General features: G+C 61.4%; 55 protein-coding genes (1 of these 55 running past the window's edge). 16 read left to right on the top strand and 39 right to left on the bottom strand.

Translation table 11 applies throughout. The features are described from left to right. Positions 1 to 189: 189 nt before the first annotated feature. Positions 190 to 516 (bottom strand): divalent-cation tolerance protein CutA, encoded by a 327-nt coding sequence (gene cutA, locus EAY64_RS01850; protein WP_199734360.1) that lies wholly within the window; start codon positions 514 to 516, stop codon positions 190 to 192. An 18-nt stretch (positions 517 to 534) separates the two neighbouring features. On the opposite strand from cutA, the gene EAY64_RS01845 reads away from it, so the two are divergent. Beyond that, positions 535 to 963, top strand: coding sequence for an FxsA family protein (locus EAY64_RS01845; protein WP_103523071.1), 429 nt, complete (start codon positions 535 to 537; stop codon positions 961 to 963). On the opposite strand, the gene EAY64_RS01840 is transcribed toward EAY64_RS01845, so the two are convergent. Then, complete coding sequence (locus EAY64_RS01840) at positions 957 to 1,253, bottom strand: DUF167 domain-containing protein (protein WP_103523070.1); 297 nt, start codon at positions 1,251 to 1,253, stop codon at positions 957 to 959. The genes EAY64_RS01845 and EAY64_RS01840 overlap by 7 nt on opposite strands. Positions 1,254 to 1,359: 106 nt before the next feature. Here EAY64_RS01840 and EAY64_RS01835 point away from each other — a divergent pair, with 106 nt between their 5' ends. From EAY64_RS01835 to EAY64_RS01815, 5 genes are all read left to right on the top strand, one after another. Then, positions 1,360 to 1,824 (top strand): Dps family protein, encoded by a 465-nt coding sequence (locus EAY64_RS01835; RefSeq protein WP_103523069.1) that lies wholly within the window; start codon positions 1,360 to 1,362, stop codon positions 1,822 to 1,824. A 97-nt stretch (positions 1,825 to 1,921) separates the two neighbouring features. Then, a complete protein-coding gene (locus tag EAY64_RS01830; RefSeq protein WP_103523068.1) occupies positions 1,922 to 2,767 on the top strand; it encodes a cell envelope integrity TolA family protein in 846 nt (281 codons plus the stop codon). Between the two features lie 24 nt (positions 2,768 to 2,791). Beyond that, a complete protein-coding gene (locus EAY64_RS01825) occupies positions 2,792 to 3,166 on the top strand; it encodes a VacJ (protein ID WP_103523067.1) in 375 nt (124 codons plus the stop codon). A 29-nt stretch (positions 3,167 to 3,195) separates the two neighbouring features. Further along, positions 3,196 to 3,603: an acyl-CoA thioesterase gene (locus EAY64_RS01820; protein ID WP_103523066.1), complete on the top strand. Its 408-nt coding sequence runs from the start codon at positions 3,196 to 3,198 to the stop codon at positions 3,601 to 3,603. 57 nt (positions 3,604 to 3,660) lie between these two features. Continuing rightward, positions 3,661 to 4,152 carry a TlpA disulfide reductase family protein gene (locus EAY64_RS01815; protein WP_103523065.1) on the top strand — a complete coding sequence of 164 codons (492 nt, stop codon included), beginning with the start codon at positions 3,661 to 3,663 and terminating at the stop codon, positions 4,150 to 4,152. A 59-nt stretch (positions 4,153 to 4,211) separates the two neighbouring features. Here the strand turns inward: EAY64_RS01815 and EAY64_RS01810 are convergent, their stop codons facing one another. The 8 genes from EAY64_RS01810 to def form a co-directional block, all read right to left on the bottom strand. Further along, on the bottom strand, positions 4,212 to 4,967 hold the full coding sequence (locus EAY64_RS01810) for a HesA/MoeB/ThiF family protein (RefSeq protein ID WP_103523064.1): 756 nt from the start codon (positions 4,965 to 4,967) through the stop codon (positions 4,212 to 4,214). 122 nt (positions 4,968 to 5,089) lie between these two features. After that, positions 5,090 to 6,358, bottom strand: coding sequence for a sigma-54-dependent transcriptional regulator (locus EAY64_RS01805; RefSeq protein WP_059285445.1), 1,269 nt, complete (start codon positions 6,356 to 6,358; stop codon positions 5,090 to 5,092). Further along, a complete protein-coding gene (locus EAY64_RS01800) occupies positions 6,358 to 8,463 on the bottom strand; it encodes a sensor histidine kinase (RefSeq protein WP_103523063.1) in 2,106 nt (701 codons plus the stop codon). Before EAY64_RS01800 ends, EAY64_RS01805 begins: the two co-directional genes overlap by 1 nt. Then, a complete protein-coding gene (locus tag EAY64_RS01795) occupies positions 8,463 to 9,017 on the bottom strand; it encodes a DUF4390 domain-containing protein (RefSeq protein WP_226034226.1) in 555 nt (184 codons plus the stop codon). The genes EAY64_RS01800 and EAY64_RS01795 overlap by 1 nt, the downstream gene beginning before the upstream one ends. Positions 9,018 to 9,021: 4 nt before the next feature. Beyond that, the gene (rsmB, locus tag EAY64_RS01790; protein ID WP_103523061.1) at positions 9,022 to 10,275 is read right to left on the bottom strand and encodes a 16S rRNA (cytosine(967)-C(5))-methyltransferase RsmB; all 1,254 of its coding nucleotides are present in this window, start codon (positions 10,273 to 10,275) and stop codon (positions 9,022 to 9,024) included. Positions 10,276 to 10,438: 163 nt separating this feature from the next. Further along, positions 10,439 to 11,290 (bottom strand): zinc metalloprotease HtpX, encoded by an 852-nt coding sequence (htpX, locus tag EAY64_RS01785; RefSeq protein WP_103523060.1) that lies wholly within the window; start codon positions 11,288 to 11,290, stop codon positions 10,439 to 10,441. Positions 11,291 to 11,323: 33 nt separating this feature from the next. Next, complete coding sequence (gene fmt, locus EAY64_RS01780; protein ID WP_103523059.1) at positions 11,324 to 12,244, bottom strand: methionyl-tRNA formyltransferase; 921 nt, start codon at positions 12,242 to 12,244, stop codon at positions 11,324 to 11,326. An 88-nt stretch (positions 12,245 to 12,332) separates the two neighbouring features. Continuing rightward, the gene (gene def, locus EAY64_RS01775) at positions 12,333 to 12,836 is read right to left on the bottom strand and encodes a peptide deformylase (RefSeq protein ID WP_103523058.1); all 504 of its coding nucleotides are present in this window, start codon (positions 12,834 to 12,836) and stop codon (positions 12,333 to 12,335) included. 125 nt (positions 12,837 to 12,961) lie between these two features. Between def and EAY64_RS01770 the strand changes: the two genes are divergently transcribed. The 5 genes from EAY64_RS01770 to EAY64_RS01750 all read left to right on the top strand — a co-directional run bounded on the left by EAY64_RS01770 (position 12,962) and on the right by EAY64_RS01750 (position 18,726). Next, positions 12,962 to 13,999 (top strand): LysM peptidoglycan-binding domain-containing protein, encoded by a 1,038-nt coding sequence (locus tag EAY64_RS01770; protein WP_103523057.1) that lies wholly within the window; start codon positions 12,962 to 12,964, stop codon positions 13,997 to 13,999. Beyond that, the gene (gene dprA, locus EAY64_RS01765) at positions 13,996 to 15,078 is read left to right on the top strand and encodes a DNA-processing protein DprA (protein WP_103523056.1); all 1,083 of its coding nucleotides are present in this window, start codon (positions 13,996 to 13,998) and stop codon (positions 15,076 to 15,078) included. The genes EAY64_RS01770 and dprA overlap by 4 nt, the downstream gene beginning before the upstream one ends. A gap of 41 nt (positions 15,079 to 15,119) precedes the next feature. Beyond that, positions 15,120 to 15,578 (top strand): Smg family protein, encoded by a 459-nt coding sequence (locus EAY64_RS01760; protein ID WP_059287381.1) that lies wholly within the window; start codon positions 15,120 to 15,122, stop codon positions 15,576 to 15,578. Between the two features lie 170 nt (positions 15,579 to 15,748). Then, positions 15,749 to 18,043, top strand: coding sequence for a type I DNA topoisomerase (topA, locus tag EAY64_RS01755; protein ID WP_103523055.1), 2,295 nt, complete (start codon positions 15,749 to 15,751; stop codon positions 18,041 to 18,043). A gap of 299 nt (positions 18,044 to 18,342) precedes the next feature. Then, positions 18,343 to 18,726, top strand: a complete 384-nt coding sequence (locus EAY64_RS01750) for a hypothetical protein (RefSeq protein ID WP_103523054.1) — start codon at positions 18,343 to 18,345, stop codon at positions 18,724 to 18,726. A 38-nt stretch (positions 18,727 to 18,764) separates the two neighbouring features. Here EAY64_RS01750 and EAY64_RS01745 read toward each other — a convergent pair whose 3' ends face one another. Next, positions 18,765 to 19,136, bottom strand: coding sequence for a DUF1622 domain-containing protein (locus EAY64_RS01745; protein ID WP_199734359.1), 372 nt, complete (start codon positions 19,134 to 19,136; stop codon positions 18,765 to 18,767). 123 nt (positions 19,137 to 19,259) lie between these two features. On the opposite strand from EAY64_RS01745, the gene EAY64_RS01740 reads away from it, so the two are divergent. Beyond that, the gene (locus EAY64_RS01740; protein ID WP_147456163.1) at positions 19,260 to 19,988 is read left to right on the top strand and encodes a hypothetical protein; all 729 of its coding nucleotides are present in this window, start codon (positions 19,260 to 19,262) and stop codon (positions 19,986 to 19,988) included. Here EAY64_RS01740 and EAY64_RS01735 read toward each other — a convergent pair. The 4 genes from EAY64_RS01735 to gshA all read right to left on the bottom strand — a co-directional run bounded on the left by EAY64_RS01735 (position 19,974) and on the right by gshA (position 23,744). Next, positions 19,974 to 20,360, bottom strand: coding sequence for a diacylglycerol kinase (locus EAY64_RS01735; RefSeq protein WP_082693396.1), 387 nt, complete (start codon positions 20,358 to 20,360; stop codon positions 19,974 to 19,976). The genes EAY64_RS01740 and EAY64_RS01735 overlap by 15 nt on opposite strands. Positions 20,361 to 20,509: 149 nt before the next feature. Beyond that, the gene (gene gshB, locus EAY64_RS01730) at positions 20,510 to 21,466 is read right to left on the bottom strand and encodes a glutathione synthase (protein WP_103523052.1); all 957 of its coding nucleotides are present in this window, start codon (positions 21,464 to 21,466) and stop codon (positions 20,510 to 20,512) included. A gap of 57 nt (positions 21,467 to 21,523) precedes the next feature. Continuing rightward, the gene (locus tag EAY64_RS01725) at positions 21,524 to 22,456 is read right to left on the bottom strand and encodes an XAC2610-related protein (protein WP_103523051.1); all 933 of its coding nucleotides are present in this window, start codon (positions 22,454 to 22,456) and stop codon (positions 21,524 to 21,526) included. A gap of 4 nt (positions 22,457 to 22,460) precedes the next feature. Then, positions 22,461 to 23,744: a glutamate--cysteine ligase gene (gshA, locus tag EAY64_RS01720; RefSeq protein WP_103523050.1), complete on the bottom strand. Its 1,284-nt coding sequence runs from the start codon at positions 23,742 to 23,744 to the stop codon at positions 22,461 to 22,463. A gap of 333 nt (positions 23,745 to 24,077) precedes the next feature. Between gshA and EAY64_RS01715 the strand changes: the two genes are divergently transcribed. Beyond that, positions 24,078 to 24,566 (top strand): TlpA family protein disulfide reductase, encoded by a 489-nt coding sequence (locus tag EAY64_RS01715; RefSeq protein ID WP_103523049.1) that lies wholly within the window; start codon positions 24,078 to 24,080, stop codon positions 24,564 to 24,566. Positions 24,567 to 24,645: 79 nt separating this feature from the next. On the opposite strand, the gene EAY64_RS01710 is transcribed toward EAY64_RS01715, so the two are convergent. Next, positions 24,646 to 26,667 carry an NADPH-dependent 2,4-dienoyl-CoA reductase gene (locus EAY64_RS01710; RefSeq protein WP_103523048.1) on the bottom strand — a complete coding sequence of 674 codons (2,022 nt, stop codon included), beginning with the start codon at positions 26,665 to 26,667 and terminating at the stop codon, positions 24,646 to 24,648. Positions 26,668 to 26,898: 231 nt separating this feature from the next. On the opposite strand from EAY64_RS01710, the gene EAY64_RS01705 reads away from it, so the two are divergent. Next, positions 26,899 to 27,267, top strand: coding sequence for a DUF1294 domain-containing protein (locus EAY64_RS01705; protein WP_103523047.1), 369 nt, complete (start codon positions 26,899 to 26,901; stop codon positions 27,265 to 27,267). A 10-nt stretch (positions 27,268 to 27,277) separates the two neighbouring features. Here EAY64_RS01705 and EAY64_RS01700 read toward each other — a convergent pair whose 3' ends face one another. The 17 genes from EAY64_RS01700 to EAY64_RS01620 all read right to left on the bottom strand — a co-directional run bounded on the left by EAY64_RS01700 (position 27,278) and on the right by EAY64_RS01620 (position 44,369). Beyond that, positions 27,278 to 28,204, bottom strand: coding sequence for an alpha/beta hydrolase (locus EAY64_RS01700; RefSeq protein ID WP_103523046.1), 927 nt, complete (start codon positions 28,202 to 28,204; stop codon positions 27,278 to 27,280). 157 nt (positions 28,205 to 28,361) lie between these two features. After that, the gene (locus EAY64_RS01695) at positions 28,362 to 28,943 is read right to left on the bottom strand and encodes a GNAT family N-acetyltransferase (RefSeq protein WP_103523045.1); all 582 of its coding nucleotides are present in this window, start codon (positions 28,941 to 28,943) and stop codon (positions 28,362 to 28,364) included. Between the two features lie 129 nt (positions 28,944 to 29,072). Continuing rightward, positions 29,073 to 29,954 (bottom strand): phosphoribosylaminoimidazolesuccinocarboxamide synthase, encoded by an 882-nt coding sequence (locus EAY64_RS01690; protein WP_103523044.1) that lies wholly within the window; start codon positions 29,952 to 29,954, stop codon positions 29,073 to 29,075. A gap of 108 nt (positions 29,955 to 30,062) precedes the next feature. Continuing rightward, positions 30,063 to 31,193 (bottom strand): 5-(carboxyamino)imidazole ribonucleotide synthase, encoded by a 1,131-nt coding sequence (locus EAY64_RS01685; protein WP_103523043.1) that lies wholly within the window; start codon positions 31,191 to 31,193, stop codon positions 30,063 to 30,065. After that, positions 31,194 to 31,682: a 5-(carboxyamino)imidazole ribonucleotide mutase gene (gene purE, locus EAY64_RS01680; protein ID WP_103523042.1), complete on the bottom strand. Its 489-nt coding sequence runs from the start codon at positions 31,680 to 31,682 to the stop codon at positions 31,194 to 31,196. Between the two features lie 121 nt (positions 31,683 to 31,803). Then, positions 31,804 to 32,625 carry a CPBP family intramembrane glutamic endopeptidase gene (locus tag EAY64_RS01675; RefSeq protein WP_103523041.1) on the bottom strand — a complete coding sequence of 274 codons (822 nt, stop codon included), beginning with the start codon at positions 32,623 to 32,625 and terminating at the stop codon, positions 31,804 to 31,806. 52 nt (positions 32,626 to 32,677) lie between these two features. Then, positions 32,678 to 33,430 (bottom strand): tol-pal system protein YbgF, encoded by a 753-nt coding sequence (gene ybgF, locus EAY64_RS01670; RefSeq protein WP_103523040.1) that lies wholly within the window; start codon positions 33,428 to 33,430, stop codon positions 32,678 to 32,680. 134 nt (positions 33,431 to 33,564) lie between these two features. Further along, positions 33,565 to 34,098, bottom strand: coding sequence for a peptidoglycan-associated lipoprotein Pal (gene pal, locus EAY64_RS01665; RefSeq protein WP_103523039.1), 534 nt, complete (start codon positions 34,096 to 34,098; stop codon positions 33,565 to 33,567). Positions 34,099 to 34,129: 31 nt separating this feature from the next. Then, positions 34,130 to 35,395, bottom strand: coding sequence for a Tol-Pal system beta propeller repeat protein TolB (tolB, locus tag EAY64_RS01660; RefSeq protein WP_226034225.1), 1,266 nt, complete (start codon positions 35,393 to 35,395; stop codon positions 34,130 to 34,132). A gap of 104 nt (positions 35,396 to 35,499) precedes the next feature. After that, on the bottom strand, positions 35,500 to 36,456 hold the full coding sequence (locus tag EAY64_RS01655) for an energy transducer TonB (RefSeq protein ID WP_103523037.1): 957 nt from the start codon (positions 36,454 to 36,456) through the stop codon (positions 35,500 to 35,502). Positions 36,457 to 36,459: 3 nt separating this feature from the next. Then, positions 36,460 to 36,873, bottom strand: coding sequence for a biopolymer transporter ExbD (locus tag EAY64_RS01650; RefSeq protein ID WP_103523036.1), 414 nt, complete (start codon positions 36,871 to 36,873; stop codon positions 36,460 to 36,462). Positions 36,874 to 37,012: 139 nt separating this feature from the next. Next, on the bottom strand, positions 37,013 to 37,678 hold the full coding sequence (locus EAY64_RS01645) for a class I SAM-dependent methyltransferase (protein WP_103523035.1): 666 nt from the start codon (positions 37,676 to 37,678) through the stop codon (positions 37,013 to 37,015). Positions 37,679 to 37,800: 122 nt separating this feature from the next. Continuing rightward, positions 37,801 to 37,980 carry a DUF3460 family protein gene (locus tag EAY64_RS01640; protein WP_103523034.1) on the bottom strand — a complete coding sequence of 60 codons (180 nt, stop codon included), beginning with the start codon at positions 37,978 to 37,980 and terminating at the stop codon, positions 37,801 to 37,803. Positions 37,981 to 38,086: 106 nt separating this feature from the next. Then, complete coding sequence (locus EAY64_RS01635) at positions 38,087 to 39,589, bottom strand: sensor domain-containing diguanylate cyclase (protein ID WP_103523033.1); 1,503 nt, start codon at positions 39,587 to 39,589, stop codon at positions 38,087 to 38,089. A gap of 157 nt (positions 39,590 to 39,746) precedes the next feature. Further along, positions 39,747 to 40,481: a LytR/AlgR family response regulator transcription factor gene (locus EAY64_RS01630; RefSeq protein ID WP_103523032.1), complete on the bottom strand. Its 735-nt coding sequence runs from the start codon at positions 40,479 to 40,481 to the stop codon at positions 39,747 to 39,749. Then, positions 40,469 to 42,181 (bottom strand): tetratricopeptide repeat-containing response regulator, encoded by a 1,713-nt coding sequence (locus EAY64_RS01625; protein ID WP_103523085.1) that lies wholly within the window; start codon positions 42,179 to 42,181, stop codon positions 40,469 to 40,471. The genes EAY64_RS01630 and EAY64_RS01625 overlap by 13 nt, the downstream gene beginning before the upstream one ends. Before the next feature lie 34 nt (positions 42,182 to 42,215). Continuing rightward, a complete protein-coding gene (locus tag EAY64_RS01620; protein WP_103523031.1) occupies positions 42,216 to 44,369 on the bottom strand; it encodes a UvrD-helicase domain-containing protein in 2,154 nt (717 codons plus the stop codon). Positions 44,370 to 44,554: 185 nt separating this feature from the next. Here EAY64_RS01620 and EAY64_RS01615 point away from each other — a divergent pair, with 185 nt between their 5' ends. Then, positions 44,555 to 45,331, top strand: a complete 777-nt coding sequence (locus EAY64_RS01615; protein ID WP_103523030.1) for a substrate-binding periplasmic protein — start codon at positions 44,555 to 44,557, stop codon at positions 45,329 to 45,331. 41 nt (positions 45,332 to 45,372) lie between these two features. Here EAY64_RS01615 and EAY64_RS01610 read toward each other — a convergent pair whose 3' ends face one another. Further along, positions 45,373 to 45,600 carry a hypothetical protein gene (locus EAY64_RS01610; protein WP_103523029.1) on the bottom strand — a complete coding sequence of 76 codons (228 nt, stop codon included), beginning with the start codon at positions 45,598 to 45,600 and terminating at the stop codon, positions 45,373 to 45,375. Between the two features lie 201 nt (positions 45,601 to 45,801). Here EAY64_RS01610 and EAY64_RS01605 point away from each other — a divergent pair, with 201 nt between their 5' ends. Then, on the top strand, positions 45,802 to 46,482 hold the full coding sequence (locus tag EAY64_RS01605) for a flagellar basal body L-ring protein FlgH (protein WP_158604592.1): 681 nt from the start codon (positions 45,802 to 45,804) through the stop codon (positions 46,480 to 46,482). Here the strand turns inward: EAY64_RS01605 and EAY64_RS01600 are convergent. The 5 genes from EAY64_RS01600 to rng form a co-directional block, all read right to left on the bottom strand. Beyond that, on the bottom strand, positions 46,469 to 47,065 hold the full coding sequence (locus EAY64_RS01600) for a cell division protein FtsI (protein ID WP_147456162.1): 597 nt from the start codon (positions 47,063 to 47,065) through the stop codon (positions 46,469 to 46,471). The two genes, EAY64_RS01605 and EAY64_RS01600, sit on opposite strands and share 14 nt — an antisense overlap. Positions 47,066 to 47,202: 137 nt before the next feature. Continuing rightward, positions 47,203 to 48,045 carry an isopenicillin N synthase family dioxygenase gene (locus tag EAY64_RS01595; protein WP_103523026.1) on the bottom strand — a complete coding sequence of 281 codons (843 nt, stop codon included), beginning with the start codon at positions 48,043 to 48,045 and terminating at the stop codon, positions 47,203 to 47,205. Positions 48,046 to 48,149: 104 nt separating this feature from the next. After that, positions 48,150 to 48,935 carry a DUF3658 domain-containing protein gene (locus tag EAY64_RS01590; RefSeq protein ID WP_103523025.1) on the bottom strand — a complete coding sequence of 262 codons (786 nt, stop codon included), beginning with the start codon at positions 48,933 to 48,935 and terminating at the stop codon, positions 48,150 to 48,152. Next, positions 48,932 to 49,714, bottom strand: a complete 783-nt coding sequence (gene cysE / locus EAY64_RS01585; RefSeq protein ID WP_103523024.1) for a serine O-acetyltransferase — start codon at positions 49,712 to 49,714, stop codon at positions 48,932 to 48,934. Before cysE ends, EAY64_RS01590 begins: the two co-directional genes overlap by 4 nt. Positions 49,715 to 49,759: 45 nt before the next feature. Beyond that, a protein-coding gene (gene rng / locus EAY64_RS01580; RefSeq protein WP_103523023.1) for a ribonuclease G crosses the window boundary here: on the bottom strand, positions 49,760 to 51,213 show its 3' portion. 43 nt of this gene lie beyond the right edge of the window; 1,454 of the gene's 1,497 nt are visible here — the last part of the coding sequence; its start codon lies beyond the right edge, outside the window; it ends in the stop codon at positions 49,760 to 49,762.

Raw genomic sequence — 51,213 nt, 5'->3', positions numbered from 1 at the left:
TTAAAAGTCCGCTGCTCTACCGGCTGAGCTACCGACCCACGAAAGAGTTCGCAACTATAATAAAACCGTCTTTTTCAGTCAAGGCTTTTACCGAAATAATTTGGAAAAACCGGGGCATAGGCCTGCATTTCATGCTACACGACTGGAACCATGGCAAATGGCGAGCAGTCCAAATTTTTCACGCCGCCGCTAGTCATCACTTGAAAGCACGCACTGTGATACCCATGTCAGGTAGGCGGGCAAGCCCTGCGCCACTGGCAATGCGATGATTTCCGGCACATCATAAGGGTGCAGCTCGAGCAAACGCTGCTGCAGTCTGGCGTAGCAGGCCTGGGTGGTCTTGATCAGCAGGGGGAGTTCGCTACTTTCCTGCAGCGCGCCCTCCCAGCGATAAACCGACCGGCAGGCGGGCAGGATATTGACGCAGGCAGCCAGACGCTCCTGCACCAGAACATGCGCAATGTGCGTGGCGGTGGTTTCGTCCGGCACATTGCAGATCACCATCAGACAATTCATAACGGATACCTTGATTCGATGCGCGCCATCTTGCTGTTGTTACTGCTTTACCCCCTGCTGGAAATCGCCACGCTGGTCACACTGGCCCATCATCTGGGCGGCGGCGTGGTATTCCTGCTGGTTCTGGCCAGCAGTCTGCTGGGCATCTGGATGCTGCGCAACCAGAAACTGGGGGCGCTACTGACGCTGTCCAGCGTCCTGCGCCAAGGCCAGCAGGTGTCGCTGTACTCGCTGCTGTGGCCCTTGCGCTATGCCTTGTCCGGCCTGCTGTTTGCCATTCCTGGCATCCTCAGCGACCTGCTGGCTATACTGCTGCTGCTACCTTTCAAGGGCCCGGCACTGAACATGGGTGGTCCTACCGCTGCCAGCACGCCGGATGATGTCATCGAGGGCGAATTCAGCCGTGTCGACAAACCGGCAGCGGATCAGCAACAGCGCCTTCACTGAACATGCAGCAAGGCCAGCACTTCCGGCTCGGCCAGTGACGACTCGATCAGCACCACCTTGTGCCGGCTCTTGTCGCCGGCCTGCAAGGCAACAGCGCGCTTGCCGACCGCAAAACAATCGGCCAGCCAGGATAGCAGTGCAGTATTGGCCTTGCCGTCGACAGGGGGTGCAGCCAGACGGATTTTCAGGCAGTCGCCATGTTCGCCCGCCACCTCGGTTTTCCGTGCGCCAGGCTGGACATGCAGGGTAAGACGCACCGTATGGCCGCTACAGACCAGCCAGGGTTTCATGGTGATTTTTCCGCAAAAGGGCAATTCTAGACCAAATTCAGCCGCACTCAAGCAACGCCCCGCAGGCTGATCCGTTCGGACTTGCCCATCAACCAGGAGTTTGCATATGGATATCGGTATCAACGAACAAGACCGTCAAGACATCGCCCATGGTCTCTCCCGCCTGCTGGCAGACACCTACACGCTGTATCTGAAAACCCACAATTTTCACTGGAACGTCACCGGGCCGATGTTCAACACCCTGCACCTGATGTTCGAGACGCAATACAACGAGCTGTCGCTGGCCGTGGACCTGATCGCCGAACGCATCCGCGCACTGGGCCACTTTGCCCCCGGCAGCTATGCCGACTACGCCAAGCTGACCGCGATTGCCGAAGCCAGCGGTGTACCCAAGGCCGAAGAAATGCTGGCACAGCTGGTGGATGGCCATGAAATCCTCTGTCGCACTGCCCGCAGCATTTTCCCGCTGGCCGAGCGCGCCGCCGACGAACCAACGGCCGACCTCCTGACCCAGCGCCTGCAAGTGCATGAGAAAACCGCCTGGATGCTGCGCAGCATGCTGGACAAATAAGCTGACACACCCCACGCCGCGCCCAGCGCGGCGTTTTTCTTGGCACATCCCCAGCCATGGTAAACTGCAGCAGTCTTACGGAGGCCGCCAGTTGCCCATGACCGCCAATCTGCGCAAACCCACCAGCACCAACGCTAACGGACCGCTGATCATCATGATCGCAGTGTCCTTATTGGCCCATGCCTTGCTGCTGGCCAGCAGCGCCATCTCCTGGACACCCGGCATCACCCTGCCTGATAACAACCGCATCAACATCCAGCTGGTACAGGCACCGACACGGCAAGTACTACCCACCATCCGCCAGAGTGAAGACAGCAACCAGGGTCGTGGCAATACCAGCGTCCCCGACCAGTTGGCCAGCCACAGCCGGCCCACGGCCAAACCCGAACAGACCGAGCAGTCCGTCGCCGCGCCGCCGGCCAGCAACGACACCAATCTGCTGCATGAAAACCACCGCAAAAAACCGGCACTGGCCAATGTCACGCCTGCCCAGCACACCGCGAGCGCACCGGTCAGCGCTGCTAACTTGCTGGGACAGATTGCCAACCTCGGCAGCGTGCAACGCGGGGATAGCGACGTAAAAGACAGCACACTGGAAAGCGGAGCTGCCGATGGCGCCGGCGACAGCGCCAACCGCTATGCCTGGGCGCGTTACAAGGAAGACTGGCGGCTACGCATGGAACGCATTGGCCAGCAAAACTATCCGGAAGCCTTGCGCCAGCAGCATATCTACGGCTCGGTCACCCTCGCGGTCAGCATTCTGCCGGATGGCAGCTTGCAGGACATCAAGGTGGTGCGAAAATCCGGCAATAGTGTGGTGGACGATGCCGCCATCAGTCTGGTCACCCGGCACGCCCCATTCGGCCGCTTTCCACCCTCACTGGCCGGCAAGGGCGCCCTGACCATCGTCAAGGCCTTTACCTTTAGCCGGGATAACAATTAGTCGAACCTACGACAAGGAAGCATCATGTTTGAAGTCAACCGCAGCATTGCGCTGATCCGCCCCAAAGCCCCCTTTCTCGACTGGCTGCAACGACTGCCTGGCGATCTCGACGGGCAGCTGGATCTGGACATCCTGACCCGCGACTGCAATGCCCTCTTGATTCCGGCAGCCGACGATTACGCCTCGGCCGCCGACTTCGTACTACAGCACTATCGCCTGCTGTTTCAGGCAGAGCTGGCCGACTGGTGCGATGATGAACAACTGTGGCCGGAGCAACTTTCTCCCGCCCTGTTTCTGGAGTGGTTTGAAGTAGAAATCCACTCCGTACTCACCGATATGGTCGAGACGCCACTAGAGCGCGAACCATTCGTCCCGCTGGACCTCAACGCCGAGGATTGAGGAACAGCTTTCACTACAAGGGGAAACACATGTCGCATGAAACACGCATCAAGGTCCGGGGTTATCATCTGGACCTGTACGGCCACGTCAACAACGCCCGCTATCTGGAATTCCTGGAAGAAGCCCGCTGGAGCTTTTTCGAAGACCGTGGCGACCTGCCCTGGTTTCTGCAATCCGGGCTGGCGCTGATCGTGGTCAACATCAATATCGACTATCGCCATCCGGCCACCATGGGCGACGAGCTGGCCCTGGCCACTTCGGTCAAGAGCATAGGCAGCCGCAGCGCCGTCATGCATCAACGCGTCACCCTGGCCGGTAGCGACAAGGTCGTTGCCGAAGCCGATGTGACTTTTGTGGTGTTTGACGCCAAGCAGAACAAGGCCGTGACGCTGGACGGACAATTGAAGGAACTCCTGCAGTCCATGCTGGACCAATAAGCCCGACAGCCCCGCCAGACGGGGCTGCTGTTTATCCCCTTTCCGGATGTAGCAAGCATGAAGAAGGTTCTGATCGCACTACTGGCAGTCGCCGTCATCGGCCTGGTGGCCTATACCCTGCTGTTCGACCGTAATGCGGCACCGCAGGTCAGCTATACCTCGCTGAGCGGCCAGCAAGCGGACACCGCCTCACTCAAGGGCAAGGTGGTACTGGTCAATTTCTGGGCCACCAGCTGTTCCGGTTGCGTGGAAGAAATGCCGGAAATCAAGAAACTGCACCAGCAATACGGCGCCCGCGGCCTGCAGATCATGGCGGTGGCCATGAGCTATGACCCGCCTAATTACGTACAGGCTTTCGTGCAGCAGAACCAGCTGCCCTTCTTTGTCGCTCTGGATGGCCAGGGCAGCATTGCCAAGGCCTTCGGTGACATCCAGCTGGCCCCCACCACCTTCCTGATCGACAAGCAGGGCAATATTCTCAAGCGCTATGTCGGCGTGATGGACTTCAAGGAAGTACACCAGATACTGAACCAGCAGCTGGGTGCCTGAGCCCATCAGCACAAAGCCCCGCCAATGCGGGGCTTTGTCTTGGTCAGAACCGGGGAAGCTCAGGCCGCAGCACACACCGGGCAGGCCGGATCACGAGTAAACTTCATCTGGCGGAAGTCTCCACTCAGCGCATCGTACAGAGTCAGTCGCCCCAGCACCGCTTGTCGCCCGGCCAGCAGCTTCACCGCTTCCACCGCCTGCAGGCTGCCGATCACCCCCACCAGCGGCGACAACACGCCAAAGGTGGCACACGGGCCATCGGACACCTCGCCCTCCTCGGCAAACAGGCAGTGATAGCAGGGCGAACCGGCTACACGCGGGTCGAACACGGCCAGCTGGCCAGCCAAGCGTACTGCGGCACCAGACACCAGCGGCACCCCGGCAGCCACACTGGCGCGGTTGACCGCATGGCGGGTAGCGAAATTGTCAGAACAGTCCAGCAACAGATCGTGCTGTCGCGCTTCTGCCAGCAGACGGTCTGCGCTTAAGCGCTCGCCCAGTGCCCGCACGGCGATGTCCGGATTGAGCGCCAGCATGCGCGCCCGCGCCGATTCGGCCTTGTTCAACCCCAGAGATGCCATATCGTGCACCACCTGGCGCTGCAGATTGCTCAGCTCCACCACATCATCATCGGCCAGCGTGATATGACCGACACCGGCACTGGCCAGATACAGCGCTACCGGCGAGCCCAGTCCACCAGCGCCGATCACCAGCACCCGGGACGCAGCCAGCCGCTGCTGGCCTTCGATATCGATTTCCGGCAGCAGGATATGCCGGCTATAGCGCAGCAGGGCTGCATCATTCAGATCTGTCATGGGGTCAAAGCTTAGTCAAATCAGGCTGGGGACGCCATAGTTCCGGCGAGCTAGCCGCAAAAACAAAACGCCAGCACAAGGCCGGCGTTTTATTCTGACTACAGACAGGCAACAGGCAGGGCTTACTCTTCCACCACCTTGCGGGCAAACTTGATGCCCAGTTGCTTGAGCTTGCGGTACAAGTGGGTACGTTCCAGTCCCACCTTCTGCGCCACGCGGCTCATATTGCCGTTTTCCAGCGAGATGTGGTACTCGAAGTAACGCCGCTCCAGCTGCTCGCGCAATTCGCGCAGCGGCATATTGAAGTCGAAGCCCGACTCCTCCACCGGCTTTTCATGGCGGAACTGCGCCAGCACCTTGTTGACCTCGGGAGCGTCGACATCGTCGGACTCCGAGGTCAGCGCCAAGCTCTTGATGATACTGCGCAACTGTTCCAGATTACCCGGCCAGTCATACTGGCGCAGCGCATTCAATGCCGCCGTGGTCAGCTTCTTGTTGGGAACCTGGCGCGACTCAACCAGCTCGATCAGAATCTGCTCGGCAATGAAAATGATGTCCTCCGCATGCTCGCGCAGCGGTGGAATCGGCACAATCACGCTCGACAAAGCCGTGAGCAGACGGTTATCGCATTCCGGATCGACCAGCAGTTCCTGCAGCGGCCGGCTGCAGGAACACAGCAGGCGTACATTAAAGCGGTCCAGTTTGGACAGCAGGAACAGCAAACCCTGTTGCACACGACGGTTGTACTGGCCGATTTCCGGCAGGAACAACACCCCGTTATTGGCTTTCTGCAGCAATTCCAGCGGCGCATCCGCCAGTTGTTCCGGCTTGGCCGGCGTCACCCAGGGCGTATTGCCCTGATGGAAAAAGCGTGCCACCAGTTCGAAACCGGAGCCCGGCTCGCCGGTCAGCAGCACCGGCGACTTGACCTTGGCCACCCGTTCCAGCTGGCGCTTGAGTTCCTGAATCGGCTCACTGCGTCCCAGCTTGTCCAGATTCAAGGAGGTATTGGCCTGCATATCGCCATACTTCAGCGCACGCTGCACCGTGGTGAGCAGCTTTTGCAGGGCAATCGGTTTTTCCAGGAAATCGAAGGCACCGATGCGGGTTGCCTCCACTGCGGTATCGATGCTGGCATGGCCAGACATCATGACTACCGGCATGTTGAGCTGGCCGGACTTGGCCCATTCCTTGAGCAGGGTAACCCCGTCGCAGTCCGGCATCCAGATATCCAGCAGCACCAGCGCGGGACGCGTCTGGTTGCGCAGCTGTCTGGCTACCTCGGCGTTTTCCGCCAGGGCAACCGTGTATCCCTCATCCTGCAGGATCTCCGAGAGCAGTTCACGTATTCCGATCTCGTCATCAACAATCAATATATCGCTGCTACGCATTAGGCCTCCAGCAATGGCAGGGTGAGAAGAATTCGCGCGCCTTGCTGCTCGCCATTCCCCAATATGACCTGGCCATGGTGTTCCTCCGCTATTTTCTTCACCACCGCCAGTCCCAGCCCGGTTCCCTTGGGCTTGCTGGTCACATAGGGCTCGAACGCGCGTGGCAGGAGCTCGGCAGGAAAGCCCGAACCATTGTCCTGCACGCAGACGGTCGCGTTTCTTCCTTCTTGTCGGCTGCTAATGTGAATCATCGGGATGTCAACGTCAAGGACCGCATCCTGTGCGTTCTGCATCAGGTTGTGCAATACCTGCCGCAGCAATGCGGCATCCCCCATGATCATCAGCGGCCTGTCTTCCAGTTCAATCTTAACAGCCGGATTGGATTCGTACAGCGTGGCAACCTCCCGTACTACCTGATTGAGATCAAGTTCACTGAGTTTGATGCGTGGTGCGCGCGCATAATCGCGAAAAGCATCCACCATATTTTTCAGCGCCGCCACCTGCTTGATGATGGTGTCGGTTGAGCGCTTGAGCATGTCGGCATCTGCGGCTTCCAGCTTGGCGGTCAACTTCATCGCCAAACGCTCGGCCGACAGCTGGATGGGGGTGAGCGGATTGCGGATTTCATGCGCCAGCCGCTTGGCCACCTCGCCCCAGGCGGCATCGCGCTGCGCCCGCCCTAGCTCGGTTATATCATCGAACACCACAACATAACCGCTTCCGGAGCGTTCCGGCAAGCGGGCACCGCGCACCAGCAGGCTGCGTGCGCCCTGGCCGGTGACATAATCAAGCTGGGTTTGCCATTCTTCTTCCAGCTTGTTCTCGCCGTGCTGCAGCATGGTATCGACCAGCGGAATCAGCGCCGGCACCTGCGTCGACCATTGCTTGACCGGGTAGGCAACCAGTTCGGCAAAGTCCACCCCCAGGATGCGGCCAGCACTGGTATTGGCGGCACGCAGCTGCCAGCTTTCGTCCAGCGCGATAACGCCAGCGGACAAATTGGCCAATATGCTTTCCAGATAGAGCTTGCCGCTTTCCAGAGCACGCTGGTTCTGGTTGGCTGTTTGGCGCGCCTCTTCCAGTTGCTGGGTCATGCGGTTGAACAAGGTGGTGAGCATGCCCAGTTCGTCACGGCGATAAACCGGGTGCCGCTTGGAAAAGTCACCCTGAGCCACCGCACGGGTGCCGGCGGCCAGTTCGGACAACGGGGCAGACAGGCGCTCGGACAGGAACAGGGCAAAAGCCAGTGCCGAGGTGAGTGCCAGCAGGCAGGCCAGCGCCAGGGTCAGCATGTAGAAGGTTTTCAGGCCATCACGTGACAGCAACAGCTGATGGTATTCGGCGCGGGCGGTTTCAATCTGCTCGGCATCATGGGCAATGGACTGCGGCGCAGCCTGCACCACCTGCAGCACCCGCCAGTCGCCCTCCAGCGTGCGGTAGGGCAGCAGCACCTTGAGCGCCAGGCCACCGGCCTCATTTTCGATACTCTTGCTACCCTGGCGTAGCTTGAGGCCACGCAAGGTATCGCGGGCAGGCTGTTGTGGCAGCTGGCGGGCATTGGTGCTGGCAAAATTCAGCAACTTGCCGGATTTGTCGAAAATGGCCAGCTCACGCAGTCCCAGTTGCTCGCGCAGCCGTTCCAGCCGAGAAGGGAGCATGCTGCCGGGCAGGCCGTCGATGTCATCCAGCACGACGCGGCTTTTGCGGGCAACGTCTTCCAGCACATAGTTGAGTGCACCCTTGCCCAACTCCAGGCCACGATCCAGTGCCGACTCCACCCGTACGTCGAACCAGCTTTCAATACTGCGGGTGAGGAATTGGGCCGAGATGGTAAACACCAGCAAGCCCGGCACCAGGGCCACCACGGCAAACATCATCACCAGCCGCTGGGTCAGCTTGGCCCCGAAAACCCGGCCCTTGACCCGCTGGCGCAGGCGCAGCAGCTGGCGCCCCACCACACCGAGCAGGCCAAGCAGCAGCAGACTGTTGAGGCCGAATACCCACCAGTAATACTCGGCCAGCTTGGAGGCATTGCCGGTGGCCACCGCCAGCAGGTAGAGCATGATGGCACCGAAAGTCGCCAGGGCGATCGTCGCGTAACGCATCAGTTGCCATCTTTCATGCTGATGGCCGTCCAGTTGGAAGACAGGCTCCAGTCGCCCGAACCCAGGGCATTGATCTGGAATGGCTTGGGCAGCTCACTGATGTCCAGCACCAGCCGCACCCGGCCAGCGACGCTGCCGGGGCTGCGCGGATCGAGCGCGCCACTTTGCAAGACGCGCCAGTCCTGGATGGAGCCAAGCGCGCCCATGGCTTCGGCCAGGGTACGGTAATAATTTGAAAAACTGCCGATGGTGATGCGGTAACGACTGGTCAGCGGCTGGTAGGACAGCTTGAAAGCCAGGCTGGCATGTGGCTCGAACCATTCTTTCAGGTTGAGATAATAAGCGGTGCTGCGTGGCCGGGTAAGTTCGAACTCCAGCCGGAAAGTCAGGGCAACACCCTGCTCCAGGGCATCGCTCAGCCCGCTGGACAGTTTGGTCTGAAAACGGGTACTGAGCGACAGTTGGCCATCCTGGGTCAGCTCGGCATCGGCACGGCGCGCCAGAATGCCATCGGCCTGCGCCGTATTGACGGCACAGACCAGTAGCCATAACACCAGGCTAATGTTTCGCAAGCAGCGCGTAATAGAAACCGTCATGACGCTCACAGGGCAACAGTTGTTGCTGATTCAGGCATTCGGCATCGGAATGACGCGCCAGGAATGCGGCCAGCTGCTGCTGATTTTCTTCCGGAAAAATCGAGCACGTAGCGTAAAGCATTTTGCCCCCGGAGGCGAGTAGCCCCCACAGCGTGTCAACCATCACCGCCTGCTGGCGTGCCAGCGCAGCGAAATCGCCGGGGCGACGCAGCCACTTGATGTCCGGATGGCGGCGCACCACGCCGGATGCCGAGCAGGGAACGTCAGCCAGAATGCGGTCAAATGGCTGCCCATCCCACCAGTCACCGCTCTGTCCGGCATCCGCAGCCTGCAGCTTGGCGCTCAGCCCGCAGCGCTGCAGATTGTCGGCCACCCGCTGCAGTCGCTGGGCATCGATGTCCAGCGCCGTCAGTTGCAGGTCGGCCAGTTCCAGCATGTGGCAGGTTTTGCCGCCGGGAGCGGCACAGGCATCCAGCACCCGCAGCCCGGGCTGCAAGTCGAGCAGCGCGGCAGCCTGCTGCGCACCCCAGTCCTGCACCGAGACCACGCCTTCGGCAAAACCCGGCAGCTCACGCACATTGACCGGCTTTTCCAGCTGGATGCCACAGATCTCATCCAGCGCGCTGGCGGCCATGCCCAGCGCTTCCAGCTGGGCCAGGTAGCCGGCCACCGTACTCTTGCGGGCATTGATACGCAGTGTCATCGGCGGATGGCTGTTATTCCATTCCAGTATCGAGGACCATTGCTGCGGGTAAGCCTGCTGTACCGCCTTGATCCACCAGCGCGGATGATTGGTGGCTGCTTCCAGATCCTTGTCTGCCAGCCGCAGCATTTCTTCGCGCTGACGCAGGAAATTGCGCAACACGCCGTTGACCAGCGCCTTGAATTTGCCACGCGCCAGGCGCTCGGACAGCTTGACCGCCTCGTTGACGATGGCGTAATCAGCGGCACGGGTATAAACCAGCTGATAAAGCGCCACCAGCAGCACCCGTTCCAGTTGTGGTTCCGGCAGGGCTTTGGGGACCAGCCGCCGCAGCCAGAAGCGCAGACGCGCCAGCTGGCGCAGGCTGCCGTAGCAGATGTCCTGCAGGGCGGCGCGCTCTGGCGGCGTCAATTCACTGCCCTGGCGCTGGGCTTGGGCCAGTGCCTCGGTCAGGGTATGGCCGGATTCCACCTGGCCCAGCACGTCGGCGGCCAGTTGCTGTATGCGATGCATGTCAAAACCTTAAATGGCAAACGGCGAGGACTGCGCTCTCGCCGTTGATAACGGCCGGTTCGCATCTGGCGGCACCGGCCCGTGGGTCTCTGCCCCTACCGCAAACCAAGCAGTCTGGCTTGATGCGGCGGCAACAGATTCTTGCTAGAGGCGCATGATACGTTCAGCCCACGCCGCGCGCCATAGCATGCAAGCGGGCAATGCGCTCTTCGGTATGCGGATGGGTGCGGAACAGCTCGCCCATGCTCAGGCCGGACAGCGGGTTGATGATCATCATCTGCGCGGTTTCCGGGTGTGCCTGTGCCGTGGGCATGGCAATACCTTGAGCGTAGTACTCGATCTTCTGCAGCGCTGCCGCCAATGCCAACGGATCGCCGGAAATTTCGGCACCACCACGGTCGGCTTCGAATTCGCGCGCCCGGGAAATGGCCATCTGGATGACGCTGGCGGCCAGCGGCGCCAGGATGGCGACCAGGATGCCGGCCAGCGGATTGACCGGCCGGCCGTTTTCGTCACGCCCACCAAAGAACATGGCGAAGCTGGCCAGGGCCGACACCGCGCCGGCCATGGTGGCCGACAGGGTGGAGATCAGCGTGTCGCGGTGGTGTACGTGGGCCAGTTCGTGCGCCATCACGCCGCGCAGCTCGCGGTAGTCCAGCATGCGCATGATGCCGCTGGTGGCGGCCACGGCGGCGTGTTCCGGATCACGCCCAGTGGCAAAGGCATTGGGCTGGTCTTCATGGATCACGTAAACCCGTGGCATGGGCAGGCCGGCGCGCTGTGCCAGCTCGGCCACCATGCCGTAAAACTCGGGGGCCGTACTGGCATCCACCTCCTGCGCGTTGTACATGCGCAACACCATCTGGTCGGAATTCCAGTAGGCAAACAGATTCATCCCGCCGGCAAACAACAAGGCCAGTAACAGGCCGCTCTTGCCTCCCACCATGGCGCCAATGAAGCCGAGAAACGCCACGAAGGCGGCCATCAGCACCGCGGTCTTGATCAGATTATTCACACTAGCCTCCTTTGCTCTGGCCTGTTGTGACGCTCAGCCGCCCAGACGGGTTCCCACCAGCGCGGTACGGCCTGCGGCAAAATCACGCGCACTCAGCCGCTTGCCGCCTGCTGCCTGCAACTGGCTGACCAGCACCAGTCCGTCTCCACTGCCCACCACTACGCCCTCGGCATCGGCACGCAGCACCACACCCGGCTCGCCCTCGCCGGCAATGGCCTGGGCAAACCACAGCTTGAGCGGCTCGCCGTCCAGCTTGGTAAACGCGCCCGGAGCCGGGTTGTAGGCCCGAATGGCGCGGGCAATGGTGGCGGCCGGCAGCGACCAGTCCACCTCAGCCTCAGCCTTGGTCAGCTTGTGGGCATAGTTCACGCCCTGTTCCGGCTGGGCTTGCGCAGACAGGCTGTCCAGCTGTGCCAGCGTGCTGACGATAGCCTCGGCGCCACATGCGGCCAGCTTGTCGTGCAGGCTGGCTGCGGTGTCATCGGCGGCAATGGCCAAAGGGTGGATGGACAGCATGTCGCCGGTATCCAGCCCCACATCCATCTGCATGATGGTGATGCCGGTTTCGCTGTCGCCGGCCAGGATGGCGCGCTGAATGGGCGCGGCACCGCGCCAGCGTGGCAGCAATGAGGCATGGATGTTGAGGCAGCCGCGTGGCGGAATCTCCAGCACAGCCTTGGGCAGCAGCAGACCATAAGCCGCCGCCACCATCAGTTCGGCACCGATAGCCTGCAGCATGGCCTGGGCTTCTTCCGTTTTGAGGGAGACCGGCTGTTCCACCCGCAGACCATGCTCCAGCGCCACCTGTTTCACCGGGCTGGGCTTGAGTTTCATGCCACGACCTGCCGGGCGATCCGGCTGGGTCAGCACCAGGGCAATTTCATGCCCGGCAGCCAACAGCGCTTTGAGCGCTGCGGCAGCGAATTCCGGCGTACCGGCAAAAATCAGTTTCATCGTGACCCTGAAAAAAACAAGAGACAGGGCTGGCCGTGTCTCGGATGTGGAGTAAGCAGGCCGCTTGCTTTAAGCACCGGCCACAGACTTACATATTCTGCTTTTCGCGCTTTTTCATCTTGGTACGGATGCGGCCCTGCTTGAGCTCGGACAGGTATTCAACGAATACCTTGCCGTCCAGATGGTCGATTTCGTGCTGGATGCAGATGGCCAGCAAGCCGTCGGCTTCCAGCTCGAATACCTTGCCGGTGGCATCCTGAGCGCGGACCTTGACGCGCTCGGCGCGGGTCACCTTGTCATAGATGCCGGGCACCGACAGGCAGCCCTCTTCGTACACGGTTTCGCCTTCTTTTTCGGTGATGACCGGGTTGATGAAGACGCGACGCTCGTCATGCTCTTCGGAAATGTCCATCACCACCAGCCGCTGGTGGTAGTCCACCTGGGTGGCGGCCAGGCCGATGCCCTTGGCCTCGTACATGGTGTCGAACATATTGTCGATCTGGGTCTGCAGGGCAGCGTCAAAAGTCTCGACCGGCGTGGCCACGGTATGCAGACGCGCATCCGGATAATGCAGAATGTTCAGCAGCGCCATCGGTTTTCTTGCTCCAAGTTGTCGTAATGCCATCAGCACGTCGATAATAGACGGGTCTGACGCATGCTCGTTTGTCAAAGGAGCGCTCGCGGGCGCTCGTTACACTCAATATTGGGGCACTTTTCATGCGTAAAAGTATTATATCGCTTGCTTTGGCTCTGGGACTGGCTCTCCCGGCATTTTCCGACACCCTCACCATCAAGCCCGACGCTCCCGCGCGCTATACCGTGACCAAGGGCGATACCTTGTGGGGCATCTCGGGACGCTACCTCAAGAGCCCATGGAAGTGGCCCAGCTTGTGGCAGATGAACAAGCGTGACATCAAAAACCCGCACTGGATCTACCCTGGCGACGTGCTGGTACTGAGCTATGTCAACGGCCAGCCACGGCTGTCGCTGGAAAAAGGTGGCCAGGGCGAAGTGCGGCTGTCACCGCAAGTACGCATGTCCGACATGGACAAGGCGGTGCCCAGCATTCCGGCCACGGCCATCGAGCCCTTCCTGCACCGCCCGCTGGTGGTCAATGAAGATGAATTCAACACCGCGCCCAGGCTGATTGCCGGACCGGAACAACGGCTGGCCTTTGGTACTGGCGACCGCGTCTTTGCCAACGGCGTTGGCGAAATGGGCAACTGGCAAGCCTATCGTGCCAGCAAGCCGCTGGTCGACCCCGACACCAAGGAAAACCTCGGCTTCGAAGTGATGTACGGTGGTGACGTGGTGGTAGACAAGCTGGGCGAGGATGTGCAAAGCATGCACATCACCAGCGTAGCCGGTGAAATCCTGGTGGGCGACCGCCTGATCAAGGCCCCGAAAGACCAGTTTGTCAGCTACGTGCCGCACAGCCCGGACGGCAACATCCGCGGCCAGATCATCTCGGTCTACGATGGCGTGGACGGTGCCGCGCAGTATTCCAATGTAGTCATCAACCGTGGCCGGCGCGAACAGGTGGAAGCAGGCGACGTGTTCAGCATCTACAAGAATGGCAAACCGGTGTCCATCATCACCGCCAACGGCGAAGAAAAATCCGTCATGCTGCCAGGCCAGACCATAGGCAAGATTTTCATCTACCGCGTGTTTGACAAGGTGTCATACGGACTGGTGCTGGAAAGCGCCGACGCCGCCAGTGTCGGCGATGTCGTGGCCCCACCGGAAAGCGAATGAGCGATAGCACCAGCGACTGGCTGCTGCTGGCACTGACCCCGGGCATCGGCCCGGCGGGCTTTCTCAAGCTGATCGCCAGCTTTGGCTCGGCCAGTCATGCTGTGGCCGCCAGTACAAGCCAGACCGCGCCACTAATCGGCCAGCAGGCTGCCATGGCCCTGCGTGAGCGGGTGGCGCAGCCGGATGCTGCCGCCGCGCTGGCCTGGGCCGAAGGCGAGCAGTGCAGCCTGCTCAGCCTGCAGGATGACGACTATCCGCAGGCGCTGGCCGAAACCGCCTCACCACCGCCGCTGCTGTTTGCCCGCGGTCGCCGCGAATTACTGCAACAACCCATGCTGGCCATGGTGGGCAGCCGTAGCGCCACGCCGCCAGGCAAGCAGATCGCCAGCGATTTTGCCCAGCGTCTGGCCGAGCACGGCTACACCATCGTCAGCGGACTGGCCAGCGGCATCGACGCGGCAGCACACCAGGGTGCGCTGGCAGCGGCAGGCTCCACCATCGCCGTGATCGGCACCGGCATCGACCGGGTCTATCCCGCCAGCAACCGCACGCTGGCACATCAGATCGGCAGCGCCGGACTGATCCTGTCCGAATTCCCGCTGGGTGCCGGCCCGCTGGCCGGCCATTTCCCGCGCCGCAACCGCATCATTGCCGGCCTCGCCCGCGGCTGCCTGGTGGTAGAGGCCAATATCAATTCCGGCTCGCTGATCACCGCCCGGCTTGCGGCCGAGAGCGGGCGCGAAGTCATGGCCGTACCTGGCTCGATCAACAACCCGCAGGCGCGTGGCTGCCACCGGCTGCTGAAAGATGGTGCACGGCTGGTGGAATCGGTGGAAGACGTGCTGGAAGAAGTGGGCCGGCTGAGCCGCAGCGCGCGGCCTGCCGCCGTTTGCACTCCTGATCCGGCAGCGGGAACAGAGCAGATTCTCACCCTGATGGGCTTCGACCCGGTCAGCAGCCAGTGGCTGGCACAGCAACTCGGGTTGACGCAAGGGGAGGTTTACGCGATGCTGCTCGAGCTGGAGCTTGCCGGCAAGCTCACCAGCCTGCCTGGCGGGCAGGTCCAGCGACTGGTCTGATTCAGACTGGATTCTGTAGCAGCTCATTTGAAGAAGACCTGATGTTTGACGTTCTCACTTATTTGTTCGAGCAATACCGTGACCCGGATGCCTTTGGTGACCGCGGCACACTGATGCGCCAGCTGGAAGCCGCCGGCTTCGAAGACGAGGAAATCAACGACGCGCTGGACTGGCTGGACAATGTCGCCAATATGGTGGAAGGCCTGTATGCCAGCGCAGACGATGCCTCGGGCATGCGCATTTATGCCGATGCCGAGCAGGAACGCCTGCCTACCGAAGTGCGCGGCCTGATCCAGTTTCTGGAAGACCACGGCGCGCTGTCGCCCTCGCAGCGCGAAATGGTGATTGACCGCCTGTTTGAACTGCCGGATGACGATATCAATGTCGGCTCGGCCAAGCTGGTGGCACTGATGGTGTTGTGGGCGCAAAAGGCAGAGCTACCCATCCTGCTGGGCGAAGAATTGCTGGACGCCATTCATGGCGAACCCACCATGCAATGACTTGTCAGCGCCGGTGCGACGGGCTTAACATCCCGCCTCGCCTGACGAGACTGCACGGAATTTTGCACAAGAGCGCCACACGCGCTCTTGTTTTATTTGCGCACTTGCTTTATTTGATAGATAGAACCGCTATCAGCCGGAGTCCCTCCGGTACACACTGAAACGAAAACATGCCCTCCAGCCTCTTGATCGTTGAGTCGCCATCCAAGGCAAAAACGCTGAAGAAATACCTGGGACCGGACTTCGAAGTCCTGGCTTCCTACGGTCACGTGCGCGATCTGGTACCGAAAAACGGTGCGGTAGACCCGGAAAAGGGTTTTGCCATGAAGTACCAGCTGATCGCCCGCAACAGCAAACATGTAGACGCCATCGTCAAGGCGGTGGCCGAGGTGGACCATGTCTACCTGGCCACTGACCCGGACCGCGAAGGTGAAGCCATTTCCTGGCATCTGGTGCAGATCCTCAACAGCAAGAAGCTGCTGAAGGACAAAACCGCCCAGCGCGTGGTATTCCACGAAATCACCAAGAATGCGGTACTGGAAGCCATCGGCAACCCGCGCGAAGTCGCCCAGGATCTGGTCGATGCCCAGCAGGCACGCCGTGCGCTGGATTATCTGGTGGGTTTCAATCTGTCGCCGCTACTGTGGAAGAAAATCCGCCGCGGCCTGTCAGCTGGTCGGGTACAAAGCCCGGCACTGCGCCTGATCTGCGAACGCGAAAACGAGATCAAGGCCTTTGTGCAGCAGGAATACTGGTCGGTGCATCTGGACAGCCACAAGGGCAGAACCAAGTTCTCCGCCAAGCTGACCACCCTGGCCGGCCAGAAGCTGGATCAATTCGCCATCCCGGGTGATGCCGAACACGCCGACATCCTGGCGCGTCTGCAAGACCAGCCTGCCACGGTCACCACCATCGAGAAGAAAAAGAAATCGCGCAGCCCGGCTGCCCCTTTCACCACCTCGACGCTGCAGCAGGAAGCCGTGCGCAAGCTGGGCATGACCACCGACCGCACCATGCGGACCGCGCAGCAGCTGTATGAAGGTATCGACATCGGCCAGGGCACGGTCGGTCTGATCACCTATATGCGTACCGACTCGGTGGCACTGGCCAATGAAGCTGTGGAAGAAATCCGCAGCTATATCAGTGACACCTTCAACAACGACTTTCTGCCCAAGAACGCCGTTGCCTACAAGAACAAGTCCAAGAATGCCCAGGAGGCGCACGAGGCGATTCGCCCCACCTCCATCCTGCGCACGCCGGATTCGGTCAAGCCCTTCCTCACCACCGACCAGTTCAAGCTGTACGACATGGTGTGGAAGCGTACCTTGGCCTGCCAGATGGCACCGGCCAAGTTCGACACCACCAGCGTAGACATCACCATGGGCGAGGGCATCTTCCGTGCCAGCGGCCAGGTGCAGACCTTTGCCGGCTTCCTCGCCGTATACGAGGAAGACGTGGATGATGCCGAGGACGAAGACAACGCCAAGCTGCCCTTGCTGGAAGAAGGCGACAGCCTGCCGGTAGACAAGCTGTATGGCGAACAACACTTCACCCAGCCGCCGCCGCGCTTCTCCGAAGCCAGCCTGGTGAAGGCGCTGGAAGAATTCGGCATCGGCCGTCCTTCCACCTACGCCAGCATCATCTCCACGCTGAAAGACCGCGAGTATGTGATTCTGGACAAGAAGCGCTTCCAGCCCACGGATACCGGCGACATCGTCAACAAATTCCTGACTGAGCATTTCAGCCAGTACGTGGACTACAACTTCACCGCCAAGCTGGAAAACCAGCTGGATGATATCGCCAGCGGCCAGCGTGAATGGGTGCCGGTGATGGACAGCTTCTGGAAAGGCTTTTCCAAGCAGCTGGCGGAAAAAGAGAGCATTTCCCGCGCAGAAGTCACCACCGAAAGCCTGGACGAAGCCTGCCCGAAATGCAGCAAGCCCTTGTCCATCAAGTTTGGCAAGCGCGGCCGCTTCATCGCCTGCACCGGCTACCCGGATTGCGACTACACCCGCAATATGGGTGAAACCGCCGAGCAGGCAGCCGAGGAGGCCGAAGCACCGACGGTGATCGAAGGCCGGGTCTGCCCGGACTGCGGCGGCGAACTGCATATCAAGAAGGGTCGTTACGGCAAGTTCATCGGTTGTGCCAACTACCCCAAGTGCAAGCACATCGAGCCGCTGGAGAAACCCCGCGACACCGGTGTGGAATGCCCGGAATGCAAGACCGGCCACCTGATCGAGCGCAAGAGCCGCTACGGCAAGCTGTTCTACAGCTGCAATACCTATCCCAAGTGCAAGTACGCCACCTGGAACCCGCCGGTCGCCGAGCCCTGCCCCAAGTGCAACTGGCCTATCCTCACCATCAAGACCACCAAGCGTCGCGGTACGGAAAAGGTGTGCCCGCAGAAGGAATGCGGCTACAGCGAGGTGATTGCCCCGCCGGAAGCCAAGACAGAAGAGTAAGTCTGCGCACCGCGCTATGCGGAGCCGGTAATAGCAACGCCACCTGCGGGTGGCGTTGTTTTTTTGGCTATGCCGTGGAAACCCGGCAACGGCAAGAGCTAGCCCATCATCATGATTAATTGACTGATTTTATTAATTAATTTCGGATAAATCGCCATATAATTCGGAAATCAGGCTAAACCGTAAACAGCCTGAAGGTTCCTGCGACGGACCACACTTGATTCCAGACAACACGCCGCCTCCATGTCAGGCGGCGTTTGCCGTTTCACGGGCCAACCTACCCGGGCAAAGCACACATCATGAAAACACACAGCAGCTTCTTTTTTACCGGCGCTACCATTCTCACCCTGTTCGGCCTGCTCAGCGGCCACTGGCTGATGTTGCCGCTTGCCTTCCTGCTGGCCTTCTGCGGCATGGTGGCCGCCGACCGCGAACAGCTGGCCGACATGGATATCCATACCGCAGCCATGCTGCTGGTGCTACCCAGCCAGCAGCCCGTGCTGCCGCTGGACCACTTCCATGGCAATGAATTGCTGTTCTATCAGGCCGGCAGCCCGGTCTACCGGATACTGCAGGCCAATGGCGCCAGCTGGGAGCTGGTGGGGGAATATGGCAAGGTTGAAGATGCCAGTGGCTGCATCCGGGTCTATCCCGGCTACCTGTACCGTCGCCAGGCACGCTAAAGACTGCCAAGCAGACCGGCAGGGCCGGCACAGGGGTGCTAGGTCGGTGGCGGCTGCTCTGCCTGCTCGGTATCGCGAATTTCCTGGGCCAGGAAAAAATTGAGTGCTGTACGCAGTACCGCAATGGCCGCCAGCTTGCCGATCTGGTCCCAGCTGGGAGCGACCGCCGTAGACAGGATGTCGGCCGCCAGTTGCAATTCCAGCGCCAGCGCCAGAAAGCGGGCAAAGCTCAGCCGCACCGCGTTGTATTGCGTCATGCCCGGCTGGAAGCAGCGTTGCAGGTAACGCACGCCAGCAAACAGCACCCCCACACCAATCACCAGCGCACCACAGGCCTCTACCCCCAGTTTCAGCCACAGCACCAGATTGAGCACCAGTTCTTCCACGCCAGAATCGGCCGGTGACAGCATATGCATCCTCTCCATTGACATGACCGGGGCCAACCAGCATACACGCAAGAACGCCACCGGACAGCCCGGCAACGATGCCATATGCATGCTATGCTGGGCCGGCTGTTGCTACCGGTCCACTGCATGCTGCTACTGAAACTGACCCTGATCCCTACCTTGCTGTATGCCCTGTCGCTGGTGGCGCGTTACCGCGGCCCCGCCCTGGCCGGCTGGCTGGCCGGGCTACCCATCGTCGCTGGTCCCATTCTGTGGCTGCTGGCCCACGAGCAGGGCAAGGCGTTTGCAGCCGTGGCAGCCATGCAAGCCATCGCCGCCATTGCCGCATCCGAAGTGTTCAACCTGATTTATGCCCGCACCGCAGCCCGGCAGCACTGGCCACCAGCGCTGGCGGCGGCCCTCTGTGGCTGGCTGCTTGCCGCGCTGCTGTTGCAGCAATTCAGGCCCTCGCTCACCCTGGCACTGGGTGTCGCAGCGCTGAGTGTAGGCGGCAATTACTACTGCTTGCCACGGCCACCCCGGCGGCAGCTGGACAACGCCAGCCATGACCGGCTGTGGCTGCGCATGCTGGCCGCTGCCGTGCTGACACTGGGTGTGAGTACGGCGGCGCAGCAGCTGGGAGCTGGCTGGAGCGGCGTGCTGGCGGTATTTCCACTGCTGGGGGCGGTGATGGCGGTATCGATGCAACAAGCACACGGGGCTGCTGCAGTGCAGACGCTATTGCGCGGCATGCTGCTGGGGCGCTTTTCCTTTGCCGCGTTCTGCCTGACGCTGGTGCTGCTGTTACCGCGACTGGACAGCAATATCGCCTTCCTGCTGGCCAGCGTGCTGGCTGCAGCGCTAGCGCCCGAATAACACCAGCAGCCATACCGCTGCCAGATTGATCAAGCCCAGCAGCTGGGCGGCGCTGCCCATGTCCTTGGCCCGCTTGGCCAGCGGATGGCGCTCCAGCGAGGTGTGATCGACTGCGGCTTCGATGGCGGAATTGAGTAATTCGATGATGAGGGTGGCCAGCGAACTGGCTACCAGCATGGCGCGTGCCAGCGGGCTGGCCGGCACCAGGAACAGCGCACAGGGAATCAGGATGCAGGCCAGCAAGGCCAGCTGGCGAAAGGCATCTTCATGGCGGTAGGCCGCCTTGATGCCATCCAGCGAATAACCGAAGGCGTTGATCAGCCGGCGGACGCCGGTCTTGCCCTTGAACGGGCTTTCCTCATGCTTGCTCATGTCAGATCCAGTGATTGCGTGGATGGCGGGTGGCATTGTGCCGGCCCGGCGAGCGGCATGTTAAGCGCTGCCGGCCAGCCGGGCAAGCTAACTGGCCTTGCCGCCAGCGGCGATGTTGCCGCCGGCAGATGACAGGCTGATGGCAAGGTTCAATGCGCGGTGGCGCGTTCCAGTGCGTCGATGTACAGGCCGGCGACATTGATATCGGTCTGGTCCATGATTTCGCGGAAGCAGGTGGGGCTGGTGACATTCACTTCGGTCAGGTAATTGCCAATCACATCCAGCCCGGCCAAGAGGATGCCGCGCTTTTTCAGCTCCGGGCCGACTGCTTCGGCGATTTCCCGGTCGCGTGCACTGAGCGGACGCGCCTCGCCACGGCCACCGGCTGCCAGATTGCCACGGGTTTCACCAGCAGCGGGAATGCGCGCCAGGCAGTAGTCCACCGGTACGCCGTCAATCACCAGCACACGCTTGTCACCATCGCGGATTTCCGGGATATAGCGCTGGGCCATGATGGTGCGCTTGCCGCGCAAGGTGATGGTTTCCAGAATCACCGACAGATTAGGGTCGTTCGGGGTTACCCGGAAAATGCTGTCACCACCCATGCTGTCCAGCGGTTTGAGGATCACATCCAGATGCTGGCGGATAAAGGCCTTCAGCCGTGGGGTTTCGCCGGTGATCATGGTGGGGGCGGTCAGCTCGGGGAAGTTGAGGATGGCCAGCTTTTCGTTGAAGTCGCGCAGCGCCTGGCCACTGGTGAATACCTTGACGCCCTGTGCCTCGGCCAGCGTGAACAGCTGCGAGGCATACAGGTATTCCATGTCGAACGGCGGGTCCTTGCGCATCACCACCGCGTTGAAGGCAGTCAGCGGCTGGCGGTGTACATCGTCCAGCTTGTACCAGGCCGGGTGGTCGCCCTTGCGTTCGTCGGTGACGGTCAGACCACGGGCATCCACCAGCAGGCGGCCCCCCTCCACCGACAACTGGTGCGCCTGGGCATAGCTGATGGCGTGATTGCGCCGCGCCGCCTCTTCCATCATGGCAAAGGTGGTGTCCTTGTAAATCTTGAACTGTTCCAGCGGGTCGGCGATGAACAGGATACGCATGGTGCTCTCCAGGGTTTCGCCAGCAGGCACTGGCGGGCCGGCTGACGGCCATCGGATTCATTGATGATAGTAGGCATCCAGCGCATAGCGCCGGCTAGATGTTTTCCAGCGGCCATTGACCAGGGTTTCGCGGGTCACCCGCACCTGTTTGCCTGCCGGGTCCTGCGCGTCTTCAATCAGCCGCTCTACCGCCTGCAGGCGATGGCGGGCATCAAACTGGTAGTAGGTGGTTTCGTGGTAACAGCAGCCGCTTTTGGCAAAGGTGCTCAGCCGCTTGTGTTTGGCATCCACCTGGAACATGCCCAGTGTTTCGCCAGTCAGCGTCGATAATTCATCGTTCAACACAAACTGCTTGCTGGCATTGTCGTAGAGATACACGCTGTAGGTCGGCCCGCCATAGGGGCCGTCATTGCCGTTCTGGATGGCCAGGTCGGCATGACCATCAAAGTCGAAATCAGCCACATTGATCACGCCCTGCAAATCATACAGTCGCGCGCTATTGACCAGCGGCTTGCCATCATCGCCATGCGCCATATAGACATTGTCCAGCCGCAGCTGCTGTACGCTGCGCTGGCTGCGCTTGTCGATGATGTTGATGATGGCCGGGCCTGCGGCTGCCCAGTCCTGCTCGCCCCAGTTGAGCAGGCTGATGTCAAATTGATATGCCGGCGTGGCATTGTCGATGTGCTGGCGAATCAGCTGCGCCCGCTGCAACTGCACCAGCCGCTGTTGATAACGGCTTTGCAGGCAGGCGGCCTCCGCCTTGCATTCGGCACGCGGGCCATTCAGCCAGGCGCGCTGATTGTCTTGCAGCAGGCCTTGCTGATTGTGCTGGCGGTAGGCGGCGGCCACTTGCTCGTCCAGCGCCGACAGTGCCGGCTGGCGGCAAATGGCCTGCTCGGTGGCCGTCGCCGCCTTGCCACAGTCAAAGCTGGCGGCTGTTGCCAGCATCGGCAACAGCAGTAGCAACAGGCCGCGCAGCTGCTTCATGGCCTCAGTCGCGCTCGGGGTCGGTGTTTTCCAGCTCCAGCGCGGCTGCCAGCAGCGCCAGGCGGGCAATCACGCCGTAGGCGTAGAAGCGGTTGGGCGCACAGTCCGGCGAGCCATGCTTGTCCGGCAGGCAAGGTGTTTCGAACGACAGCGGCACAAACTGCATGCCCGGGGCGTTGAGGTTTTCGTCAATGCCACGGCCGGTGTGCACGCGGTAGAAACCACCGGTGACAAAGCGGTCCATCATGTACACCACCGGTTCGGCCACGGCGTCATCCACGGTTTCAAAGGTATAGACGCCTTCCTGCACGATGACTTCGGAAACTTCCAGCCCTTCTTTCACCACCGACATCTTGTTGCGCGCCTTGCGATTGAGGCCGATGACTTCTTCCGGGCTCTTCACGCTCATCACGCCCATGCCATAGGTGCCGGCATCGGCCTTGACGATGACGAAGGGGTCGTTCTTGATGCCGTATTCGCGGTATTTGGCGGCGATCTTGTCCAGCGTGCTGGCCACGGACTCAGCCAGCGCGTCCTCGCCCTGCCGGGCGTGGAAATCCAGCCCGCTACAGTTGACGAAGTAGGGATTGATCATCCACGGATCGATGGAAATCAGCTGCGAGAACTGCTCGGCCACCTGGTCGTAGGCGGTGAAGTGATTGCTCTTGCGCCGTACCGCCCAGCCGGCGTGCAGCGGCGGCAGCAGGTTTTGCTCCAGATCCTTCAGGATGTCGGGGATGCCGCCGGACAGGTCGTTGTTGAGCAGCACCACGCAGGGGTTGAAACCATCAGCCAGCTTCAGGCGGTTGCCCTGGCGCAGGATGGGCTCCAGCTTGACGATGTCGCCGCCGGCGCTGGTCAGCTCGGTGATTTCGGTGATTTCCGGGTTCAGCGTACCCAGCCGTACCTTGAGGCCGGCCTGCTCGAAAATGTGTACCAGCGTGGCCACATTTTGCAGATAAAAGGTATTGCGGGTGTGGTTTTCCGGAATCAGCAAAATACTGCGCGCTTCCGGACAGACTTTTTCCACCGCAGCCTGCGCCGCCTGGATGGACAAGGGCAGGAAGTCAGGGTTGAGATTGTTGTGTCCGCCAGGGAACAAATTCATGTCCACCGGGGCCAGCTTGAAACCGCTGTTGCGCAAGTCGACCGAGCCGTAAAACGGTGCGGCGTGGTTATGCCACTGACTGCGGAACCAGTGCTCGATGTGGGGCTGGGCGGTAAGAATGCGACTTTCCAGTTCCAGCAGGGGGCCGGTCAGTGCAGTGGACAGATGTGGGACGGTCATGGGTTCCCCTAGACGGTGGATGACTTGCTGCGAATTGATCTATGGTGGGGGTTGCCGCCAGGGAATTCAAGCCTGCAGGATGAAGGAATGCTTCAGCTCATCCTGTTTGGCATAATGCGACCCCGGCCAACCTGGCTTAGACGCATCGGCCATAATGGATGAAGCGCGTATCGTTGCCACGCCAAAGCCTTGCCGGCGTACCAAGTCCGCAGCACTGGAGTAGCAGAGCGCATTTTGCCGGCCAGGCATGAAACTTGACCACAGGCCGCTGCTCCAAAACCATCCGGGTGAAATTTCCCCTGACCACTTGCCACTCATCATGATGGAGGCCACATGAGCCCGATTACCCTGCGCGCCAGCCTGCTGGCCGCCCTGTTCTGCCTGCTGCCACTGAGCGCGCTGGCCGCGCCCACGCTGGCGCAAACCCGCTTCACCGACCAGGCCGGCAGCTCGGTCTCGTTACGCGCCTACCAGGGCAAGGTGGTGCTGGTGAATTTCTGGGCCACCTGGTGCGGCCCCTGCCGCGAAGAAATGCCCATGCTCAATAACCTGCGTGATCGTCTGGCGCCCAAAGGGGTGGAGGTGGTGGGCATTGCGCTGGACAATAAGGCGGAAACCTACAATTTTGCCCGCCAGCTGAAAATCGGCTATCCCATTCTGCTGGGCGACAGCGATACCCTGAGCCTGCTGCGCTCGCTGGGCAACCCGGCCGGTGCCCTGCCCTACAGCATCATCCTGGACCGCAACGGCAAACAGGTGGGCAGCCTGCTGGGACGGCTGAACGAAAAGAATCTGGAAGACACGCTGCGCCACTTTCTCTAGGCTCACCACTGCGCAGCAAGAAAAATCCCCGCAGCACGCTACGGGGATTTTTCATGATGAGGGCCGGAGCACAGCCTGATCAGATGGCTGCCGCCAGCGTAGCGCCCTGATTGATGGCGCGCTTGGCATCCAGTTCGGCCGCCACATCCGCCCCGCCAATCAGGTGCACCGTCTTGCCGGCATCCAGCAAGGGCTGCTGCAATTCACGCAGCGGGTCCTGCCCGGCACAGATGATGACGTTATCCACCGGCAACACCTGTGCTTCATCCTTGATGAGTACGTGCAGGCCGGCATCGTCGATCTTCTGATAGCTGACGCCAGACAGCATCTTTACCTTTTTCATCTGCAGGCTGGCGCGATGAATCCAGCCGGTGGTCTTGCCCAGGCCATCCCCCACCTTGCTTTGCTTGCGCTGCAACAGATACACCTCACGCGGGCTGGCATGCGGCTGCGGGCCTTGCGGGCTGAGGCCGCCAGGCTGTTCCACGCTCATGTCCACCCCCCATTCACGCATGAAGGCGGCTACGTCCAGCGAGGTGGACTTGCCCTCATGGGTGAGGAATTCGGCGGTATCAAAACCAATGCCACCGGCACCGATGATGGCCACCTTCTGGCCCACCGGCTTGCCATGTTTGAGCACATCCAGGTAATTCAGCACCTTGGGATGATCGATGCCGTCGATCTGCGGCAGGCGCGGCGCAATGCCGGTCGCCAGTACCACTTCGTCAAAATCCTTGAGCATGGCGGCATCGGCACGGGTGTTCAGCCGCAGCGTGACACCGGTAGCCGCGATGCGGTTGGCAAAGTAGCGCAGGGTTTCGACAAACTCTTCCTTGCCGGGAATCGTCTTCGCCACATTGAACTGGCCGCCGATCTCGCTGGCAGAATCGAATAGCGTCACCTGATGGCCACGCTCGGCGGCAATGGTGGCAAACGCCAGCCCGGCCGGGCCAGCTCCCACCACCGCCAGTTTCTTGGCCCGAGCTGCCGGGGTGTAGTTGAGTTCGGTTTCACGGCAGGCACGCGGATTCACCAGGCAGCTGGTGAGCTTGCCCTGGAAGATGTGGTCCAGACAGGCCTGATTACAGCCAATACAGGTATTGATGCTGTCAGCCTTGCCGGCGGCGGCCTTGTTGACGAAGTCCGGGTCGGCCAGGAAGGGACGCGCCATCGACACCATGTCGGCACAGCCACTGGCGAGGATATCTTCAGCCACATCCGGAGTATTGATGCGGTTGGTGGTGATCAGCGGAATGTTCACCTTGCCCATCAGCTTTTTGGTCACCCAGGCAAAGCCGCCACGCGGCACCATGGTGGCAATGGTGGGAACGCGGGCTTCGTGCCAGCCGATGCCGGTATTGATGATGGTGGCACCGGCGCGCTCGATTTCCTGCGCCAGCTGCACCACCTCGTCCCAGCTGCTGCCATCCTGCACCAGGTCCAGCATCGACAGGCGGTAGATGATGATGAAATCGCTGCCCACCGCCGCACGTACCGCCTTGACCGTTTCAATGGCAAAACGGATGCGGTTGGCAAAGCTGCCGCCCCAGTCATCGGTACGCTTGTTGGTGGCGCGGGCGATGAACTGGTTGATCAGATAGCCTTCCGAGCCCATCACCTCCACGCCGTCATAGCCGGCCTGCTGGGCCAGTCTGGCGCAACGGGCAAAGTCGGCAATGGTCTGCCACACGTCGGCATCGGACAGCTCACGCGGGCGGTAGAAATTGATGGGCGCAATCAGTGGCGAGGCCGACACGCATTTTTCCTGAAAGCTGTAACGACCAGAATGCAGGATCTGCAGCGCAATCTTGCCACCGGCCGCATGCACGGCAGCGGTCACCTTGCGGTGATCCGGCACATGCTGCTCATCGGCCAGCATGGACGCACCCTCGGCCACACAGCCTTCCACATTCGGCCCCACGCCGCCGGTGACGATCAGGCCGACGCCGCCACGGGCGCGTTCGGCATAAAAGGCCGCCATCTTGTCGAAGCCACCGGGCGCTTCTTCCAGCCCGGTGTGCATGGAACCCATCAACACGCGGTTTTTCAGCGTGGTAAAACCCAGATCCAGCGGGGAGAGCAAATGCGGATAAGCAGTCATGTTTCGTCCTCGTCGACGTGGCGAGCAGGCGCTCACCCTGATTGTGGTTCAGTCGCCGGTCGCTTGCCGGCATGACATGGATTATTGTCGCTCGACAATACTTACTAGTAAGTAAGTTGTCAACGCAGGCAATCAGGCCATGGCTGCCCGCAGCGTGTCACTGGCGCGGTCGCTCAGGCTTGGCCGGGGCAGCCAGGCTGCTTACACTGTGGTTTTTCTGCCGGATAAACCATGCCCCTGCCCCGCCCGCTCGCCAATCTGCTTGCCCTGCCGCCCTTGCTGGCTGCCGGCAGCTTTGCGCTCACCCACAGTCTGTTCTGGCCACTGCTGCTTTACCTCGGCATGAGTGTGCTGACTTTTGCCGTGTACGCTTGGGACAAGCGCCAGGCTATTCACCATGGCCGCCGCACGCCGGAAAAGCTATTGCACTGGCTGGAGCTGCTGGGTGGCTGGCCGGGTGGCGTGCTGGGCCAATACTGGCTGCAGCACAAATCCAGCAAGGGTAGCTATCAGCTAGCATTCTGGCTGATCGTGCTGGCACACTGGCTGGCCTGGGGCGGCTGGATCGCCTGGCTGTGGCATGTCGCCCACCCCGTCTGAGCCTGATGCGCTAACGCTTGATCACCCGGTCCAGCCAGGTCTGCATGTCCTGCAATACCTCGGCCCGATTGCTCTCGTTGAGCATTTCGTGACGCCCACCCGCATAGACATGGCTGTGGATATCGATCAGCCCGGCATCGCGGTAGCGGATTTCCAGCTGGCCCAGCGCCAGCCGGCCATGGCTGACCGGATCGCGGCTACCGGCCAGCAGATACACCGGGCAATGCCGTGGCAAGCGCCCTGCCGCTGCGGCCTCGCCCTGCTCCAGCGCGATGATGCCGCCAAACAGATCAACCCATAGGCCGGGAGTGGGATCAAAGCCGCATAGCGGATCGGCAATATAGGCATCCACCTGCGCGCGATCACGTGACAGCCAGTCCATGCTGGTGCGGGCGGGAATAAAAGCCAGATTGAAGCTGCCAAACACCAGCCTGGCCATGAAACGGCTGGGGGCATTCATGCCGCCCAGCCGTCCAGCCAGCCGTGCCACGGCGCGCAGCACACGGGCCAGCGGACGCTGGCGATAGCCGGTGGCGGACAGCAGCAAGCCCGATAGTTGGTCGCCGTACTGCAGGAAATAACTGCGGGCGATAAAGGAACCCATGCTGTGACCGAACAGCAGCACGGGCAGGCCCGGATGTTGGGCTACCGCATGCTGACGCACGCATTCCACATCATCCACCACCTTGTCCCAGCCATGTTCGGCGGCAAACCAGCCCTGATGGGCGGCATGCGGGCCATGGCCGCGATGGTCATGGGCGTAGACCGCAATGCCTTGCGCCGCCAGTAGCTGTGCCACCGGCTGATAGCGGGCGGCATATTCGCTCATGCCGTGAGCGATCAGCAACACGGCGCGCAGCGCCTGCCCGGTAGGCGGCAACCAGCGGCAGCCATGAATGCGGTGGCCATCGGCCGCCAGCAGATCGAAATGCTCCATGTTTTCCTCGCAGAAATAAGGCGTCTGGCTTGCCGCTATACAAAAGCCGGGTACCAGACTGCATTGAGTATGGGAACGACACCGCCGCCACGCCCCGCTGGCAGCATCACTGAGCAGAAAACATGATTTTGTCGTGGCTGGCAATCGCCACGCCGTTTCAGGCCAGCATCTGTTGCGGATCGAAACCGGCATGGGTGAGCGAAGTCAGCACATGGTCGCGCCACTGGCCGTTGATATACAGGTAATCACGCGCCAGCCCTTCTTCGACAAAGCCCAGTCGCTGCAACAATGCGGCGCTGCGGGCATTGGCCGGCTGGTAATTGGCCTGCAGCCGGTGCAGGCGCAAGTCGCTAAAGGCAAAGCGGATGACTTCTGCCACGGCTTCTTGCATCAGTCCCTGGCCTTGCAGGGTGTGGTCGATGCCATAGCCCAGGTGGGCCGCCTGAAACACCCCGCGCACGATATTGCTGAGGCTGACCGTGCCGACGATCTGCTGCGGCTGCTGCGGCTGGGTGAGCAAAAAGCGTGCACCACGACCCTGCTCCCAGCTGATTGCCTGCTGACGCAGCTGCATGGTCCAGTACAGCTCGGTAAAGAACATGTCGCCGGGCTTGGGGTCCCAGGCGGCAAAGTGCTGGCGGTTACGCACCTGATAATCCAGCATGGCGCGCGCCAGGCCGATGTGCGCGGGCAGCAGCTGCAGGCGGGGCGTGGCAAGGACTGGCTGGATGGTGGTCATGGCGGCGTCTGGCATAGGGAGGATGGTCTGTGAGTGTAAGCGCAGGCCATGAGTGACTCAAGCAGCATGCCGGACGCAACAACGCCCGGACGGGCCGGGCGTTTGCGCTGGGCTACAACGAAAGCCCGCTTAGTTGCCGGTCAGGCGTTCCAGTGCTTCGCGATACTTGGCAGCGGTCTTTTCGCGCACGTCCAGCGGCACGGCCGGGGCCGGGGCCTGCTTGTTCCAGCCGGAAGCTTCCAGCCAGTCACGCACGAACTGCTTGTCGAAAGACGGCGGATTGCTGCCGGCGGCATAGCTGTCGGCCGGCCAGAAGCGGCTGGAGTCCGGGGTCAGCGCTTCGTCCATCAGCACCAGGGTGCCATCTTCATCCAGACCAAACTCAAACTTGGTATCGCAGATGATGATGCCGCGCTTGGCGGCGAATTCGGCAGCAGTCTTGTACAGCAGGATGGCGGTGGCACTGACCTTGGCCGCCAGTTCGGCACCAACGATCTCCACGCACTGTTCGTAGCTGATGTTTTCGTCGTGGTCGCCCACCGCCGCCTTGGTGGACGGGGTGAAGATGGGCTCGGGCAACTGGCTGGATTCCTGCAGGCCGGCCGGCAGCGCGATGCCGCACACGGTGCCGGACTTCTGGTATTCCTTCCAGCCGGAGCCGGCCAGATAGCCACGCACCACGGCTTCGATCGGCACCGCCTTCAGGCGCTTGGCCACCACGGCACGGCCAAGCACTTGCGGCAGATCTTCAGCCGATACCATGTCTTCCGGCTTGTCACCGGTCAGGTGGTTGGGCACCACGTCCTTCAGGGTTTCAAACCAGAAGTTGGAAATGGCGGTAAGGATCTGGCCCTTGGCCGGGATCGGGTCGTCCAGGATCACGTCAAAGGCCGACAGGCGATCGGTGGCGATCATCAGCATGCGCTTGTCGTCGATCTCGTACAGATCGCGTACCTTGCCGGAGTAGATTTTCTTCAGGCTTTTCAGATTGGTGGTGTTAAGTCCGGTCATGACACGTCCTTGCTTGCGAGCTGGGCCATCAGGCCATCGTGGGGCCATCGGCGATATTGAAAACTTGGCGGCACCGCTGGCAGCCATGCCAACAGTGCCGGTTGCTGCTTACAGCGTATCTTTCAGCGCTTCGGCCTGTTCCAGCGCCTCGTCGGCAGTGGCGGCCATCACGTTGAAGTGGCCCATCTTGCGGCCCGGCCGTGCCTGTTTCTTGCCATACAGGTGCAACTGGGCGTTGGGGGCTTCGGCCAGCACGTCCCAGTTGGGTTCGCGGCCGTCTTCCTTCCATACATCACCCAGCAGGTTCACCATCACCACCGGGCTGAGCAGGTCGGTGCGGCCCGGCAGCAGGCCGCACATGGCGCGCACTTGCTGCTGGAACTGGTCGGTCAGGCAGGCAGTCAGGGTGTAGTGGCCGGAGTTGTGCGGGCGCGGGGCGATTTCATTCACCACCAGGCTGTCGTCGGCCAGCACGAAGAACTCCACGGCCAGCACGCCCACATAGTCCAGCGCTTCGGCCAGGCTTTGCGCCATCTGCTGGGCCGATGCCGCCAGCGCCGGGGCAATGCGCGCCGGTACGATGGACACGTCCAGAATGCCGTTTTCGTGGCTGTTTTCCGCTACCGGAAACACCGCCATCTGCGCACTGCTGACACGGGTGACAATGGCCGATACTTCCAGCTTCAGGTCCAGCATCTTTTCCAGCACACAGGCCTGACCGCCCAGATTGGCATAGGCTGCGCGGGCTTCTTCGGCGGTGCTGACCCGTACCTGACCCTTGCCGTCGTAACCCAGACGGGCGGTTTTCAGGATGCCGGGCAGATAGGGCGACAGCTCGACCTGGATGTCTTCGACGCTTTCGATGGCCAGATAAGGCGCAGTCGGCAGACCAGCCTTGTTGATCCACGATTTTTCGACGATACGGTCCTGGGCGATGGCCACACAGTCGCCCGAGGGCGACACGCGCGTGGTACGGGCCAGTTCGCGCATGGCGTCGGCATTGACGTTTTCGAATTCAGTGGTGACGGCGGCACAGGTCTGCGCCAGGGTCTTGAGTGCCGCAGCATCATTGAAGGGCGCGCACAGGTGTACATCGGCAAACTGGGCGGCCGGTGCGTTGGCATCCGGGTCCAGCACTGTCACCCGGTAGCCCATGGTCTTGGCAGCCACGGCGAACATGCGGCCCAGCTGGCCACCACCGAGGATGCCCAGCATGGATGGCGGCAGGATGGCAGCCATTTACTCGACCTCCGGCAGCGACATCGCCAGCACGGTTTCTTCCTGGCGCTTGCGGAAGGCAATCAGCTTTTCCGCCAGCTCCGGCACGGCATTGGCCAGCATGGCCACGGCAAACAGTGCGGCATTGGCCGCACCGGCTTCACCAATGGCGAAAGTGGCCACCGGGATGCCCTTGGGCATTTGCACGATGGACAGCAGCGAATCCTCGCCACGCAGGTATTTGGACGGCACCGGCACGCCCAGCACCGGCAGGTGGGTCTTGGCTGCCAGCATGCCCGGCAGGTGGGCCGCACCGCCGGCTCCGGCGATGATGGCTTTCAGACCGCGCGCGGCAGCGGTTTCGGCGTAGTTGAACAGCAGGTCCGGGGTACGGTGGGCGGAGACGACGCGGGTTTCAAAAGCAACGCCGAAGTCCTTCAGTACGCGGGCGGCGTTCTGCATGACTTCCCAGTCGCTGTTGCTACCCATCACGATGCCGACTTCAATCATGGCGGTGCAGCTCAGGGAGGAATAAAGAAGTGATTTTACCTGAGAGCGGGGGTGGGCCGGAATGGTTTTTTATTTTGATATCAAGACATTTATCGCACTGTGCTGATTTGCCACCCACCCCTCAGCCCGGCCGTGGATAGGTGAACAACAACAGATGAGCGGTATTGAAAGCCAGATGCGCCAAAGCCGCCAACGCCACCTGGCGGGTAGCGGCGTAGATCAGGCCATAGCCCAGGCCGGCCAGCGTGGCCAGCCCCACCCAGCCCCAGCCGCCGGCAAGGTGGGCTGCGCCAAACAACAGCGAGGCGGCAATCAGCGCGGGCAAGGGTTCCACCCGGTTTTCCAGCCAGCGCTGCAGGCCGTGGCGGAACAGCGCTTCTTCCGGCAGGGCAGTAAGAAAGAAATTGGCAAAGAGCCAGGGCAGCAACCAGGCCGGCAGCTTGGGCGCGTAGGCGATCATGCCGCTTTCCTGCGCCAGTGCCAGCACCAATACCAGCAACAGCCCCCCTACCGCCGCCACGGTACTGCCCCAGGCCCGGCCATGGTGTGGCGCACCGTGCAAGCCCAGTAGCAGCAGCCAGCCGGCCACACCCTTGTCGAAACTCCAGAACAGCCGGTACACCTCGCTATTGGGTGTCGCCCTGCCCTGCCACAGCAAGGGATTGTCAAAGCCGGGCAAGGCATGCAGGGCCAGTGCCAGCAGCAGGGCAATCCACAGTACCTGCAGTTCGGCGCGGGGGCGCCGGTAAACCGCATAGCTGAGCCCACCGGCCAGCAGTACCGCCAGCAAGCCCAAGGGCTGCAGCAAACCGCTGCAGACGGCCAGGACAATGGCGGCGACACCGGCCAGCACGGACGAGCGCGGCAGACTGAGGCTTTGCAGCAGCAAGGCGGTGGCCAGCAGGCCGAAGCCGGCCAGTTCCAGAGGGGCGGGTAGCATCATGGGCAGGTACTGCCTACCCGACCCGCACAAGACGGGGCCGGGTGGCAAAGGCTTACATTTTGGTGAGTTGCTCGCGCGCCTTCTGCGCGGCGGAGCTGGCAGGGTACAGCTTGATCAGCCGCTTGAGCGTGGTCTTGGCACTGTCGGCCTGTCCCAGGTCACGCTGGCAGTTGGCCACATTGCGCAGCGCATCCGGGGCCTTGGGATTGTCGGGGAACTGCTCGGCAAAGCGGCGATGGATCTCGATGGCGGCATCGTACTGGCGCTGCGCGGTATGCGCCACGCCCAGCCAGTACAAGGCATCGACCGCTTGTGGCGTATTCGGGTTCTGTTGCACGTACAGGCTGAGCGCGGCGGTGGCCTTGGGGAAATCGCGGGCGCGCAGCAGGTTCAGCGCCTTGTCGTAATCCGGGCTGGTCTGGGTATCGGCAGCGGCGGCGCTCGTGCTGGCGGGCTGGCTGGCGGTCTGCTGGGCCGCGGCTTCCTTGCCGGCACTCTCCAGATGGCTCAGGCGGCCATCCAGATCGTTATACAGATCGTTCTGTCGCTTCTGCGTGGTTTGCAGATTGTAATTGGCCACTTCCACCTCGCCGCGCAGCTTGGCGACTTCGGCCTTGAGGCTGTCTACCTGATTGACCATTTCCAGCAGCTTCTCATTGGACAGCTTGCTTTCCACTTCGGACAATCTGGCGCTGGCCTGGCGATTGACCTGATCGATCTGGTTGCGGGTTGCTTCGATGTCGCTGGTGGTGGCGCAGGCTGACAGGGTGAGCAGCAGCGCCGCGCTGAGGGCAAGCCGTTTCATGGGGCAGTTCTCGGTCCGTTGAATACAGGTTGGCCGAACATCATAGCAGTCCGCGGATGTCCATGGACTGATGTTCGGCCTGTTGCATGCGTGCCGGCAGCGGGCCGCCCAACTGGCCGCCCGTGTCGCCGGTGTTACTCGCCGTTGTACAGAATGTCGGCGCGGCGGTTTTCGGCAAAGTCAGCTTCGGTATTGCCGGTTGCCTTCGGCTTTTCCTTACCCAGGCTGACTGCTTCCACCTGGCTTTCCTTCACGCCCAGCACTTCCAGCGAGCGCTTCACGCCCTCGGCACGGCGCTGACCCAGGCCCAGGTTGTATTCGCGGCTGCCACGGGCATCGGTATTGCCCTGGATGATGACCTTGCGATCGGCGTGATCTTTCAGATAGCCGGCATGGGCTTCCACGGTGGGCTTGTCGCTGCTCTTCACGGTGGAGGAGTCAAAATCGAAATACACGCTGCGCTTGGCCAGCGGGCTGTTCGGATCGTGCAGCGGATCACCCTGCACCGACTTCATGTCGCTGCTGCCGGTATCCACCGGGGCCGTGGTCTGGCTGCTGCTGGCAGCGCCATTATTGCTTGCCGGTGCCACCGGGGCCGGTTTGGTGCTGGCGCAAGCGGCCAGCAGGGTGACCGTGGCGGTGCCGAGTACGAGTTGCTTCCAGTTCATGCCTTCACTCCTTGGATTTGAATGCACTACATCATTGCGGATTGTTGAAAGGGCCCCATGACGGGTCCTGCACTTCGCCATTGATTACTGCCAGTTTCACCTTGCTGCTGCCATCCAGCGTGGTGGCGTACAACACGCTCTTGCCGCCGGCATCGCTGGCATACAGCACCATGCGGCCATTGGGGGCGAAACTGGGGCGTTCGTTATAGCCATTGTCCGACAGCGCACGCACATCGCCGCTGGCCAGATCCTGCGCCATCACCCGGAAACGGCCTGCCTCGCGCCGGATAAAGGTCAGCGTGCGGCCATCCGGTGAAACACGCGGCGAAACGTTATAGCTACCTTGCCAAGTAACGCGCTGGGCGGCTCCGCCGCTGACAGCCATGCGATAAATTTGTGGCCCGCCAGTACGGTCGGAGACAAAGTAGATCTGGCTGCCATCCGGGGTGAACGCCGGCTCGGTATCAATCGCATCGCTATAGCTGAGGCGGCGCGGCGCACCGCCCAGCGTGTTCACCAGATAAATCTGCGAGTTGCCCGTCGTGGTCAGCACTACCGCCAGCTTGCTGCCATCCGGGCTCCAGGCCGGGGCGGAATTGCTGCCCTTGAAATTGGCCACGGCCCGGCGCTGGCCGGTGGCCAGATCCTGTACCCACACCACCGGCTTCTTGCTTTCAAACGACACATAAGCCAGATAACGGCCATCCGGACTCCAGCTGGGCGAGATGATGGGTTCTTTCGAGCGCAGAATGGTTTGCGCCCGATTGCTGTCCACATCGGTGATCAGCCCCACCTGCAACATATAGTTGCGGCCGTTTTTCAGCACATACACCACCCGGGTATTGAAAATGCCCTTCTGCCCGGTAATGGCCTCGTAAATCATGTCGGCAATGGTGTGCGCCACTTCACGGCCACGGTCTGGCGTCACGGTGAACTCACCGGAAGTCAGCTGCTTTTTCTGTGCCACATCCAGCAAGCGGAAACTGATCTTCACCTGGCCACCGGCCACTGGCTCAACCTTGCCGATGGCGATGGACTGCGCGCCGGCAGCCTGCCACAGCGGGTAGCGGACATCCGCCGGCTCCACTGGCACATTGGCGATAGTCGAGCCATCCACCATGCGGAACACACCGGACAACTCCAGGTCGTTGCGAATGATGGGCGTGAGCGCTTCGCGCACACGACTGCCCTCATCCTTGAACGGCACCACGGCAATGGCGTGCTTGCTGGCACCGCCGCCAACGATTTCGATGGTCATTTCAGCGCGGGCGCCGGTACTGACCAGCAAGGCAAACATTAGCAATGCCTTAAACAGAGTGCGAATGCGCGGCATGAGTTCCCTCTAGAGACGAAATTTCGTGAAAAACCTGTGATTCTTCGGCCATTGCCTGCCCCCGGCGATCAGCGGGGGCGGAATTCCATCTTGAACTGGCGATAACCATCGTTGAAGTTGGCCCCGGCCGGCAGGCTGGGGAAGGTGCCCGCCTCCCGGATGGCGCGCTGGACCGCCTCATTGTAAGCACTGCTGTTGCTGGGCCCGATCACCTGCACCTTGCTCACTTCCAGCGTCGGCAACAGGGTGACCAGCACCACCACCTTGGGATTGCCACTCAGATCGGGGGGAATCTGCACCAGCGGAGTGATCTTGGCCTTGACCTTGTCTATCCACGCGCCCTTGGCTGCGGCCGAGCCATTGACCGATCCACCGGCCATGCCATTGGCGCTGCCCGCCTGCGTGCTGCGGGCATTGGCCTTGTGGCTGGTATTGGGGCTATCCAGCGAGGACAACAGATCGTCAGCCTCATTGTTGTAGCTCTTGGCCTGCTTGCTGCCCTTGCCCGGTACGGCTGGCGGCGGGGTCTTGGCCGTTTTCTTGTCGGCCACAGCTGGCGTGGCCGGCTTGCTCACCGCTTTCTCTGCTGGCTTATCCTGCTTTTTCAGCGGCTCCGGCTTTTTCGGCGCTTCCACTTTCTTCACTGGTTCCGGCTTGGGCTTTTCCGGCGGCAGCTTATGCACTGGCTCGGGCTTTTTCTCCGGTTCCACCGGCGGTTTGACCAGATGCTGCGGCTTGGGCTCCGGCTTTTTCTTCGCACCCAGATTGACCTCGGCCGGCGGTTCCGGCGGCGGGGCGGGCGGCGTGACTACCGGGGTGGCCGGCACGGGTTTGACAATGGCTGCCGGCTCGGTCACGGCGGGTGGCGGCGGCGGTGCACTACTCCACAACTCCAGTGCCAGCGGTACTTCCTTGACTGGCTGCTGGCTGTTCAGACCGGCCCATAGCAGCAGGCCGCCCACCATGGCGTGGAACAGCAGCGAGGCCAGCAATGAGCCGGAGAGGGAGGAGTCGGAGCGCTTCATGCCTTACTGACGATTCTGCTGCTTGACGGTGAGGGCCACACGCTTGATGCCGGCCTTGTGCAGGTCGTCGGCCACCGCCACTACTTCGGAATACTTGAGGTCTTTGTCGGCAGAAATGGCGACCGGGCGGTCGGCACCGGCCAGCATGGCGGCCACCTGTGCGGCCAGCGTGCTACGCGATTCCACCGCGGTCACCTTGTCGCCTTCCTTGATTTCCAGCTTGCCGCCCGCATCCAGCACCACCTCCAGCGGTGGCTGATCCAGCGCGGCGGCCTGCGATACGCTGGGTACCTGGATCACCCCAGGCGTGAACATGGGCGCAGTCACCATGAAGATGACCAGCAACACCAGCATGACGTCGATGTAGGGCACCACGTTCATCTGGTTCATTTGGCGGCGGGGGCGGCGATTCAGCATGGGGGTCCGGACAAAAGTTCAGTTTGCCATCATAGCACCGCACCCGAATGGGCCGGATGACAAACATCTTGCTTAACAAAAAAGGGGTCTGACCCGGGGCCTGCCGGGAAAGTTCGCGGCCAGCCGTAGCGGGCGCGGGTTAAAGCCGGGTGCACAGCGTCAGGCCGTCACCTATCGGCAGCACGCAGTGGCGGATGCGCGCATCCTGCTGCAGCCGGGCATTGAAATCGTGCATCAGCTGCACACCGGGCGGGTCTTGCGGCCGTGGCGACACCACACGGCCGGACAGGAAGATGTTGTCGATGGCGATGACACCTCCGGGGCGCACCAGCTGCAGACAAGTCTCGTAGTAGTCCTGGTAGGACGGCTTGTCGGCATCGATGAATACCAGGTCGAACTGGCCGGCACGGCCTTCGGCCAGCAGCTGCTGCAGCGTCAGCAGCGCCGGCTGCAATACCAGCCGGATGCGCGACTCCACCCCGGCCTTGCGCCAGTATTCGCGCGCGATGGCAGTGAACTCCTCGCTGACATCACAGGCCACTGCCTCGCCATCGGCCGGCATGGCCAGCATGGCAGCCAGCGTGCTGTAACCGGTGAATACACCGATTTCCAGGTAGCGGCGCACGCCCAGCAGCTGCACCAGCCAGCCCATGAACTGCCCCTGTTCCGGGGCGATCTGCATCTTGGCCATGCGGTGGCCGGCGGTAAACTCGCGCAGTTCGCGCATCACCGGATGCTCGGTCAGGCCAATGGCCATCAGGTAATCATGCAGTGGGCCGTCCAGCGGCACGGTACGACTGGTCATGGGTGTTCTCGGCAAAATGACAAAACGCCCACTCGGGTTGCCAGTCCGACACGGAGGCCGTGAGCGGGGCTGGCAGCAGGGGGCGTTCAGGGTGGACCCGGCAAGGCCGGGCCGAAAGCTGCTTATTCGGGCTGGTAGACGTAGGGCTTTTGCGGCACGCTCGATTCCTTCCAGCGGCGCTGATCGTCCAGGCTCACCTTGCGGTCCCACAGGGTAAGGCGCAGCTCGCGACGCTGCTGGTCTACTTCCGGATTCTTGTCCAGAAATTCGCTCATGAATTTGGTGAAGTCGGACTGGTACATGGTTTTCCCCTGTCGTTGATCGGCGGATTTTAATCGATACGCCGGGCAGAGGCCATGGTATTGCCGGATATTTGCCGGCACGGCGGCACAAACACCACAGCACGCCTCAGCTGCGGTCGATCTCCGGCTGCTTGTCGCCGTACATCTTGCGGTCGGCCACATCCAGCAATTCCTCGATCAGCATGCCGTCCTCGGGATAGTAGGCAATGCCTATGCTCACCCCGAGCTGGATGCTGTGGCCATCCACCTCGTAGGGCTGCTGGATGGCATGCTTGAGTCGCTCCAGCACCCGGTCGGCCTCACGATTGGACTCGACATCTTCCATCAGCAGCACGAATTCGTCCCCGCCCAGCCGGGCCACGGTGTCCTCACTGCGCATGATGGCGAGGATGCGCGCGGCAATCAGCTGCAATACCTTGTCACCGGTAGCGTGGCCATGGCTGTCATTGACCGGTTTGAAACGGTCCATGTCCAGGAACAGCACGGCCAGCCGCTTGCCATTGCGGTTCAGCCGCGAAATGGCATGTTGCAGCCGGTCGTAAAACAGGTTGCGATTGGCCAGACCGGTCAGCCGGTCGTGATTGGCCAGATAGAACAGGTGGTTTTCCCGCCGCTGCTGCTTGGACAGCAGGCCGCAGTAAAAGCGCAGACCAAGCGCCAGTAGCAGCAGCAACAGCAGGGACTGGCAGAAAATCACGCTCTGCTCGAAACCGCTGAGCAGGAACCAGCCCAGCTGCCAGTCCAGCCGCAAGGTCAGCGTCTGTGCTTCGCTGCCCAGGGTCCGCTCCAGTTGCAGCCGCGGAAAGCCCAGCGTACCCAGCCAGCCGTGCTGCTGGCCGGGGATATCGACATAGACAGCCGCCGGCGGCTGACCACGCTGGCGGATGCTCAGCTTCATGCCTGCCGGCAGCGTGGTGTCGGCCGGACGCAGGTAATCGGAACGCAAGACCAGCGCGACAAACTGTTCCGGCTGGCGGCCTTGCAATAGCAGGACATTATCGTTCAGCGGCTGCAGCAGCACATGGCCGCGATAGCCTTCGCGCAGTTGAAACGGGGCCGACATGGTGGTGCGACCACTACGTAGCGCTTGCTGCAAGGCTTGTTGCAGTTGCGGATCGCGTGCGATGTCCGCCCCCAGCAGTGGGCGTACCGCCCGGGTCAGCGGCTGGATGGACTCGATCGGGTAGTAGTCCGGGTAAGCCGGCAAGGGATAAAGAGCAGCCAGATTGCCGGCGGCATAGGCATGCAAGCGAAAATCACTGCCCCAGCGCTCGGCCATCTGCGTGCTCCAGGCCGGCAATTGCTGCTGGGTGACCCGGCGGATGCGCTCGAGCGACACCAGCTGCGGGTAACGTTCGGTCATCTGTCGGGCAAAGATCTGCTCCTGCGCTTCATGCTGATGATCCAGCATGGCAAAGGCCGCATAACTGTCGAGTATGGTGTCGTTGACCTGCAGCTTTTGTGTCAGCTGCTCGCACAGGCGCGTGGCGAGCAGATCGAATTCCTGCTCGGCGCTCAGCACCGCCCGGCTGAGGAAGGCCATGGATATCAAGGCGCTCAACACGAACCAGAGCAGGGTACAAGCCAGGGTGGCCAGTTTGATCCGCATGGGCAGCTGCTGGTGGGAGAAAAACAGTGATTCTATCGAAGGCACTGCGGCCTGAGCGGAGCAAACTGCTGCAAACGGCCCTGCTAAGTAATTTCACTTAACCTAAATTGCCGCCAATGGCAAGGGATCGCGGCAGCTGTCTAAACTAGCTGCTTAACTAGCTGCTTATTTGGCGCAGGCTGGCGCGAATCGCCGGCAGCTGGCGGCGGCTGACCGCCAGTGGCTGGGCGATGCCGCACAAGCGGACTGCCCAGAGTTCTTCGTCGGCATTGCCGATGCGCAGCAGTTCCTGCAGCGCATGGCGCATCACCAGGCAATTGCGGTGGATGCGCAATACGCTATCGCCCAGCCGCTGTTCCAGCGCCACCAGCGAATCATCCAGCAGGTATTCTCCGTCGGCAGTGACCAGACTGACGTATTTCTGCTCGGCCTTGAGATAGCGCACCGCGCTGAAGGGGATGTTGAGCAGGCGGTCGCGATGGCGCACGCTGAAGTGGGCTTCGATGGCAGGCGTGCCACCACGGCGGCGTGCGGCCTTGTCCAGCGCCTGGCGCAAGCGCTCCAGCCTGACCGGCTTGAGCAGGTAGTCGGCCGCATCCAGTTCGAAGGCATCGACCGCATAGTGTTCGTGAGCGGTGGTGAAGATCAGTTGCGGCGATAGCGGGCGCTGGCGCAGACGGCGCGCCAGCTCCACGCCATTGATGCCGGGCATGGAGATGTCCAGCAGCAGCACATCGGCGGCATGTCGCTCCAGCCAGTCGCTGGCGGCCACGGCGTCACCCAGCGCGGCCACGGCGCTGGCACCGCACTGCGCCACCAGCGCCACCATGCGTTCGCGCGCCAGCGGCTCGTCATCCACCACCAGTACCCGCAGCCGCTCTACAGTACCCATTGCGGTTTGCCCAGTTTTTCCACCAGTTGCCGCCAGGCACGGAGGATTTTCTGAAACTTGTTGTTGGCCGGGGCCAGCGTGCGCACCTGCACCAGCATGTCGTAGGCACGACGCATATGGCTTTCATGCCAGCCATGGCCATGCACATAGGCCATGGTGGCATTGGCCAGGTTGAGCATCACCTGCACATTGTGCGGCATTTCCTCGTGTGCCTTGACGAAGCGCTCGATGGCCTGGTCGAAGCGGCCGGCCTGGGCCTCACGCACCGCCTGGTTATTCAGTTCCAACACTGACTGCACATTTTCGGCAATCAGCTGGCGGCCCATTTCACCCAGCCCCATTTCATCGAACAGGCCGCCAATGGACGACAGCAGCTCTTCGTTGTCGTGGTTGTTGCGCACCAGATCGCGCATGGCGGCATTGCCACTGTCCTGCTTGCCCTGGGCAAAACAGGCGCGGGCGAATTCCATTTGCGCATCGGCCGGCAGGTTTTCACTCAGCTTCTGGTAGCCGGTTTCGGCCTCGGCCAGCAGCGTGCGCGCTTTTTCGCGATTACCCAGCTTGCCTTGCAACTGGCTGTCGATGACGGTGCACATCCATTCGCCAGCTTCGTTGTAGCGGTAGTCACGGCGCAGATTGCCCAGGGTACGGGCGGCCGTACCGGTTTCGCCGCGCGCCATCTGCACCCGTGCCAGCATGGCGTAATGGGTGGGGCTGCGATGCCAGGTGTACTTGGCGATATTGAGGGTTTCTTCGCTGGCGGCTTCGGCGGTTTCCAGGTCCTTGTTCAGCATGGCCACTTCGGCCAGCTGCTTTTGCCGGCGCAACACCACCGGCGACAGATTGGTAGCCTTTTCCAGCGTGCTTTGCGCACCGGGCAGGTTGTGATGCAGGCGATGCAGCTTGGCCAGCCAGTCGTAGGCTTCCATCACCCTTTCGTTGTCGGTGAGTACTTCTTCGAACAGCAGGCGCGCCTCGTCATAGGACTTCAAGCCGGTCAGCGACTTGGCCAGCCCCAGTTTGGCCCAGGCCAGCGGCTTGAGGCGCAGCACTTCCATATACAGGGTGCGCGCGGTGTCGAAGTCGCCGATTTTTTGTGCCAGCGAGCCTTTGAGTTTCATGAAGTCGAGGGTGAACTCGCCGCGCTGGCTGATCTTGCGGCTACAGGCATCGATGGCGGCCAGGTACTCGTGGCGCATGATGGCTTCGTCCACCACGCGGAAAGCCTCGCGCCGGCGCATGGCTTTTTCCAGGCGCTGGCTGAGTACTTCGCCGGTGAAGGGCTTGAGCAGATAGTCGTCCGGGGCCAGTTCGGCGGCAGAAATCACCCGCTGCGAGCGGCGCTCGCCGGTGACGATCATGAACACGCAGGACTGCTTGATCAGGTTGCGTTCCTTCACCTCTTCAAACAGGTAAAGGCCATCGTAACCATTGCCCAGGTCGTAATCGCACAGCACCACGTCGAACTCGAACTTGGCCATCTTGGCCAGCGCATCACCGGCCTTGCTGGCGTATTCGACCTTGTCGGCACCAAACGAGGCCAGGGTCATGGCCAGCGCGCGCTGCATTTCCGGCAGGCTGTCGATGATCAGGAACAGGCGGCTGGCGTACGGGTCCTCGTAGGACTTGCGGGCAGGCTCGGCACCACCCTGCCCTGCGGTCAGGCTCTGGTAGCTGGTGGAAGGTAGCTTGTCACTCATGGCGTCATCATCGGCCAACCCGGATGGAATGTCATTATTCGGCGGTCAGCTTGGCGTAACGCAAATCCAGCCACTTCAGCCCGTGCTCGGCAAAATTGATCTGCAGCCGCAGATCACTGCCGCTACCCTCGGCATTGATCACCACGCCGGAACCGAATTTGGCATGGCCTACGCTCTGGCCGATGCGAAAACCCTGCAGCTGGGCGCTGGGTACCGCCGGTGCGGCCACTTCGTCCAGCCAGGGGGCGCGGCGATGAGTGTTTTGCGGCACAGGTTTCACTGTAGCAGACAGCACGCGTACCAGTTCGGCCGGAATTTCCTCGACAAAGCGCGAGCGGACCGGATAGCGGCTCTGGCCATGCAGCATGCGGCTCTGGGCGCAGCTCAGGTACAGACGCTTGCGGGCGCGGGTGACCGCCACATACATCAGCCGACGCTCCTCTTCCAGGCCCTTGCTGTCGTTCATGCTGTTTTCGTGCGGGAACAGGCCTTCTTCCAGCCCGGAGACAAACACGGCGTCGAACTCCAGGCCCTTGGCCGCATGCACGGTCATCAGTTGCAGCGCATCCTCGCCGGCTTCGGCCTGATGCTCGCCGGCCTCCAGGCTGGCGGCACTGAGGAATTCGACAATGGCCTGCTCGGCGGCATCGGGGAAGAAGCCAGCGGCAGCATTGATCAGCTCGTCCAGGTTGGCCAGCCGCTCCTCGCCCTCTTTCTTGTCCTGCTCGTACATGGCGCGCAGGCCGGAGTGATCGATGATCAGGCTGACGGTTTCCGCCAGCGTCATGCCCTCGGCCTTGGCACGCAGGGCTTCGATCAGCAGCACGAACTCGCCCAGCTTGGCCGCGGTACGGCCACCGCCGGCAGCGCAGCAGGCTTGCCACAAGGTAACGCCCTGCTCACGGCTGACCGCTTGCAGGTTTTCCACGGTACGCGCACCGATGCCACGGGCCGGTACATTGATGACGCGCAGCAGGGCGTTGTCGTCGTCCGGATTGCTGACCAGGCGCAAATAGGCCAGCGCGTGCTTGACTTCCAGCCGCTCGAAAAAGCGCAGGCCGCCATAGATGCGGTAGGCCAGCTGGGCATTCACCAGCACATGCTCCAGCACCCGCGACTGGGCATTGGAGCGGTAGAGAATGGCCATGTCGGACAGATTCATGCCTTCGCGCTGCAGGCTCTTTACCTCGTCGATGATGAACTGGGCTTCGTCACCATCGGAATAGGCTTCGTACAGGCGGATCTGCTCGCCCTCGCCGGCATCGGTCCACAGGTTCTTGCCCAGCCGGCCGTCATTGCGTTCGATCAGCGCATTGGCGGCAGTCAGGATGGTGCCGACCGAGCGGTAGTTCTGCTCCAGCCGTACCGGCTCGGCCACCTGGAAGTCGGACAGCAGCGCACGCATATTACCGACTTCCGCGCCACGGAAGGCATAGATGGACTGGTCGTCATCGCCCACGGCAAACAGCACGTTGTGCTCGCCGGACAAGAGCTTGAGCCAGGCGTACTGCAGGCGGTTGGTATCCTGGAATTCATCCACCAGGATATGGCGGAAGCGACCCTGGTAATGGGCGCGCAAGGCGGCATTGGCCAACAACAGCTCGTAGCTGCGCAACAGCAGCTCGGCAAAATCCACCACGCCTTCGCGACGGCACTGCGCGTCGTAAGCGGCATACAGCTCGTGCAGCTTGGCCTCATACGGCGTCAGCGGCGGCGGCAGGCGCTCGGCACGTACACCGGCTTCCTTGCTGCCATTGATAAAGCTCTGTACGGCGCGCGGCGGGTATTTTTCGTCCGACAGCTCCATGCTTTTCAGCAGGCGCTTGATGGCAGCCTGCTGGTCGGCCGAGTCGAGAATCTGGAAAGTCTGCGGCAGGCCGGCATCGCGGTAATGCGCGCGCAGAAAGCGATTGCACAGGCCATGGAAGGTGCCAATCCACATGGTGCGCACATTCACCGGCACCATGGCACCCAGGCGGGTGTGCATTTCGCGCGCGGCCTTGTTGGTGAAGGTCACCGCCAGCACGCCCGCCGGATTCACCTGCCCGGTGGCAATCAGCCAGGCGATGCGGGTAGTCAGTACCCGGGTTTTGCCACTGCCGGCTCCGGCCAGCACCAGCGCACTCTTGGCAGGCCAGGTGACGGCACGCAGTTGTTCGTTGTTCAGTCCGGCTAACAGCTCACTCATGGCAGGCGTTTCTTCAAGGCTTGATGGGAGGCGCCATTTTACACCAGCTGGGCGCGCAGCCGGGGCTGTCACACGCTTGTCGCCGCAAGCTGCTTGAATGAGCGTGGCTTATTCATTGCCTGGCCATTGCTTCCCCGCCTGTTAAAGCAGGGTTAAATTCTGTTAAACGACTCTTTAGACTGCCCATGTACCCACGCCTGCTATTGCTGTTTGTGCTGCTGTGGTGCAATCCGGCCAGCGCCAGCCCGCTAATCGCCTATACCGAGGAATTACCACCGCTGAACTTCCTGCAGCATGACAAGGTGAGCGGTTTTTCCAGCGAGTTATTGCAGGCCATGGCCGACAAGGCCGCCATCCCGCTCACCCTGCAGCTGCTGCCCTGGGCTCGCGGCTATGCCATGACACAATCGACACCCGGCAGCCTGCTGTTCAGCACGGTGCGCACCCCCGAGCGGGAAAACCTGTTCCGCTGGGTAGGCCCCATCAGCCCGCGCCGTATCTATCTGTACCGGCTGACACGGCGCAAGGACATCCAGCTGCGCAATATCGAGCAACTGAAACAGCTGCGTACCAGCACCCTGTTCGAATCCGCCACGCAAAAGCGGCTGCTGGAGCTGGGTTTGCGTATTGGTGAAGAACAGGACAGCGGCCGTAGCGATGCGGTGAATCTGGGCAAGCTGCTGCTGGGACGTGTCGACCTGGTCGCCATGCTGGACTGGGCGATGGCCTGGCAACTGCAACAGTCCGGGCAGGATGCACACCTGGTGCAGGCGGTAGCCCTGCTGGATGGTGATAGCCAATACTGGTATGCGCTGAACCGGCAAACGCCGGAGGAGACGGTCAGGCGCCTGCAAGCGGCGCTGAATGCGCTGGAGACCAATGGCTACGCCGAACGCCTGCGCCAGAAATACATGGGCCGGGACAAAGCCCCGGCCCATATTGCCGACTTCACACTGCACTGACGCGCCATCCCGACCTGCCAGGCACAGGCCGCTGCGCCTGCCTAGACATAAGTGTTGATGGTATGACCCAGCGCACTGAGGCTGTCACCGACCGCGCTGAGCCCACTCCCCACCGCCGAGCTGGTCGCACTGCCGCCAGCCACCAGACCATGGCCGACTGCCTTGGCCACGCCTTCCACATCGCTGACGACGGCTTGTGCATCACGCCGTAGCACCCCGTAAGCCGACAGGGGTGGTGTCGATGCGGCTACGCCACTGATTGTGCTCATGTCCTTCTCCCCATACCGTTTTTTACATTTTCTGATGCCAGACAGGCTGGCTTGTAAATTTACGTTATGTAGCGTTAAGGAGGACGGCCATGTGCTTTACATTTTCTTACTTTACTTTCTGATCGCTAACGGCAATTAACCATTCTGCCAAATAGAATTAAAGGAGTAATGCCAACCATAGAGAGGGCCAAAGTGAAAACCATGTTTATTCATGCAAGGGCTTATCTTTTATTGACGGGACTGATTACCGGCTGTGCTTCATCGCCACAAAATCTGGTGACCGCTCCGGTACATATCCGGCCGCAATATACACCCGTAGCACTGGAAGACAGCCCCGGCTCGATTTATCAGCCAAACAAGGCCATGCTGTTATTTGAAGAGCCGATTGCCAGTCATGTTGGCGATGCGCTGAAAATCAACATCGCCGAGAATCTTTCCTCCAGCAATAATGCCAACACCACCACCAACCGGACCTCTTCCATTTCCGAATCCGGCCCGGGCGCGCTCTCTTCCATGGGTGGTTTGCTCAAGGAAATATTTGATTACAGCGGCAAGGCCAGTGGCAGCAACAGTCTGAAAGGCATTGGTCAGGTCAGCAATACCAACCAGATCAGTGGCAGCCTGATGGTGTCGGTAACCGATATATTACCCAACGGCTATATGGCCATTGCCGGCGAAAAAGCCGTAGCCGCCAGTGGCAATACCACCGTGCTGCGTTTCTCCGGTGTGGTAAACAAGCGCGACATCAAGGTGGGCAATGTGGTGTCATCTACCGACGTGGGTGATGCACGCATCGAACAGGTGGTGAACGGAGTGGCCAGCGATGTGGCCTCGCGCACCGATGCCCAGCGCTTTTTCGCCGGGCTGATCAATTTCTGGTAGCCGCAGCGGCGCGCTTCGCTACATCTTGTTCAAAGTGGCTGGCCCCGTCGCCACTGCTTGCACCGTTCTGCCACTGCGCCATGTTATCGGCGGTGAACATCTTCAATAGCAGTGGTGACAGCTTGCGGCCGGTGCTGCTCCACTTGTCATAGGCCATGCCGTCCAGCCGGTAGGCGGCATTGGCCAGTACCCTGCCATTTTTCTTCAGCAGCAAATTGATATCGGTAATATAAGGACGCAATTCATCGCTGAATAGCGGTGAGTCCCATTGCGTCAATACCGTGTAATAGAGAGTCGCCTCGCAATCGGACGGCACATTGCCTGGTGCATAAATCCGGCTCTCTATTTCCCGCTCCCGCAGCTGCTTTTGCAGCTCCGGTATAAAATCAGCCACAATCACGCTGGAATTCAATTCAACACAGACGTTATGCAGCTCGTCATGCGGATGTACCATGCCATTGGTACTGGTATTGGGTGCCATATTGGCAACCGAAGTCACCGCCGTACTGGCTAGTTGCACACCGGCAACCAGTGGCGAAGTGATCAGGCTGCAAGCACTTAATGTCAGGGCAAGCGACGCCATGAGCGCACGCAACAGATAATTCACTTTATTACTCGCCAGGCGATAAAAACAAGGCCAACCCTAGCAGGTAAAAAAAATGCCCCGAAGGGCATTTACAGTCATTTACAATCAATTAATTTAATTAACCTGCCGGCAAATCATTTCTTCACGCCCAGCTCGCGCAATCTTTCATCCAGATAGCTGCCTGCGGTATGTCGTGCCGACAACACAACCTCTGGTCGCGGATGCAGGAACAGCGGCAGCGACACCCGGCTCTTGCCTGCGCCCTCGCCTTGCGGATTGACCACCCGGTGCTGGGTGGAGGGATAGTAGCCGCGCGAGGCCTCTTGCAGCATGTCGCCGATATTGATGATGAGCATGCCGAAATCACAGGGCACATCCACCCAGCTGCCCTGCTTGTCCTGCACTTGCAGGCCGGGCTCGTTGGCCGCGGGCAGGATGGTGAGCAGATTGATGTCGCCATGGGCGGCAGCACGCAGCGAGCCGGCTGGCTCCTGACCCGTCAGCGGCGGATAACGCAGCACCCGCAGCAGGGTTTGCTGGCTGTCGGCAATCATCCCGGACAAGGGTTCGCTGTAGTGGGCGGCAATATCGGCCGGGGTGTATTGCTCCACCCAGCCCAGCAGTTCTTGCGCCAGGGCATTGGTGCTGGCGTAGTAGCGCCGGATATCTTCGGCCAGCGTGGGCGGCACCCGCCCCCAGGGATAGCAATGGAAATATTCCTTGATGTCCTTGTGGCTGGCACCTTTGGCGGTTTCGGAAATGGCGGTGGAGAAATAACCGTCCTGGCGCTGCGGGTCGAAGGCAAAGTCGTGCTTGGCCGGGCTGTCGAAGAAATCCAGCCAGTCGGCGTAGATTTTCTCTACCAGCACTTGCTGGACGGGATGGTTGACCAGCACGCCAAAGCCGGTTTCGTGCAGGGAACGGGTGAATTGGGCGGCAGCATCGGCTGCGCGGTAATCGACAACGCGGACGTTCATCGCATGGTTTCCTCGCAAGGAATGGCCGTCAGGCAAGATCGGGACGGACCACGGCGGCGGATTCTACCCGCCTGCCGCTTCCCTGCAAAGCAGGCTGCCCCGCTTCACAGCGGGGATACCAGCGGCGGGCCGTCTGGCTGTGGCTTGAGCAACAGCAAACCCGCTTCGGCCAGGGTGGCCAGGCGCCAGAACAGATAGCTGTCGCTTACCAGTTCTGCTGTCGGCTGCCCCATCAGCATGCCGACCAGGGGGGCGGCGGGCTGTTCGCCCTGCTGGCGCGACAAGGCCAGCAGGCCTGCATCGAAATGATCGGCCGGATAGTCGTGCAGCTGGCCATCAACCTGGCCACGCCAGCCCTTGGCGTGCTGCTGCCAATGGCGCCACATGGCAATCAGTTGCACACGCTCTGCGGTGTGCAGGGTGCGCGCCGTGGTGGCGAGCGGCTGCAGCTCTGCTGCATCACACATGGCCACGGCGTAAACACCGTGATGACTGGATGCCACCTGGCCGGCCACGTCCAGCACCGCCAGCGGCTGATCCGGATGGGCATTGGCCGCCAGCATGGCCAGCATCAGCTGGTCGTGCACGGTATTGCCCAGCCAGACACATAGCGGCTGCTGCTCGGACAGCGCGCGGAACAGACGCTTGCGGCATTGCCACCAGGCCAGCTGGAATTGCTGGTCGATATCCGGCCACCAGCTATGTGCCCACCAGATGCGGTTCCACCAGGCCATGCGCAGTTGCGGGTCCATGGTATCGGCATCGGCCAGCGGGCCGTGGCTGAAATCTTCCTCGAAGGCCAGTACCTCCTCAGCTGGCAGCACCTGGCGCAGCAGATCGGCGGCATTGCCGCCCTGTACTACCTGCAGAACCTGGCTGCTGGCCGTCACACCCGTTGATCCATATCCAGCGAAGGCATGCCTTCATTCACCTGGGCCACGATGCGCGCCGGCACGCCGGCCACCGTGGTATGCGGCGGCACGTCTTCCAGCACCACGCTGCCCGCGCCCACCTTGGCACAGTCGCCCACGCGGATATTGCCCAGCACGGCGGCTCCGGCCCCCAGCATCACGCCATCGCCGATCTTGGGGTGACGGTCGCCCCTATCCTTGCCGGAGCCGCCCAGGGTGACGCCATGCAGGATGGAAACGTTATTGCCGATGACGGCGGTTTCGCCAACGACCAGTCCGGTGCCGTGATCCAGCATCACGCCCTGGCCAATGCGTGCCGCCGGATGGATGTCGGCGCCGGTGACTTCGGAAATGCGGTTTTGCAGAAACAGGGCCAGCGTCTTGCGCTGTTGCTGCCACAGCCAGTGGGTAATGCGCTGGCTTTGCAGGGCATGAAAGCCCTTGAAATACAGCAGCGGCGTGGAGTAGCTATCGCAGGCCGGATCCCGCTCGAAACAGGCGCGGATGTCGGCCCGTGCCGAGGCGCTGATAAGCGGGTCCGAGGCCAGCGCCTCGCGGAACAGCTCCATCAGCGCGCGAGCATCCATCACCGGACTGGCCAGCTTGCTGGACAGGTGAAAGGCCAGCACGTCTTCCAGCGTGCCGTGACGCAATACCGTCATGTGCAGAAAGCTGGCCAGCATCGGCTCGTCGCGCGCCGCCTGTTCGGCTTCCTGCAGGATGGCGAGCCACAGGGCATCGCCGGCTTGTTGCTTCATGCTTGCTACTCCGTTCTCACATCGTCCGGCATGCCGTGACGACGGTTACAACAGGACCACGTCAAACTGTTCCTGGGTATAGGTGCTTTCCACCGACAGCGAAATCGGCTTGCCGATGAAGTCCACCAGCATGGCTAGGCTTTGCGACTCTTCGTCGAGGAACATGTCGATCACCGGCTGGGCGGCCAGAATGCGATAGCCCTTGGCATCGAACTGGCGTGCCTCGCGCACGATCTCGCGCTGGATCTCGTAACACACGGTCTGGGCGGTCTTGATCTCGCCACGGCCCTGGCAGGTGGGGCAGGGTTCGCACAGGACGTGGGCCAGGCTCTCGCGGGTACGCTTGCGGGTGATTTCCACCAGGCCCAGGCTGGTAAAGCCATTGAGGGTGACACGGGTACGGTCGCGCGCCAGGGCCTTGGCCAGCTCGGACAGCACGGCGGTCTGGTGCTCTTCGTTATCCATGTCGATGAAATCGACAATGATGATGCCGCCCAGATTGCGCAGCCGCAGCTGGCGGGCAATGGCCTGGGTGGCTTCCAGATTGGTCTTGAAGATGGTTTCGTCAAAATTGCGGTTGCCGACAAAGCCACCGGTATTGACGTCGATGGTGGTCATCGCCTCGGTCTGGTCGATGATCAGGTAGCCGCCAAACTTCAGGTTCACCCGCCGCGACAGCGCCTTGTCGATTTCCGCCTCGATGGAGAACAGCTCGAACAGCGGGCGCTCGCCGGAATAGCGCTCAATCTTGCGCACGGCAGACTGCACGTATTGTTCGGCAAACTCCACCATGCGGCTGTAGTTTTCGGTGGAGTCGACAATCACATGCTCGGTGGTGTCGCTCACCATGTCGCGCAGCACACGCACCGCCAGCGGCAGGTCTTCGTACAACAGGCTTTGCGCCGGCAGGTGCTGCGATTTGTGGCGGATGTCGGCCCACAGCTTGGACAGGTATTCGATATCGGCCTGCAGCTCGGTATCGCTGGCAGTTTCGGCACTGGTACGGATGATGTAGCCACGTGGGGTATTGGGCGGCAGCAGCTTTTCCAGCCGGGCCTTCAGACTGTGGCGTTCCGACTCGCTCTCGATCTTCTGCGAGATGCCGATGTGTTCTTCCTGCGGCAAATGCACCAGGAAACGGCCGGCCAGCGACATCTGGGTGGACAGCCGCGCGCCCTTGGTGCCGATGGGGTCCTTGATCACCTGCACCAGCACGGTCTGGCCTTCGAACAGCATTTTTTCGATGCGCTGCGGCTCGGTGGGGTGCTGGCGCTGTTCCAGTACATCCGCGATGTGCAGGAAGGCGGCACGCTCCAGGCCGATTTCGATAAAGGCGCTCTGCATGCCCGGCAGCACGCGCTTGACCTGACCCAGATAGATGTTGCCGACGATGCCGCGGCTGGCGGCGCGTTCCACATGCAGTTCCTGCACGATGGAATCCTCCAGCACTGCCACGCGGGTTTCCTGCGGGGTGATGTTGACGAGGATTTGTTCCTTGG

This window comes from Aquitalea palustris (genome assembly GCF_003693445.1).
In the GTDB taxonomy this organism is placed as follows: Bacteria; Pseudomonadota; Gammaproteobacteria; order Burkholderiales; family Chromobacteriaceae; genus Aquitalea; species Aquitalea palustris.
This window is presented reverse-complemented; position numbering and strand designations above follow the sequence as displayed.

Bases quoted from the DNA above. Each gene is read 5' to 3' on its own strand.
- cutA (WP_199734360.1), bottom strand. From the start codon at position 516: ATGAATTGTCTGATGGTGATCTGCAATGTGCCGGACGAAACCACCGCC.
- EAY64_RS01845 (WP_103523071.1), top strand. From the start codon at position 535: ATGCGCGCCATCTTGCTGTTGTTACTGCTTTACCCCCTGCTGGAAATC.
- EAY64_RS01840 (WP_103523070.1), bottom strand. From the start codon at position 1,253: ATGAAACCCTGGCTGGTCTGTAGCGGCCATACGGTGCGTCTTACCCTG.
- EAY64_RS01835 (WP_103523069.1), top strand. From the start codon at position 1,360: ATGGATATCGGTATCAACGAACAAGACCGTCAAGACATCGCCCATGGT.
- EAY64_RS01830 (WP_103523068.1), top strand. From the start codon at position 1,922: ATGACCGCCAATCTGCGCAAACCCACCAGCACCAACGCTAACGGACCG.
- EAY64_RS01825 (WP_103523067.1), top strand. From the start codon at position 2,792: ATGTTTGAAGTCAACCGCAGCATTGCGCTGATCCGCCCCAAAGCCCCC.
- EAY64_RS01820 (WP_103523066.1), top strand. From the start codon at position 3,196: ATGTCGCATGAAACACGCATCAAGGTCCGGGGTTATCATCTGGACCTG.
- EAY64_RS01815 (WP_103523065.1), top strand. From the start codon at position 3,661: ATGAAGAAGGTTCTGATCGCACTACTGGCAGTCGCCGTCATCGGCCTG.
- EAY64_RS01810 (WP_103523064.1), bottom strand. From the start codon at position 4,967: ATGACAGATCTGAATGATGCAGCCCTGCTGCGCTATAGCCGGCATATC.
- EAY64_RS01805 (WP_059285445.1), bottom strand. From the start codon at position 6,358: ATGCGTAGCAGCGATATATTGATTGTTGATGACGAGATCGGAATACGT.
- EAY64_RS01800 (WP_103523063.1), bottom strand. From the start codon at position 8,463: ATGCGTTACGCGACGATCGCCCTGGCGACTTTCGGTGCCATCATGCTC.
- rsmB (WP_103523061.1), bottom strand. From the start codon at position 10,275: ATGCATCGCATACAGCAACTGGCCGCCGACGTGCTGGGCCAGGTGGAA.
- fmt (WP_103523059.1), bottom strand. From the start codon at position 12,244: ATGAAACTGATTTTTGCCGGTACGCCGGAATTCGCTGCCGCAGCGCTC.
- def (WP_103523058.1), bottom strand. From the start codon at position 12,836: ATGGCGCTGCTGAACATTCTGCATTATCCGGATGCGCGTCTGCATACC.
- EAY64_RS01770 (WP_103523057.1), top strand. From the start codon at position 12,962: ATGCGTAAAAGTATTATATCGCTTGCTTTGGCTCTGGGACTGGCTCTC.
- dprA (WP_103523056.1), top strand. From the start codon at position 13,996: ATGAGCGATAGCACCAGCGACTGGCTGCTGCTGGCACTGACCCCGGGC.
- EAY64_RS01760 (WP_059287381.1), top strand. From the start codon at position 15,120: ATGTTTGACGTTCTCACTTATTTGTTCGAGCAATACCGTGACCCGGAT.
- topA (WP_103523055.1), top strand. From the start codon at position 15,749: ATGCCCTCCAGCCTCTTGATCGTTGAGTCGCCATCCAAGGCAAAAACG.
- EAY64_RS01750 (WP_103523054.1), top strand. From the start codon at position 18,343: ATGAAAACACACAGCAGCTTCTTTTTTACCGGCGCTACCATTCTCACC.
- EAY64_RS01745 (WP_199734359.1), bottom strand. From the start codon at position 19,136: ATGCTGTCACCGGCCGATTCTGGCGTGGAAGAACTGGTGCTCAATCTG.
- EAY64_RS01740 (WP_147456163.1), top strand. From the start codon at position 19,260: ATGCTGCTACTGAAACTGACCCTGATCCCTACCTTGCTGTATGCCCTG.
- EAY64_RS01735 (WP_082693396.1), bottom strand. From the start codon at position 20,360: ATGAGCAAGCATGAGGAAAGCCCGTTCAAGGGCAAGACCGGCGTCCGC.
- gshB (WP_103523052.1), bottom strand. From the start codon at position 21,466: ATGCGTATCCTGTTCATCGCCGACCCGCTGGAACAGTTCAAGATTTAC.
- EAY64_RS01725 (WP_103523051.1), bottom strand. From the start codon at position 22,456: ATGAAGCAGCTGCGCGGCCTGTTGCTACTGCTGTTGCCGATGCTGGCA.
- gshA (WP_103523050.1), bottom strand. From the start codon at position 23,744: ATGACCGTCCCACATCTGTCCACTGCACTGACCGGCCCCCTGCTGGAA.
- EAY64_RS01715 (WP_103523049.1), top strand. From the start codon at position 24,078: ATGAGCCCGATTACCCTGCGCGCCAGCCTGCTGGCCGCCCTGTTCTGC.
- EAY64_RS01710 (WP_103523048.1), bottom strand. From the start codon at position 26,667: ATGACTGCTTATCCGCATTTGCTCTCCCCGCTGGATCTGGGTTTTACC.
- EAY64_RS01705 (WP_103523047.1), top strand. From the start codon at position 26,899: ATGCCCCTGCCCCGCCCGCTCGCCAATCTGCTTGCCCTGCCGCCCTTG.
- EAY64_RS01700 (WP_103523046.1), bottom strand. From the start codon at position 28,204: ATGGAGCATTTCGATCTGCTGGCGGCCGATGGCCACCGCATTCATGGC.
- EAY64_RS01695 (WP_103523045.1), bottom strand. From the start codon at position 28,943: ATGACCACCATCCAGCCAGTCCTTGCCACGCCCCGCCTGCAGCTGCTG.
- EAY64_RS01690 (WP_103523044.1), bottom strand. From the start codon at position 29,954: ATGACCGGACTTAACACCACCAATCTGAAAAGCCTGAAGAAAATCTAC.
- EAY64_RS01685 (WP_103523043.1), bottom strand. From the start codon at position 31,193: ATGGCTGCCATCCTGCCGCCATCCATGCTGGGCATCCTCGGTGGTGGC.
- purE (WP_103523042.1), bottom strand. From the start codon at position 31,682: ATGATTGAAGTCGGCATCGTGATGGGTAGCAACAGCGACTGGGAAGTC.
- EAY64_RS01675 (WP_103523041.1), bottom strand. From the start codon at position 32,625: ATGATGCTACCCGCCCCTCTGGAACTGGCCGGCTTCGGCCTGCTGGCC.
- ybgF (WP_103523040.1), bottom strand. From the start codon at position 33,430: ATGAAACGGCTTGCCCTCAGCGCGGCGCTGCTGCTCACCCTGTCAGCC.
- pal (WP_103523039.1), bottom strand. From the start codon at position 34,098: ATGAACTGGAAGCAACTCGTACTCGGCACCGCCACGGTCACCCTGCTG.
- tolB (WP_226034225.1), bottom strand. From the start codon at position 35,395: ATGTTTGCCTTGCTGGTCAGTACCGGCGCCCGCGCTGAAATGACCATC.
- EAY64_RS01655 (WP_103523037.1), bottom strand. From the start codon at position 36,456: ATGAAGCGCTCCGACTCCTCCCTCTCCGGCTCATTGCTGGCCTCGCTG.
- EAY64_RS01650 (WP_103523036.1), bottom strand. From the start codon at position 36,873: ATGCTGAATCGCCGCCCCCGCCGCCAAATGAACCAGATGAACGTGGTG.
- EAY64_RS01645 (WP_103523035.1), bottom strand. From the start codon at position 37,678: ATGACCAGTCGTACCGTGCCGCTGGACGGCCCACTGCATGATTACCTG.
- EAY64_RS01640 (WP_103523034.1), bottom strand. From the start codon at position 37,980: ATGTACCAGTCCGACTTCACCAAATTCATGAGCGAATTTCTGGACAAG.
- EAY64_RS01635 (WP_103523033.1), bottom strand. From the start codon at position 39,589: ATGCGGATCAAACTGGCCACCCTGGCTTGTACCCTGCTCTGGTTCGTG.
- EAY64_RS01630 (WP_103523032.1), bottom strand. From the start codon at position 40,481: ATGGGTACTGTAGAGCGGCTGCGGGTACTGGTGGTGGATGACGAGCCG.
- EAY64_RS01625 (WP_103523085.1), bottom strand. From the start codon at position 42,181: ATGAGTGACAAGCTACCTTCCACCAGCTACCAGAGCCTGACCGCAGGG.
- EAY64_RS01620 (WP_103523031.1), bottom strand. From the start codon at position 44,369: ATGAGTGAGCTGTTAGCCGGACTGAACAACGAACAACTGCGTGCCGTC.
- EAY64_RS01615 (WP_103523030.1), top strand. From the start codon at position 44,555: ATGTACCCACGCCTGCTATTGCTGTTTGTGCTGCTGTGGTGCAATCCG.
- EAY64_RS01610 (WP_103523029.1), bottom strand. From the start codon at position 45,600: ATGAGCACAATCAGTGGCGTAGCCGCATCGACACCACCCCTGTCGGCT.
- EAY64_RS01605 (WP_158604592.1), top strand. From the start codon at position 45,802: ATGTTTATTCATGCAAGGGCTTATCTTTTATTGACGGGACTGATTACC.
- EAY64_RS01600 (WP_147456162.1), bottom strand. From the start codon at position 47,065: ATGGCGTCGCTTGCCCTGACATTAAGTGCTTGCAGCCTGATCACTTCG.
- EAY64_RS01595 (WP_103523026.1), bottom strand. From the start codon at position 48,045: ATGAACGTCCGCGTTGTCGATTACCGCGCAGCCGATGCTGCCGCCCAA.
- cysE (WP_103523024.1), bottom strand. From the start codon at position 49,714: ATGAAGCAACAAGCCGGCGATGCCCTGTGGCTCGCCATCCTGCAGGAA.